We start from the raw sequence: 41047 nt of genomic DNA, 5'->3' as shown, positions 1-41047 counted from the left end.
CTGGGCAGAGTGAGTTCTTCCGCGGACGCCACAGCGCGACACAGCAGAACACCCGTATGTGTGCACCTATGTGTGCACCAAATTCGCTGCTGCGACGAGAGGTTTCAAGCCGTCCGTAGGGGCCGCGCCGGTGCCAGCCGACCGGCTCGAAGGTTGCCGCCCACTCTAGGCGTCGGCGACCGGAGCCGCTGGCCTCAACGGCGTTCGCGCAGATAGGCGTCCAGGCGGGCGATTCCGTCACGCGCCTCAGCTTCGAGCTGGTGCGTGTAGCGGCGGGAGATATCTTCGCTGGCATGCCCGGAGATCCGTGAGTAAACCACCCACGGGATGCCGGCGTGCTCGGACATCGTCGTATATGTGTGGCGCAGCCAGTGCACCGTCGCGGGGCGCTTGATACCCGCGCGACGAAGGGCCTGTCGGAGTGCGCTATTCATGTCGGCGTTGGTGAGCGGTGTCCCCTGCGGGCGGTGCCACACCAGACCATGCGGGTTCCAGCCGTCGTCCTCTTCGATGTGGGCGCGGAGCGCGCCGGCGAGCGGCTGCGTGAGGGGGACAAGGCGTGGCTTGTAGGACTTCGGGCGGACGAGCACCCACCGACCCTCGAGAGGGATCGATTCCAGGTTGGGCGCGACATCGAGGATGCGCTGGGGGCAGTTGCTGGCGCGCTTGTAGCCACACGTCCCGCCGCAGCCGTGTTGGGAGGTGGCTTCGGCGAGGTTCCAGGAGATGTGCGCGACGTTCGCATCGAAGTCGATGTCCTCGATGCGCAGCCCGCGCAACTCGCCGTCGCGTGCGCCGGAAAGAAGGCTGAGGGCCCACCTGGGGTCGCCGTCCTCCAGTAGCGACTGGGTCTCCGCCCGCGAAAGGGAGTCCCGGTTTGTCGGTGCCTGAGTCGGGATGTCGACGGACTCGGCGACGTTGCGCGCGATCATCCCTTCATCTACGGCGAAGCTGAGCATGGCCGACAGGGCGCGGTGGGCGCCGGCAACACTCGACGCGCCGACGCCGCGGGAGAACACCGCGGCGTGCAGCCGTCGCACGTCCGAGGGGCGAAGTTCGGAAACGACCCGCTTCCCGAGGATGGGAACGATGCTCGCTGCTACCGCAGACCGGTACCCCTGCATCGTCTTGGGCTTGAGTCGTCCGCCGGCGTCCTCCAGCCACGCCTTGGCGAGATCGCCGACGTGGGTGTGATGATCCAGTGGCTCACCGTATGTAGCAATCTCGTTCATCAGCTTGCGGAGCTTCCTGACACACTCCTCGCGAGTCTTGGCATGCACGTACCGCTGCCGGCGCCTGCCGTCCGAGTGAAACCCATTGTCGATGACCCCGCGCCACAGTCCGCGGCTTTCGAGGAAGAAGACCGATCCCTGTCCGTGATCGCGCCGCTTAGGCAACGCTCAGGTCGACGGGCGCACTCCACCGAACCATCCCACTCACGCCGTAAGCAGACGCTCGGGGTGGGTCGGAAGAGCTTCGATGAATCGCTGCAGCTCGGAGACTGCGTACAGCGGCTTCGAGCCGGAGAAGTGCGGCGTGATGTCCCCGAGCCTCACATGGTGACGCAAGCGTGACGGACTGATCCCGATCGCGGCGGCCGCCGTGACATGGTCCACCGCGATGACAAGGGACGCAGTGCTGATGTCATTCATCCGCCTGGCGGCCAGGCGTGTAGCTCATTCCTTTGAGGTATCCGGCGGCGCGGGCCTTGCCGATCCAGTCGCTGGCGGTGCGGTGCGGGACGCCGAGTTCGACTTGCACGGTGCGGACCGGGGGGAGCCCGGCGAGGGCGGAAGCGCCGTAGAGGATCTGGATGACCTCCATGCGCTCCGTCTTGGTGCCGCGTTTGACGACTTCGGAGGCGAGCCAGTCCGGGATGATGCGTCCCTCCGCCTGGGTGAGTTCGGAGATCGTGGTCCAGCCTTTGTCGAGCTTGACGGCTACGCACTGGGGGACCGCGACCTGCAGGATGGCCTGCGGCGCGGTGTGACGGAGTGCGATCTCGTCGAAACCGGGACGGATGGCCCGGTTCACGATCGTGGTGACGACGTACTTGCCGGCGTCGGCGTCGTAGATCGCGTCGAGCGTCGTTTCGATGCCGGTCTCATCGTCCACCGTGGTGGCGCTGAAACCGGGCGCGATCCGCAATGCGGAACCGATGGGCTCTGTCGCTGCACGATGCGACATCTTCTTGCCCTCGATTGTCTTCACGTCGACCTTCACCCCCTTAGTTTGCTTGACCGCAATCAGGAATCGCAGCCCGGCCTTGACTAAGTGTACGACTAAGCCGTCTACTAGTGTCAATAGTCATTCGGGACACGCAGGAGGTCGGGGATGTACACGATCGCGGTGACCAACCAGAAGGGCGGCGTCGGGAAGACGACGATCGCGATGCAGGTCGCCGCCGCCCTGTCCCGCCGGCACCGGGTGCTGCTGATCGACACCGACCCGCAAAGGTCCACGCAGTGGTGGGCCGGCAACGTGGCCCGGCCGCTGCCCTTCGACTACGCCGGCCCGCAGCAACCGAGCGTCCTCGCCCGGCTGCCCCTGCTGAAAGTGGAGTACGACTTCGTGTTCGTGGACACCCCGGGGAGTCTCGAGGAGACCCGGACCCTCGAGCTGGTGCTGGATGCCGCCGACTATGCACTGGTCCCGATGACCCCGGAGCCGCTCGCGGTCGAGCCGACCATGCGGACCATCCACCGCCTCATCGAACCCCGGCACCTCCGGTACGCGATCGTGCTGAACAAGGTCGACCCCCGCATCCCCGATCAGCGCGACACCTGGACCCATCGGCTGGACGCGGACTGGGGGTACCCGCGAACAGCCGAGACGCTGCGGCTGTACAAGGCGCACGCCGACGCCCCCATCCTCGGCGAGCTCGTGACAGCGATGCCGGACAACCGTCGCACCGCAGGGCTCATCGGGGAGGTCACCCGCCTCGCCCTGGAAGTCAGCACCCACGTCGCCGCAACCAGCGCTGGGGTGTGGTGACGATGAACGAGCCCGATCCCACCATCCGCACGCATGGCGGGCAGTCGTGATCGAACAGCCCACCGTCCCCCTACCGGGGGAGACGCTGGCAGAAGCTGGCGAACGGATCCGCGCCGCGATCCCGATCCGCGGACACACCGCGACCGATGACGAGTGCCTCGCCCGCCGGCTCGCGATCGACGCGACACTTGCCGCCTACGGGGTCTGGCATCGGGAACGGCAGTGGCACACCGCGCAACTGGTCGATGGGCGGATCGCCGGCGTGTGGGCGCGCTCGACCGAAGAAGCCGAACTCGACCTCACCGTGTGGCTCGGAGCGCGCTGCCACTGGGTCCTCGCCGACCCGGCGCACGCGATCCGCAACGAGTACCTCCCTTACGGGCGGCGGGCGGGGGACCGGAACCGCCGGTTTCCCCTCGGCCCACCCCGCAGACCGCGCGACCAGTTCGCACCGACCGACTCCCTCCTCGATCACCCCGAGCCGCCACCCACCGGGCCCGGCCCCTCCCGCTGACGAAAGGACCGCACCATGACCACCGACGACGCCGACGAGATCATCCGCAAGACCGCGATGCTCGCCCTGCTCTACTACCCCGAACTCCACGCCGACGACCCCGACTACTCCCTCGCCGGCGATGTCGCCTGGGTCCTCGACCACATCACCGCACCCGACCCGGACGCAACCATCCTGCGGGACGCGATCGGCCGGGCGATCATCGACCCCACCGCCCACCGGGCCGACCTCGCAGCGCTCGTCTACGCGGCCACCCCGAGCGCCAGCTGACGGCCCCGCTCGTGAGCACGTCCGATGAGCGGTCGGCTGCCCGCCGGCGCCTCATCCAGAACGACCCGGATGCCGCACCACGGGCACGCGCGCAGCGTGCCGCGTACCGGGAGCGCAACCGCGAGCGGCTCGCCAAGGCCGTCCGAGAGTGGAAGGACGCCAACCGGGACCGCGCCAGACTGCATAACCGGGAATCGATGCGCCGCGCCGCCGAGCGCAAAGCCGCCGCCGAGCAACGGAGGGCGCGCGGGCGCGCCTGGTACGCCCAACACCGCGCACAGGAACGCGCCCGCGCCCGCGCGTATCGGCGGGACCACCCGGAGCGGGTCCGCGAGTACCGGCGACGCTACATCGAACGCCACCCCGACCGGGCGGCCACGCAGGCCCGGCAGGCGAGCCAGGCCTGGCGGGACCGGAACCCCGACGCCACCCGGCGGCAGCAACGCGACGCCGCCCGAAAACGCCGGGACGATGACCCCGACGGGTATCGCCGCTGGTACCAGCAGAACCTTGAACAGCAACGCGCCCGCGGCCGACAAGCCAGCAGACTCCGCACCCGCCTCACGCAACTCGGTCTCCCACCCCGCCAGATGCACCGGGTCTACGCCAACGAGAAGCGCGCCAACGAGAAGGTCGCCGACGAGTTCTACACCAGGCGCCGCACCGCCGTGCAGAAGCAGGCGCTCCGGCGCGAACTGGACCCCGTCGCGCACACCCGAGTGGCGATCCTCGCTGCCCGCGACCGAATCACGGGAGCCGCCCCGTCGGCGCCGCCGGGTGACCTTCTCCGAGACGCCACGATTGAGAGGGAGCGCCAAGCGTGGCTGCACGCGCTCCCCACACTCGTCGGCGGTTACGAGGACCGGCACCGCGCACGTATCGCTGAAGAAGTCCGGATGGACTCGATTGCCCGCGTCACGTTCGGGCGCGACCCGTACGACATCCCGGCCGAAACCGCCCGGCGGCTGCGCGCCGAAGCATTCCGCCACGCCGCCGCGCACCTCGTCCCCACCGGCGACCGCGACAAACTCGCCCGACTCCACCGACTCATCTACCCGGCCAGAGAACCGACGCATCGGCAACAGTCCCCACGACCCGACACCGACAGCCCCGGCACCGGGTCTGCCAGCCGCACGCCGATGCCGTCGCGTGGATAGCGCCGCGCTCTTTGGCCGGTTCAGGTCCGCTAGAGGGAGCGACTCGGCGCCGTGGGCGCCGGCGTCGGGAGCGACAAAGGCACATCTTCACGAGCCTCGGTGCCGACGGAGGCGCGGAGCACCGATAAGGTCGCGGACAGACGCTCAGTCTGGATGCGGGTGAACTCCGAATCGTCCCGGATCGGCAACTCCGGGACGATCTCCGTCAACGCGATCTCGTGCAACTCGATCAGATCATCCACCGCCCACCGTGGCGCCGACCGCTGCGCGCCGAGGAACCGCGTCATATGGCGCAGCTGGCTCAACCAGAGTGTCGATCGCAGTGTCCCCAGTTGCGCCGCCGCCGCGGCCTCGAACGCAGACGGCGCCCCATCTCGGTCTGCCTTCTCCGAGTCGAAGACCACATCTCCTGTGCGTGACAGCACAACCACCTGCTGGACCGAAGAAGGATCCTCCGCCATCGCTCTCAACACCGGGAGTGAAGTCATCGGCTCCGTTCGGCGCGTGGCTACGTCGTCGGATCCGCGGCGCCACTGCAGGAGCCGCGACGATGCCTCCGACATCCGCACCTCCGCCTCCCGCTCCGCAATCGCGACGAACCGCGTCGAAAAGCCGGACGACGAGAACAGCCGGGACAGTCCCGCCGCCACAGCAGGGGTGCGGAAGTGTCCATCGAGAGCGACCGAGAACCGGTTGTGGCGGGCATGAGCGAGCGCCAGCTGCAGCAACGCTGCCGCAGCCTCTGCAGTATCGCTCTCGGGGGGAGCCATCAGGCGGATGTCTGCGGCGTTGAGGGAAACCGCCGCCGGGCTGAACCGCGGAAGCGCACGCGAACGCCCTGCGGCAAGCGGGGAAGCCAACAGAGTCAGCGACGGGTAAGCCGCGCTTCGGGCGTGAAAGAAGAGGAACGGCTCAACGGTCTGGTGGAAGTGCTCCTCCAGAGCGCTACCGGGCGCGGCCGGCTCAGCCATGGGAGGAGTCCAGCTGCCACACATCCAAGTTCTCAGCGAGCTCGTCGATAGCTGCACGGTCGAACCCGTCGACGGCCGCCACGGCCGCGAGGACGCGGTTTGCGGAGGCCACGTCGCCCTCGCGTGCGAAACGGACAGCGGCATCGACGGCCGCAGAGCGCACCGCGTCATATGCGGCCGCGTCATCGATGCGCCACTCCGACGTGCTGTCCACGGATCCTCCTGCTCCGATCGTATTGCTCCCCAGCTGAAGCCGCCGGTCCCAGTGCTAACGGCTCCATCGCGCTGTCGGGATCCCTCTGCGGGCATCGCCCGCACGAGGGACTTTTGCGTTCACGCAGCGGGTGCTCGCGGAGGGGCGAGGTGGCTGCCGCGCAGACAGGAGCGCGGTTCTGTGGACGCGTACCCGTCGTTGGCGTCAGCTGTCGCTCGCAGCGTTGACTGAGTGCTGGGGTCGCGAGTCGGGACTGATCCGCCTACCGAGCCTCATTCCTGCGGCGACGTGCCGCACCAGCGGTTCCGGGTCCGCGGAGAGCGCTGCCAGCACGTCGTCGGGCGCCGCTGGATTCAACGCGACTATGAGTGCGAGGTCGATGCTCCTTCCGGCGAGGTCAACGAGCACGTCGGGTTTGGTAGCGCCGTTGAACGCGACGGCCTGCCGGACCTGCTCGTCCTCGTCGGCGCTGAGCAAACGTAAGAGACGTGCGGGTGCGTTCGGGTTCGCGGCGACGGCTCGTCGAACGCGGCTGCTCCGGCGCTCTCCGCCCAGGAACTCCAGGATGTCGGGTGGCGTCCGGGGATCGTAGGCCGCTCTCATTCGCACCTCGGCGCGCTTGTCGCCCGCCATCGCCTCGAAGACCTGTCGATCAACTGGCTCAGGTTCGGTTGCGCGAGTGAGTTCATTCCCCGAATCTGACGGTTGCCCGTGGCATCGAGCGGCTTCTTCTGCCGATGGGTGGCGTTGCGCGGCGCGGCGCACGCCAGCATCCTCGTCTTCGAGTAGTCGAGCCAGGGCTCCGAGCTCGAGCTGACTGAGTCTGGTGAGGGCCGCGCGGACTTTGGGATCGCCGTCGTGGGAGAGGTCAGTCAAGACAGCTTTAGTAGTCGAAGCATTGTGGGCCACCGCCGCGCGGACGTCCGCAGCCTCATCCCGCGAGAGCTTTTCGAGCGCGGTTGGCGGAGTGTTGCTGTTGCCCGCAACGTCCTCACGGAGCTGAGCGTCCGTCGACCGGGCCAAGCGTTCGAGCGTTCGAGGACCGGTTCGTGCGTGACGCGCGGCTGTTCGGCGTAGGTCCGGGGCACGGACCCGGCTCTTGGACAGGCGTTCAAGCGCATCGACAATCGCGGTGTCGAACTCGTCGGCTTCGTGTAACTCCTCGATGATTTCCAGGACGTCGGGTACGGAGGCCTCGGGGGCGTTGCGCAACACCTCGACGATGAAGTTGGAAGGAGCACGTTCGGCTACGAAGGCGTTCTGTAGAAGAGCCAAGCGGACCGTCCACTCCCTGTCAACAGCGAGCGCGTTGATCGTCTCATCGGTCAGGTCCTCCCGACCCGCAACTGCTTCGCGCACGTAGCTGTCGCGGTCGGCTTCGAGCCGTTTGATGATTTCTGAGGAGAGCACACCGATACGCGCGAGCGCCACCCGTGCCTCGGAGCTCCGCGCGGTTAGGAGCGTTTCGACGATGGCCGCACGATCAGCGTTCGGGAGCGCAGGATTGTCAACCAGTCTTAGGCGGATGCTGGTGCTGGTCGCCGCCGAGAGTTCGGCCAGCAGTTGGGGTGGTGACGAGCGGTGTGCAGCGACAACTTCGAGGACCTCGGCGTCATACTCACGGGATGTCTTCGCCTCGTACCGGTGGTCGAGGCCTGCGCGGCGGAATGCCACGCGGGCTGGCTTCGAGGAAGCCAACTCCAGCAGCTTCTCGGACAGGTCCGGAGCATCGATCGACGTCGTCTGTTGCAGCGCCCACCACCGGATATCCGGGTTGGAGTCGGCGAGCAGGTCCGCCCGCACAACTGGGTCGTCAATCGGAAGCGCCCACGAGACTCGCCACCGAAGCCACTCTGGGCGGTCTGCGCGGCGGAGATCTTCAGCGACCTGGCGTGGTATTCCGGCTCGAAGCCAGTCAGGGGCGCGAACGTCCTGTCCTTCGCGAATTGCCGAGTTGAACGATTCATCGGGTATCGGGAGTCGCCAGCCGGGCCACGGCCCAGAGTCGAGCATCACATGGACAAGGCGCTCGACCACTCTTGAGTTCCACGCGGCGCTGTCGCGGTTGGTGGCGGCGACGATCCCTGACGTTGTTGCTGAGGATTCGGGGATCGCGAGTGCACCCGGCGCGTGCGTGACCTCGCCGTCGTTGGTGCGCGCACTCCAGCGAACGTTGGGGTCGATATCTGTCGTGAGTGCGCTCACTGCGGCACGGGGCGCCCCAGGGTTCGCAGCGACGGCGAGCCTGACAGCCTTGCTTCGATCCGTCGAGAGCGTTTGCAGGACGTCGTCTGGGGCCGCCTCGTTCATCGCGACGCCTTCGCGGACACTCCAGGAGCGGTCGTGGGCAAGCAGTCGAACAGCTGCCTCCGGGGCGACGGAGTTGCGACCGACCCTGCGTCGTATGTCGGCGTCGTTGCTGAGCGCGAGTTCCTCGAGGGTCACGTACGGCGTGTGTCGATTGTCAGCGAGCATTTGGTGTCTGCGCCGCTGAGGCACCGGCTCGTGGCGTGCAAGCTGACGCCGGCCCGTCGCCTTCACGAAGCCTTCGCGGAGCGTCGGGAGGAGCTCTTCCGGATCTCCTCCGAGCAGACGCGTCAGCGACCACGTCGCGAGAACTTGCTGGCGAGGTAACCAAACGGCGACGCGCCGGATGCCGAGGGCATCGTCGAGGTCGAGCATCACATAACCGAGCAGCTGAATGATGTGCGCACGGAGCGAGGAAACGTTGAGATGCGAGTAGACCTTCGAATCGATCAACGTCTCCCCGATCAGCCAGTCGCCGTCCGCGCCGCCAACGAGTGAGGCGCCTACGAAATGTGGGTTCGGCTCGTAGGGTTGGCCGTCGGTGATTTCCTCCTTCCAGCTCGCGAGCTGTGGACGGCTTGCGCCGAGGAGAGCGCCAACGTCGTCGAGAAGCGGGCGGTCGATGTTGTCAGCGAAGTCCCAACCGTCCGCCGCGGCGTCCAGCTCCGCGCCCGTCGAACCGGACAGTGCGCGTGAACCTACACGTACGACACGCTCACAGTGAGCAAGCAGCACTGACGCTCGGTCAAAGTCGAGTTGACTCTCGGATCGGAGCAACTCGACGGCGGCTTCAAACGTGCCCTGCAGCACCGCCAACCGGTGGTCTGCGTTGTCAACGAGTCCCCGGTACTCATCAGCCCGCGACACACCAGCCGCCGCAGTCGATGTGAGCGCATCGAAGCCACCCAACTCGATCCGCGCACGGTAGTCGAACGCCATCCCGACGAGACTCCCGTCGACGCCCTTCGGTCGGGGGACGAGCAACCGCGACTGCGCGAGGTCAGCGAACCCAAGAGGATCCGCCGCATCCTGCTTCTGTGCGGATGATGCGACTCGGGGCGAAATGCGCTCTAGATACTCCCGGATAGGCGAGCCCGGGTCGCGCAGCTGACCGGTGAGGCTCATCGCGCAACTCGACTGTTCACAAGTCCAACATATGAGCTACCACGGCCGGCCGCGCGCACCCCGTTTGCGGAACCTGCCCGGTCTCCAGTCATTCTCCCACTGCTCTCGCAAGCATCACGCGCAGCCGGGGCCATCGAGCGCCGACGGGATCCCTCAACGCGCAATTGGCGATAGAGGGACGCTGAGGGTGCAGACGTCGATTTGATGCGAGCCGTCGCGTGTGCGATGTCAGGAGCTTGCTGCGATGAGTTCGTCGAGCCCTGGCCAGTCGGCAGAGTCCGCCATCACTCGCTCAAAATCCTTGCGGGCCATCGCCCTCTTGTTCTCGCTCAGGTATGTCTTGCCGCGCTCAACCAGCGCGAGATTCCGCAGCTCCGTCGGCCGGCTCCGAATCCGGAGAGCTTCTTTCAAGGCCTCACGCGACGCCTCGGCATAGCCCTGCTCGCGCAAAGCTCCACCTCGCTGAATCAGCAAGTATGTTGACGGTTCATCTTCGTTCGTCAGCCCATTAGTGAGATCGATGATGTCGGACCACCTGCCCTCCTCTGCGTACAGTTCCGCCAGCGAGACGGCGGCGATAGTCGTGGGCTCAAGGCCTTCAACGACCTCGATAGCGCGGGCGCGATTACCATCGGCCTGCTCGATCTCAGCGAGTAGGAGCATGAACGCGTCACGGGTGGCGGGCATGGTCGCGGAGATGCCCTGTGCGACGGGCAGAGCAACGGTGCGCCGCGGGAGGTACTTCGTGACGAACGCATCGTCTTCCGGTCGGTATGCGACGTCGTGGAGCCAATTCAGGAGCGCTCGCACGCGAGCAGTGTCCCCGGCTGGGAGTGCCACCTCAACCATCTCGATGTACGAGATCGTCTGGTTATGGTCCGGATGCTGCTGGGCGAGGGCATGCAGCTTCGGCCCATCAACCTTCTTGAGCGTTTTGAACAGTGCCTTCTCCCACCCCGGGGCCATCAACCCCGGCTTGACAGTCGACGCTTGCACGGGCCGCGGAGCTGTCACGGGTTCTCTGGCGGGACTCTTCGCAGCGCCGCTGCTGCGGGTATTGATTGTCTTCGAGTGCGAAACGCCTGTTCCCGGGACGCCGACGGTGCGGGTGACACGCCCGCTGGAATTCGCACTAATACGCGCGCCCTTCACGCCGGCGCTGATTCCGACCGACTTAGCCGACACGTTCAGCCGGACACCCGGCACGATCTTGATCGACTTACGCACGCGAAATCCCACGTTGTTTCCTTCCTCGGATCCTCACGACCATAGTGGCGCATGCCGCGGTCCAGGTGGACACCTTCGATCCCTCACCGGGCACTAGTCGCAAGATCGGTGACAATCGTCCCGCTGAGGGACCGTCGTCTGACAATCGCTATCCGGGGCACTCGCCACTGCGTCGGCGACCAGCGACGCGAAGAGGGCATTTGAAACCGTGGTTCTCAGCCGGGAGGCGCGGCTATCGATTAGCCATCATTCGGTGCCATCGTGTGTGTCCTTTCTGAGGTCGATCTGCCGGTATCCGCTCCTTCGCCCAACCACCGGAACCTCGAAGTCACCGAATGATTGGCGGGTGTTGTGTCCGCGCGAGCTGGGAGCGGGCGGTGCCGAACATCCGATTCCCGTCGAACCAGGCGACGCCCTCGGCGCTGAATGTGCCTGATGGAGCCATGCCGCTCCATTCAAAGGCTCCGCCAGCGCCGACCGCCAACGTCATCCATTTTGCGGGCTTGCTCTCGAACTCCACTCGGATCTTGACCGAGCCGCCTCCTGGATCGGGGGACACTGTTCCCGAGAATCGGACTGTCTGGTCGTAGTCCCACGTTCCCCGGAGGTTGACCGCCGTGCGCTGCCGGGGACGGATCTCATATTCCACGCCGCCCCATCGGGCCGAACTTTCCGGGTCCTCACGCCATGCGTGGATCCGGAATCGTTGATCATTTTCGCAACCCGCCTCGATGATGGTGTCGTCAAGTTGAAGCCGGCACCGGAAGCGCACTGTGGACATCGCTGGAATCGTCGTGTCTGCGGGAGTGACAGTCAGTGTCATCCCATAGGGAAGTTGGTCGGGTTCGAGGTAGGCGAGTTCTGGTGTGACGCCTTCGTTTCGTACGCTGAACTCGAAGTCGATGGCTGCGAACGGGCTGCTCTTGAGCGCCTCGTATTTGTCGACGTTCTTTTGCGCGTGGTTGTTCAGCAGCCACACATCATCCGAGCCCAGCACGGCGCCGGTGGCATCCTCTGGAATCCTGTAGTCCTCGATCTGTACGAGCAGGCAGGTATGCCCGCTGAAGCCCGCAGGCACATCCCATTGCCGCAATGCGAGGTCGGGGGCGTTCATCCCCGCGATCTCGGGACGGGTGACCGATCCGATCAGGTGGTAGGCGGAGAGATTGTTGACGTCCATCGGTCGCTGCCCGTCGCCACCTCCAGGGGGCTCGAAGTAGTAGAAGTTGAGCTTGACGTCCAACGCTTTCACCCGTCCGCGGTTCCGCACCCGTGCGACGACCCAATGCGGTTCATACTCCTTCGCGGGGACTCGGATGGGCTCGCCTTGGTCGACAGGCTGACCGGGTTGGTGGAACGGGACCAGATCAGTCGCGGTCGGCGCGTTGTTGCCCTGCCAGTCCACCCAGAGATCGGGATTCTTGTAGTAGACGGGTGGGTTCTCGAAGTAGAGGTCGACGAATTCCGCGTTCTCGCGTGTCACGGACACGAGGTAGACCTGCGCGTCGCCTTCGACGAGCCTGCGATCCTTCACAGCGACCTTCACCCCCTTCACCGCGAGTTCTGGGGCCCGAGCCAAGTCGAAGGTGTCGCCGGCATTCTGGAGCACGTTCGCGGGATTCAGCCATTGGACCGGGCGCCGATACCACCCGTTCATCGCGAAGCGTTGGTCCAGGCTCCAGCTGATCCCGTTGGTGATCAGCACACCGCCCGTCGCGATGGGCAGACTCCGGCTGAACCTCGCGCCCGGTTGGTGCGCCTCGATGAGACCGAATGTGGCTCCGTCACCGCCGAGATCGATCCGTCCGAGTTGGACAACCGGGACGGTGTCGGGCACACCAAACGCGGTACGCGCGGAGGCAACGAGTGAATCGCGCCACAGTTCGACGGGCACAAGGAGGAAGTCCGTAGTCGTGGTGCGGTCGGCCTCTGGCAACGCGATCGGTAGTACCCGACCATAGTCGGCGGGTGTGCCTGCGCCGTCCGGAATCCACATCGCCTGCAACTTGTGGTACCCGCAGTGGTGGGGCATAAGCCCGTGGTCGTCCATCATCGCCCAGGACCCGAGGTACGCGAGTTCATCACGGTATCCGTTTTGGTGATACAGATCGTCGAACCCGAGCGCGTGACCGACCTCATGCACAATGAGCGCCGTGTCCGGCCGCCCGCTAGCCATGAACACCAATGCCCACGCGCTTTGCACCTGAATGGACTTGTCCACTCTGTCGATGACCGTCGTGATGTTCTCCGCTCCTCGGAATCCGAATGGGCGGTGCAGGTTCGTAACCGACCACAACTCTGTCGCCAACGGCGCCGCCGGATCACCCGGGGCGACCGCAGACGGCTCGACTGGCAACACCAGCACGCACGTGTACCCCGCGAAAAGGTTGGTGGCCCGTTTCGCGTCCCGCAGCCGTTGCACGGCCGCACTCAACGCATCCTCGTAGAGTTCGCTCCTGTCACGCAGCGCAGTAGCCGAGTTCGCTGTGGTCGCACTGTTCGGGACGGACAACGACGAGCTGAACAGGGTCGAGAGTTCGGAGCTCGAGGTCAGGGTGACCGACGCCCCTGGCCCTCCGTACCGCGTGGCGATGGAGATGGTCGACTTCAGAGTGCCGCCGCTAAACGTCGCGGTCGGGTTCTCAAGGTACCGATCGTTGTATCCGGCCCCCGCAGCGTCCTGTCCCAAGAGCGCGGCGAGCTCAAGGCTGCGTCCCAGGCGGCCTGTCGACGTGACGGGGATGACTCCGACGAGCGCGGTCGATAGACCGAGTGGATCACCACCAGGTGTACTCGCCACCGCACTCAGCACGCGTGTTCGAACACCGGTGGCCTTGGCCGCGGTCCAGGTCACCACTAGCGCACCGAACTGCATAGACACTGCGGGCACCCGTGCGACCTTCGGCGACGCAAAAATGCGCGCCGGGATGCCGGCTGCGGTCTCTGCCGCCGCCATCACGGCGTCGAGATAGGTCGCCAACTCACCCAGTCGCCCTGAGATCTGGTTCGTGTCTGCGATGTCGATCGTCTTTGCCGGGAAGCTCAGGGTCAGACTCTTCGCCGTCCCGTCGGGCAGCGTGACATTGATGGTGAGTCGTTCGCTGCCGAGGAACTTCACCTGTACTGGGAAGAGATCGTGGTCGACACGAAGCGCCAGCGCGAACATCGATAAGGTGATGGCCTTGCCAGCAGGACCGCCTTTCAGTGGGTTCGCTTGCACAGTCAGCCGTTCCCGGCCGTCGAACTCCACGGTCTCCGACCCCGTCAACCCGGTCAGAGTCATTTCGAGCCGACCTGGGTCATAGGCGGGGAAGTAGTAATCCGCGAGGTGCGGACGGGCGAGCACGAGCGGACGCCCGATCGGGCCCACATTTCCGGCGAACACGTCCACAGTCACATCGGTGAGCTTCCCAAAGGAGTTCTCGACGTAATAGTCGCGCACAGACGACTCCATTACCCGTCGAAGGTAGGCGGCGAACCCGGCCAGGTCAGGGGACGAGAAGCTCTGCTTCCCCTCCATGACGGGAAGCACAAGCGCTTTGATCTTCGTCGGAGTGGACGGCTGTCCCCACGACAGGGTCTGCATCTGCTGACCAATGAAGGTCTTGGACTTGTCCTCGTCAATGACGTATCGATTCAGATCTGGGCGGAGGCGGTCCGACACAACCTGGACATCTGACCAAGTCCAATTCCCGGTGGCACCACGGCGCAACAACATGGTCGTCGCGCTGGGGGAGGTCAACACCTGTGACCCGCGGGGAAGGGACCACTCGCTGACGAGATTCATGTCCGAAGAAAGGAGCGAGAGGGTTCGGCCGCTAGCGTCACGCGCGAGGATGAAGCCACCAATGCGGCGCAGCGTATCGACGGTATACAACATCGCGCGCCCACATGTTCTCCGGCCCGTCCCAGCGGGGGGATAGTGATCGACCCGCCCCCCGTCCCCGACGATTCGGCCACCGTCGGGCCCTGGTTCGGCAACATCTCCGTCGTTTCCGCGCGGGTGGCTATGGGTCGGGTCATTCCCTCGCGCATCGTCGAGGTCTACCGGGTCCGTATTGGCGTTTTCGCCACGGCACGAGCACCGGAGGTGTCGGTCGTGGCAACTCTTGCCGCTTGATTCCGAGGGCGCGTCAGGGCCCCCATTACAGTCGCACCCGCGACCTTCGCGGGCGGGCTGTGCGGGGGAATCCCACGCTCGCTCGGTCATCGTCCGATCCAGGGATCGAATCGTTCTGCTGCGTCGATCGGTTACGAGGAGGTGGCCCTGATCGTCAGCAGAGACCGTCACATCGCGATGATCGATTCGGAGTCGAGAAACGACCTCACGCTGTCGCAGACTCACCCGGACGAGATGCGCCGATTCTCCCGCCTCGACCACAACTACGTCAGCGCCGGACGCGACGAGTTGCGCTACTGCACCGTCGCAATCGTGAACGATGGTTGCTCGGCCCCCTTCGACGAGCGCCAGATGGTGGATGCCGTCGCTATGGAAGGCGGCCACGACCCCGAGAGGTCCATCGACGACGGCCGTCACGTCACCCGGGAGCTGGCAAACCTCGGGATCGCATGCGCGCAGGGTCGTACCTGACAGCACGAGCCTCGAGATTGTGAGTGTCGATCCATCCGCGACCACGATCCGATCGCCGCGATCCGTGAGCTCGATGAGCGCGCCAAGGCGCAGGTCCGTGGGGATGCCTTCGACCGCACCGCCCAGCGGCGGTTCCGCAAGATTCGGATCGTCCGGCGGGACATTCGCGTTCGATCGGAGTTCTTCTTCGATCACCATCGGACCTCAGTTCAGCGAAGTCTGTCGCGACAGAGAACATCCTCCGTTGCCTGTCGCGGCGAAGGTTTGAGTAATCAGACGCGATTGCGCCTCTTCAGCTCTGCACGTGTCCTGCTCGCTTGGTCGAGGCTGTCGCTGAAGTCGAAACAACCCCCCGATCAAACTCGAAGAGGCTCATGCACCGCGTTTGACGGTTCCGCTCGCGGCGTGGCCCTCTCGGGAGAGGACGACCGGCCGGGCCGTCACCCGCTGGCTGGTAATCAAAGGTGGCAAGATCCTTCCTGCAGGTTTAGCGTTCGTTTGCCGGCGAGTACGCGCCGTACCACTTCGCAGCCCACTCATGCGGTTTCCTTCCGCAACCTCACCCCGATGAGGAAGATACACCCACGGGATCCCGGTTGCATAGGAGCCCATTTGGCCGTTCGGCAGGAAGGGTCGCGTGGGCACGGAGAGTCCTTTGGTGCGCACTGCCTCTCCCGCCCGTGGTCCGCATGATCACCGGCAGCGACGCCACCGACGCCCGCTACCTCGCCGCTGTCATCGACTCCGCGCGACGCCTCGCCACACTTCTTGACACGAAGTGTGTTGACAGGGCCCCGAACGGGGTCCACGCTGACACACGGGGTGCCGGCTCGAATCTGATCGGATGCGGCGATGACCGAGATCGATTTCCAGATCGACGTGGGGCGATTCCTCGCGGCGCAGCGCAGCTATCTCCGGAGGCTCGCCCTCTGTCCCCCGGCGCTCCCCTCAGTCGGCGGCATCCAGATCGTGCTGGATCGAGTGGATGTCGGCAGCAGCCGCCTCCGTCACGATGAGCCGACAACGTTCGACGTGTCGTACGTCCAGCGGGGTGACGTGGTCGGCAAGCGGGATGCCTCGAAAGGCTTCCGGACGATGCTCGAGCAGGATCTCGTGCTTCAACTGACGACGGATGCCGACATCCGCGGCAATCCGAACGCCGATCCACCGCTCGTCGCCTGGCCCGTGACGCTGTTCTACGAGCTGACGGCGTTCTCGCTCGACGACGACTGCTGCCTCAAGGCCGAGCCCCTCAAGGTCGAGTTCGGGCCGCCGCCCCCGCTCCCCGTCCCGGTTCCGCCCGGGGTCACCGCGGCACTGGAATCGTACGTCTCGGGCCAGGTGCGCCTGTTCGCTCCCTCGGGCACAGTGAGGCTGGGGCTGGACTCGCTCAAGCTGCCGACCGGATTCCTCAACGCGGGCCTCAGCGTCGACGACACCGGGACGACGCTCGTCATCCGCGTCGAAATCCGTGCGTCGCAGGATCTGCGCTGGGCGGCGTGGGAGAACTTCCATAAGGGATTCATCGTCGATCGACGCCAGGGACGGGATTGGGCCCTATATGTCCCGGCCGCATACATCACGCACCGCGTCGTCAACGAGGTATGGCAAAACCTGCCGCGCAACGACGACCTCGAGACCTATCCGAGCGCGGCCTATGTGCCGCTCGGTGCCACAGCGCGGCTCGACGTCGACGTGCTGGCCATCTACCACCTCGTCGAGGTAGACGAGATCGACCTCGACATCACCGTGTCCGCGCAGCCGCGGGTCTCGCTCACCGTGTGGGTCGACCGGCCGAACCGGCTGAGCGCCGAGATCGACTTCGCCGGGATCGTAAACCCCGTCGGGGCGCTCAGCAACCTCGTGGTCACGCTGCTCGACGGCTTCGGTATCCCGTTCCGCGCCTTCCTATATCACCTGATCGGCGAGGCCATCGTCGACGCGGTCGGCGAGCAGCTCCAGACCGCGGTGTCGCAACCCGACCCCGCCAAGGTGCGCGTTGACCGCGACGTGCTCATCCCAGGGATCGCGGGCGTCGCGCGAGCGACCGCCACCGACCTCATCGCGCATCCGGACGGGATCGCCATCGCCGGCGCCTTCCAGATCAGCGAACCGACGAACGCCGTGTTGGAGCTGCTGGGGTTCAGACCATTCGCGAAGCACGTGCCGCGCGTCTCGTGCGGGGCAGCGTCGATGGCGCTCATCGCCCTGTTCGGGTCGGACCCCGAGCGGTTCGCGATCCTGCGCGCCGGCGTGTCGCTCGGCAATCGCGGAACCGCGCCCCTTCGGCTGTGCGCAGCGCCTGCCCTGCGAAGGCTCGACGGTCCCGTGCAGCCGGCTGACATCCGCGTCGACGACGTCAGCCTTCCGATCGAGGTGTCCATCGACATCGGGATGCCGCCGCCCGCGTACTACGCAGCAGCCTTCCCGATCGAGCTCATGGTGAGGTCGAACGGCGGCACGCGGTTCATCAGGTTCGACCCCCCGCCGGTCGTGACTCAGGACGACCTCGACCGGCTGCAGGCCGAGCTGCTGGTGAAGATCGGGAATTGCCAGCAGCTCGTCGACCCGTGGTTCAAGGGGCATCGCGGCTACAACGTGCACTGGTCTCCTCGTCCGCCGGAGGACGGGCACGAGGTGCTCCACCACTGGGAGGTGCTGGTCGACGGCCTTCCCGACGGAGAGCAATTGGAGTTGCGCGGACTCGACGGGGAGGTGCTCGCAAGCGCGATCGGCGTGGCCGGTTCGCCGACACGGGTGTCGGTGGTCGTCACGCCTTCGGGCCGAGACCGCGAGGTGAGCATCGTTCGCGTCGGCGATATTCATCTGGAGTTCGCCGAGGACGCGCCCGCCCGCGGGCTGGAGATCCGCCAGACCGACCTCGTCGTGGTGGGCGAGGTGCCGCTCGCACAGCCCGCCCGCGCCGTCGGGCTCGCGCAGCTGCCCGACGGCCCTGCCGTCGTCGCGATGCTGGGGGACCGGGTGCAGGCGTTCGACCTGCGCGAAGGCACCGCAACGGGGGAGGTCGCGGCATGGCCGGGGCGCTTCCACGGGATGCTGCGCATCGGCGAAGGAGCGCTGCTCTACGGAGATGACGGGATCTCGCGGCTGCGGCCCGACGGACGGCTCGTGCGCACCGGCATCCGCGAACCCGTCGTCGATGCCGAGCGTGCCCCCCATGGCGCGTACCTCGTGACATCGGAGCGAGTGCTCGAGGTCGGAGCGGATCTGTCGGTAGTGCGTGAGAGCGACCGACCAGACGTGACGAGCATCGGAGCGCTCGGGACGAACGTGCTGCTGGGCCACGCCGAGGGCATCGACACGGCCGACGCCGGCCTGCGGATGCGCGGCGACCACCGGGCGCTTCACGCCCTGCGGACGCTGTCGCGCGCCGGGCGGATGCGCCGCGGCGGCCTGCTGGCGCGATGGAACGACGGCAGCGCGGGCCTGCTCGAAGACCACGACGGTGAGCCGGTCGAGGTCGCGCACTTCGCCGAGCCGCCATTGCTCGCGAACGCCCTGCGGATCGGGGATCGCCTGATCGTCGGCGACGAGGGGGCGGCGCGTCTGCGGGTGCTGCGGGTGGGGCGGAGCGTCACGCTCTGACGGTTCGGCGGCTCGCCGGTGAACGCTCGCTGGTCGGGCGGGATCCGTCCGATCGGCTGGCTGTCTGGGACCGGCTACTCGCGACCGCTGCCCGGGGGGCGACTGACTCAGACTCAACCGCAGAAGACCGCACGGAGATCGCACGCACTCAGATGGGCGAAACGGTATCGCCTACGCGATCGCAGATTCGCCGGACATGCGCCGCCCGGCACGGATCCTCCGATGAGCGGCCAGTCAGCTTTCACGAAGCAGAGGGCGCCATGCACGTCGACGTTCCCGTCCGGCAACGCGGCGGTGACGCGCGTGATCTGTGAGTGAACGCCGTTGACGAGCTTGGTCTTGTCGCGTCCGGCAACGCGCAGTGTTTCGACACGTGGCCGGAAGATGCCGCCCTCTACGTGAAGGGAGGGACGCTGGCCCTTGTATCGTTTCGCATCGATCACCCACACCCCCGAGGGTGACACGACGATGTGGTCGATGTTTGCGCGGGTGCCGGGGATGCGGCGGTCATGGAGAACGCGGAGGGTTTCGGGCAGTTCATTGAGCCACTCAGCGAGGCGTTCTTCTCCGATCGCGCCGCGCTGCCAGGCTTCGGTGCTTTCCGGGTCTTCCGTCAGGGCGAGGATGAGCCCGCCGAGCTTCGGGTGGTTCGTGCGGATGCGATGCTCGCTTGCGTTCTTGCGGCGCTCGTGCTCTCGACGGGCCGACGCGCCGGCGACGCCGGTGTCGGATTCGACTGGTGTTGCCGAGCATTCGACGCAGCTCACCGTCTTGAACTCGCGCTCATAGATGGCGTCGGTGCCGGCAGGCAGGCTCGCACCGCAGAGTCGGCAGGCGCCGGCGTAACGCAATCGCATGCGCTTGTCGGCTGGCTGCGGTTCAACCGTCACGGCTCGAAGCTAGCAGGGGAGCGCTCACGAGAGTCGTCTCGCAAACTTGTACCGCTCGAGGCGCGCCAGCACCAGGGATCCATAAACGGGCATTGCCCGGTGGGGGTACATCGCGTCCGGCACCCAGAGCGGGCCGGGCTGACAAGCCAGGACCCGCGGGTTGACTGAGCGCCGGTGAACGGAAGCGGCGTCGTGCAAAGCAGCTCGGGCAGCGGCATGCCAATCTGATGTCGTGTCCGAACTCGATGACCTCGTACATGAGGCGAATCAGCAGCAACAAGACCGCCAGGCGCTCTATGAGTTGTGGAAGGAACATGGCGGCGGGCTCTGCGTCACTCGAGTCCACCCCAACCTGCAGGCTCTCGTGGACGACTTCATCCCGCGGATCCCGAGAGATGCGGGTGGGTCCGCCTACTGGATTCAGCGGTCAGCTCTCGCCACGGTGCACCGCACGCCCGAGAGGATTCGGCCGTGGCCCGGCGCCCCGCGTCGAGAACTCCGAAGGGCGTACAAGGCACGTGTGACCGCGATGGAAACGGAGCGGCGTGGAGAAGCTCGGATCCTGACACTCCGCAGGAATCAGCCGGACGACGCCGACAGGGAGTTCCCTTTTGTCTGGCTACAGGGGGAGTGGCGGCCAGCCCGAGACATTGTCCACGGCCCCGACTGGTGGGCCGCAGGCTATGACTTCACTAGAGAGGATGCCAAGACGGTGATGGTTAGATTCCTGCAGGACCTCGCCCGCTGAACCTCAGCTGGCATGCGTCCGGCGGCGCTGCTCCTGAAGCTCCTCACGGGAAAGTGTCCCGGTTATCGGCCGGCGCCGACCATTCGCGGAAGCATCAGGTCGCGGTGGCCTTCGTCGATACAGCGCTCGAGCAAGTACTCGCCCTCGCTGTCGTGCCGGATCCCTATTCGTGCTTTGCGCGTTGAGCGGGGGTTAGCGTGCGTCACGCGAGCTCGACGTACCGCGGGTTTCCGTACTCGTCGATGCCGGGGTCGGTTGTGAGCTCGTCAACAACCTGTTGCAGGGTACGTGTGGAGACGTCGCCGGCGCTGTAGGTGTCTGCTGCGCCTGCGTATCGGATTCGGACGGTGGCGCCCTCGATCCACGCTTCGACGGGACCGGTGATGGTGCCGACCTCTTTGGTCATCACACCCCCCGGTGGGGTGGTGAACGCCGCGATCGTCGGCTTCGTTGCAGACATTCGCAACCCTTCGATAGCTAGTTTGCGCAGGTGCCGAGCATCTGTGACAGCGCGGAGCTTTCGGCGCTGGTGATGCTGAGAGCGTACTTGGATTTGATCGCGATCCACCGCTTCGCGTAGAGGCAATGCGCAGCCTGGTTCTGCGGCTTCCAAACGTCCGGACTCTTGTCACCCTTGGACTGGTTGGCCGCATCATCCACAGCGACGACAACAAGGCGATCGTTCGCGAAAGTCGTCCGCTGCGCTGTCGTCCAGGCGGCGGCACCGGAACGCCACGAGTCGGCGAGGGGAACGACGTGGTCGATATCGACATCGGAGGCCGCGTAGAGCGTGACTCCGGTGTAGGCGTCGACCCAGGAACCGCTGAGAATGTCGCACGCTGAGGTGTAGTTGACGCCGGTGCCTTCTCGGTAGAGGGACGCTTGACGGACGTCGCAGGTGGAGTTGGGGATCGGGGGCCAGCCGTTGTTGGTCGCGTCGCGCCAGTGCGGGAACAGGTCTCGGCTGTAGCCGGCCATCGAACCCGCCGGCTTCACCGTCAGGGTGCCCAGCTTGGTAGAGGCCTCCCATGCGCTGATGGCGGGGAGGTCGTGTGTGAGCTGCAGGGCGGCGGCAGCGTAGTCCGGTTGTGCCGGTTCGCCCAGATAGTAGCCCGCAACGTCGGCGATCAGGTGGGCGTCGCCGGCGGAGTTGTTGGTGAGGGCGATCTTGCCGTCCGCGCCGACCTTCACCGTCGTGAGGTTAGGGATGGTTTGGCCGCTGGAGAAGTTCAAGTTCGACGCGGTGGGCATCGCCGAGCCCGACGGGTAGACCGTCATAAACCCGGGTGCGGAAGGTGCGGTGACGGTGACGTTTGCGACGACCGCGGCGACCCCCGTCGCGGGGACCCCGCCCCGGTTGGTGACCTGCAGTCCCGCAGAGGCGTACCGGGCGACGGGTGACGCCGGTGCACCGTTACCGACGCGCGTGTCGAGCAGACGTGCAGGATCGAGACTCACGAACGCGCCGGCCTGCGTAGGTGTGCCCGCGAGGTAGTACCCGGCGACGTCAACGATCAGGTCCGACCAGTAGGCGGAATTGTTCGTCAGGTTGATGCGCCCGTCCGGCCCGACCTTCACCGTCACGAGGTTGGGGATGATCTGCTGGGCGGAGAAGTTCAGGTTCGAGGCGGTGGGTTGCGCGCTTCCCGACGGGTACACCGTGATGAACCCCGCCGCGTAGGACGCTTTCACGGTCACGTTCACGACGACCGCGGACACACCCGTCGCGGGCACGCCCCCGCGTCCCGTCACCTGCAGAGAAGCCGTCTGATACTGGTAGACGGGGGATGCGCTGAAAGCTCCAAGACCTGTACGAGTGTCCAGTAGTCGGGCCGGGTCGAGGCTGACGAACGTGCCCGGCTCCGTCGGCACACCGGGAAGGTAGTACCCGGCGACGTCGGCGAGGAGGTGGACGGTGCCGGTCGAGTTGTTCGTGAGGTTCACGACACCGTCTCCGCCGACCTTCACGGTGACGAGGTTCGGGATCGTCTGCCCACCGTTGAAGTTCAGGTTCGAGGCGGTCGGCATCGCCGTCCCCGACGGATACACCGTCACGAACCCATCCCGCGACGGACCCGTCACCGTCACGTTCATAACGACAGCCGCGACGCCGGCAGGAACACCAGAGCGGCCAGCTACCTGGAGCGCGACCGTCGAGTTCGCCGCCACCGCACGCTGAGGTGCACCATTACCGACACGCGTATCCAACAGACGCGTGGGCGACATGCTCACGAATGCGCCCGGTACAGACGGCTCCGCGGCCGACGCCCGCTCCGGCGAGGCGACGATAGCCCCCGCAGCCAACACCATCGACAGAAGAACGAACAGACCACGGCGCGCGATCAGACGCGCTCCCTCAACAGATCCCAGCAACTTTGCGACTCCCCAGAGCTCAACGACCAATCTGGTTCGTCGCGGATCATCGTATTCGTTACACACACCGCAGTCGGCATCACAACGCCGTGCGAAAAGCGCATCAGACGTGCGCTCGCCAAAGACGCCGGTGTCGCCGGCCGCCGCGCTCGTCGCGGCGCGGTTAGCGCATCGGGTCGACGCGCTCGGCGCCAGCCACCGTATCGAAGAAAGAAAGACCGCAAGCGGCGCAGGTGTAACCGCGCCTAGCGGTTCGAAGTACGGTTCCGCATTCAGGGCAACGCGGTTGCTGCGCCTCGTCGAAAGGATCCATGCCGCGACGCTACGCCACAGGACCGCAGAGCACGAGCGCCATCCATAAACGGGCATTGCCCGGTGGAGGTTCGTCGCGTACGGCTCCCAGCACGCTCGTTTCATATCCCCATGTGGGCGCTAACGCCAGATTTCCAGCGCGCCAGGGTCGCTCATCTCCATCTGCGCGACGCCTCCGTCGTAGAGATAGATCTCGCCGCTTCCGCAGACTGTCACGCCGGGTTCGATCGGTTCGAGAGAAATGTCCCAGAAGATGAACGTGAATCGGTCGGCCGAGGGATAGTCCCTGCCTACATTGACGAAGGTGCCATCGTTCGTCTCGCGGGAACTCATCAGCGGGCCACACACGCGCTGCACGGTTCCTGCCTGGCCCCGGGCTTGGTCCCATCCGAGTCCTCCGTTCGGCCACTGCGGGCTCGCGGGAGCGGCTGCCGACTCGCCGTAACTGCACCGGCCGTCCTGTTCGAGCAGCGTGACAGCCTCGGGTCTCATGCCGTAGCCGAGCAGCTCGTCGCAGGAGTCGATGCTGAACTCGCTGTCCGTGGAGTTGGAAAGGTAGTCGGTCGCGATCTCGTACTCGTCCGAGCAGCTGTCGCTCAGCGCTTGCATGATGGAGTCGATCGCACCTGTGCCAGCACGCTCGTACTGGATGGCAGCCGTGAGCAACTGTGAGCAGCTTGGCGCTGTGCTCGCCGATCTGGAGTCCGATAAGCGCGCGCATGCGGTCGTTGACGTCGCTAGACCCAGGGCAAGAAGCGCTCCGAATGCAATCCTCGCGACAGCCTTCAGTCGGTCCTCAGCAGCCCAGTGAGGCTCACTACTCACAGCGAGATGCCGATTGACGAAAACGCGCGCCCTAGGACTCTCTTCGGCCCCGAGATGACGAAGAACTGGGGTTTCCCGTCGTCGTCGAGCACGCGACCATCATCCGCCCGGCCCTGGACTTCGACCGCGGCTGAAGCTTCGAAGGGCTTGGATTCCATGCGCACACCGGCTACACGGGCGGCGGTTATTTCGACAGCTGCGCTTCCGACCTGATCCTCAAGGAGTATTCTCGGCACACCCTCGAGCGTCATCGTGCACAAGATGAGCCGTTTGCCATTCATCTCCCCGCCGCGTGGCGGCAACGCTCCCTCAGCGAAGATCACGGGCGTGCGTTCAGCGGCGAGGTATGCCCGAACTTCGCGATCGGTCGGTTCACGGGTCATCTGTACTCCTGAGTATTCGGCAGTGTGCGGGACCGCTCTGTCCCTCGGATCCTGACCCGGTTTCCCGGACGGTTCTTGTGTGTTGATCATGCCGCGATTTCTGCGGCGGTGTGAAGGGCCTCGAACTCGACGGGGCTGAGGTCGCCGAGGGAGGTGTGCCGGCGGCGGGGGTTGCAGAAGCCCTCGATCCACTCGAACATGGCTGACGCGAGCTGCGCCCGACTGTCCCAGACGGCGCGGTCCAGGAGTTCGCGTTGCATGGTCGACCAGAAGCTCTCGATGAGCGCGTTGTCAACGCTGGACGCGACTCTGCCCATCGATCCGAGCAGGCCTGCCTGGCGGAGCCTGTGTCCGAAGAGCCAGCTGGTGTATTGCGCTCCTCTGTCGGCGTGGACCACGGTTCCGGGCTCGGGACGGCGCCGCCACCGGGCCATCTCAAGCGCGTCGACGACGATCTCCGCGGTGATGCGATCGCTGATCGACCAGCCGACGATACGGCGCGAGTAGGCGTCGATCACGGCGGCGCAGTAGACCCATCCGTCTCTCGCGCGGTGTTGCGTGATGTCACAGAACCAGAGCCGGTTCGGCGCGTCTGCGCGGAACTGCCGCTTCACGAGGTCCTCGTGGGTCGCGGTGTCGGGCTTCCAGCCGCGTCGCTTGCGACGATGCGATACTCCGACCAGCCCGTCCAACCGCATCAACCGTGCGACGCGTTTCCGGGCAACGTGGACGCCGAGTCCGAGCCGCAGGTCGGCGAGCACCCGCGGCGCCCCATACGTCTGCCGAGAGTCGGCATGAATGCGCCTGATCGTGGCCGTCAGCTCGCCGTCGGCGATGGCCCGCGCAGACGGTGGCCGGTCTCGCCAGTCGTAGTAGCCGGAGGTCGAGACGTTCAGGAACCGGCAGGCCACCGCGACGGGGACACCGTCAGCGGCGAGCTCGCGGACCAGCCGGAACCCTATTTTGGGAGGACGTTCTCCCGGGCGAAGTAAGCGCTGGCGCGCTTGAGGATTTCGATCTCCATCTCGAGCACGCGGTTGCGGCGGCGCAGCTCGACGAGTTCCTTGTGCTCATCGGTGGTGACCCCGGCCTTGCGGCCGGAGTCGACGGCGTCGCGGTTCATCCAGTTCCGCAGGCAGGATTCGCTGATCCCGAGATCACGCGCGGTCTGACTGACAGGGTTGCCCTGGGCGACCAGATCCAGGGCTCGACGCCGGAACTCCGGCGGGTGGGCAGCAGGCATCTCACGGACTCCTTCCAAGACGATCATCGCCTCAAAGTCGGTGTCCGGAAAAGCGGGTCAGGCTCCAAAGGATGAACCTGGCCGTGTTTCGGGGCGGTTTCAAGCGGTGACGGTCGCGTGAACAATCGCCGACATCGCCCATCGCCCATTGACCGGAAGCGACTTCGCCTGTCAGCGTGTGCCCTGCTTCCCGATGACGCGGGATCGCCACTCGAATGGCGATCACACGACATGGCCACCGTTGACCAGAGGAATGCGCAGACCGTGTCGCGGTCCGCGTCTGACGGTGGCGGATTGTTTCACCGCAAACGACTCGGGGGGGTCACATGCTTGGTATTTCGGCATCCGTTTTTTCTGGGGCTTCGACAGATCTGCCGTCACTTCCGTCGTTCTGGCAGACCGTCACCGACACGTGGGAGACGCTCGCACCGTACTTTCCGCTGGCCATCGCCGGCACGGTCGTGTGGGCACTCTGGCTCTACCGCGTCATCCTGTCGGCGCGCACGCCGGCCATCGTCAGCGACTTCCGCACGACGACCTCGGTGATCGTGCCGTCGTACCACGAAGACCCCGACATCCTGCTGCGGTGTCTGCAGACGTGGCGTGCGCAAGACCCGACCGAGATCATCATCGTGCTCGACGTCGCCGACCTCGAGGCATACGACCGCATCATGGCGCTGGGCGACCCGGTGATCACCCCGGTTCTCTTCGAGCACGCAGGCAAGCGCTCGGCGCTCGGCTGCGGCATCCGCCTCGCGACGAGCGAGATCCTCGTGCTCGTCGACTCCGACACCTCCTGGACCCGTGGTCTGCTCGAGAACGTGCAGATGCCCTTCGTCGACCCGATGGTCGGCGGCGTCTCGACCCAGCAGAACGTCTACCAGCGCGGCACGAGCGTGTGGCGCCGGGTCGCCGACTGGCTGGTCGACCTGCGGTACTACAACTACGTGCCCGCCATGGGGCGTGCCGGAGCGGTGGCCTGCATCTCGGGGCGCACCGCGGTCTACCGCCGCTCGGCGGTGATGCCGGTGCTCGAGCACCTCGAGAACGAATACTTCCTCGGTCGGCGCTGCATCGCCGGCGACGACGGCCGGCTGACCTGGCTCGTGCTCGCCTCGGGTTACAAGACGGTGCACCAGCGCTCGGCCCGGGCGCTGTCGATGTTCCCGTCGAGCTTCACGGCGTTCATCAAGCAGCGCGTGCGGTGGAGCCGCAACTCGTACCGCACCTACCTCACCGCCATCGCCAAGGGATGGCTCTGGCGCACGCCGTTCGTCACCAAGATCACCGTGCTGCAGATCCTGCTGACGCCGGTGACGATGGGGCTGACGATCTTCTACATCCTCTTCAGCCGCCTCGAGATCTCGTCGATCGGCGTCTGGGCGGTGATCGCCTGGGTGCTGGTGACCCGCGGCATCCGGGGCTTCTCGCACCTGCGTCGCCGGCCGCTCGACATCTTCCTGCTGCCGGTGGTCGCCCTCACGGTGATCTTCATCGCGCTTCCCATCAAGCTCTACGCGTTCGTCACGATGAACAAGCAGGGCTGGCTCACCCGGCACGCCGACCAGATCGGCGGCGACGGCCAGACCGCCAAGACCCTCATCGCCGAGATGCCCTCGTCGGCACCTCCGACCCGTTCGTCGTCGTTCGACGACCGCGACCAGCCCGAAGCAGTCGCCGCGTGAACGCCCGCACCACCGCCGCACGCGCTGCGGCAGGATTCGCGCTGGCCGTGGGCCTCATCGCCCTGTCCGCCGCACCGGCCACAGCGGCCGGCACCGCGACCGGCAGCGAAGCGCCGACCCCCGCACCCGTCACGCCCGCTGAGAGCGACAACGTCGTGCGCGGCGAGGCCTACCCCGGCGACCCCGAGCTCGAGGCGACCCTCGTCGCCAACGAAGAGCGCCGCCTCGTGGAGGTGCGGGCCATCGCCAACGCCGCCGGATGGACCGGCGCGAGCGCCAACCGTCCGTTCCGCCTCGTGACCGGCAACGCCTACACGCTCGTGCTCATCGAACGCGAGGCGCCCTACACGATCTCCGACCTGCTCGAGCTCGCCCCGTCGACCTTCGTGCAGCAGCCCGACGGCAGCTACCTGCTGAGTGAGAACATCATCGTCGACCAGGGCGCCACGCTCTCGCTCACCTCGCGCGACGCACTGCGCCTGCACCTGACGAGCACGCCCGACCTCTTCGTGTCGATCGCGAGTCTCGGCGGGGCGATCCAGATCTCGGGCACCCCCGAGAAGCGTGCCGAGGTGGTCGCATGGGACTCGCGCACCGACCAGGCCGACACCACCACCTCCGACGGTCGTGCGTACGTCCGCGTGAGCGGCGGCACCGCCCGCTTCGCGAACGTCGACTTCCACGACCTCGGCTTCTGGTCGGGTCGCACCGGCGGCGTCTCGCTCACCGGCACCTCCGACGGCGAGACCGTCGTCGGACAGACGGTGCGCGGCGACGCATCGACCGGCACCACCGTGTACGGCAACGAGATCTTCCCCACGGGGTCGGATGCCGCGGTGCCCCTCGACGCCACCCCCGACCTCGGCGCCTACAGCTTCGTCTCGGCCGACATCGACAGCGTCACAGCGCGCGACAACGCCTACGGCATGTTCATCACGTCGGCGCGGGGCGTCGACATCCGCGACTCGACCTTCGACAACAACCTCGTCGACGGCCTGGTGCTGCACCGAGAAGTGGAGGATGCCGTGATCCACAACAGCTCGGCCAGCAACAACGCCGTCGACGGCATCACGGTCGCCCGCGCAGCCACGGGCGTCGTGCTCTCGCGGGCGACCGTCGAGGCGAACGGCCGCAACGGCATCACGCTGGAGGGCGGCGCGCTCGCCGACGGCCCCAACCCGGTGGGCGCGAGCCTCGGATCGTTCGGAGGCAACGAAGTGAGCGACTCCAAGATCGCCGGCAACGGCCGCTACGGCATCGAGCTGCTCGGCGGCGCGAACCTCACCGTCGACGGCAACGCGGTCAGCGACCAAACCATGGGCATCGTCGTGGCCAGCGGCGTCTCGGACGTCTCGATCACCGGCAACATCGTCGAGCGGTCCACAGCCCAGGCCATCGCGCTCCGCGACGGTGTGACGGGGGCTCTCGTGCAGGCCAACGACATCTCCGGGGGCGAGGTGGGCATCTTCCTCCGCGACGCGGCCGGGCGCGTCGACCGCAACACGATCGTCGACACCACGAGCCACGCGATCACGGTCATCTCGGCCGCAGGCGACACCGACATCACCCGCAACTCGGTCGCGGGGCGCGGTGCCAGCGCCATCGACACCGCCCGCGCCGGCGACGGCGTGGCGATCACCATGACCGAGAACGACGTGGATGCCTGGGTCTCGACCAAGCCGCTCGACGTCGTGCTCCGCAGCATCTTCCAGCCCTTGACGGTGATGTGGCTGACGCTCGGACTGCTGGTCGTGATCACCGCCGTGACCGGTGTGCGCGCCCGCCGGCGGGACTCCGGCATCCGGAACCCGTACGCCTCGCACACCCCGCTCTCGGCCCTGACGGCCGGTGTCGTCGATCCGTCGACGCTCGGACGCACTCCCGCTCGGGGAGGCACCTCGTGAGCGGGCCGGACGAGTCGGGCGCGAACGGCGGCCGACCTGAGGGTGCCGAGGGGTCGCGGCTGTCGGGCGCGGGGCCGGAGGGTGCGGGAACGGCAGCGCCGGGGGGCCTGCCGTCGGAAGGCGCACGCGGAGCGCTTGCCGCGCTCACGGCGCGACCGTGGGTGCTCGCGGGCATCGCGTTCGTGCTCGGCGTCGCGCTCACCGCCGGGGCGTGGGGCATCGTCGCCCTCGCCGCGGGTCCCGCACCCACCGTCACCGCTCCCGCCACCGCCCCCGGCCGCACGCCCACGGCAGGGGGAGAAGCCTCGGCATCCCCCCGGCCCTCATCTACTCCGACGATCGCCGCCACCCCGGCGCCGTCGAGCCCGGCCGCGTCGGCCGAGTGTCCCTCCCCCACCCCTACTGTGACCTCGGCCGACGCGCTCCACTCCGCCCTCGAGATGGCTCAGCCGGGCGATGTCATCGTGCTCGCCCCGGGCACCTACGAAGGCAACTTCGTGGCGACGGCCTCGGGCACCGCCTCTTCGCCCATCACGCTCTGCGGGCCGAAAGACGCCGTGCTGCAGGGCGGAGGCGTCAAAGACGGCTACATCGTGCACCTCGACGGCGCTGAGTACTGGCACCTCATCGGCTTCACCGTCACCAACGGGCAGAAGGGGGTGATGGCCGACGGCACCACCGGCAGCGTCATCGAGAACCTCACCGTCAGCGACACCGGAGACGAAGCCATCCACCTGCGCCGCTTCTCGACCGGCAACATCGTGCGCGGCAACACCATCAGCAACACCGGTCAGCGTAAACCCAAGTTCGGCGAGGGCATCTACATCGGCACCGCCGAGTCGAACTGGTGCGACATCAGCGACTGCCAGCCCGACGCCTCCGACGACAACCTGATCGAGGGCAACCTCATCAGCGGCACCACCTCCGAGGCGGTCGACATCAAAGAGGGCACCCGCGGCGGCACCCTCCGTGCCAACTCGTTCGACGGTGCGACGATCTCCGCGGCCGACAGCTGGGTCGATGTCAAGGGAAACGACTGGCTCATCGAGGGCAACACCGGGGTCAACTCGCCGCTCGACGGCTTCCAGACCCACGAGATCGGCGACGGCGGCTACGGCAGCGGCAACGTGTTCCGCGGCAATACAGCCACCGTCAACGGGCCGGGATTCGGCTTCTCCCTCACACCTGTGCGCGACAACGTCGTCGAGTGCTCCAATACCGTCTCCGCGGCAGCAGAAGGGTTCGCCAATGTCGAATGCCGCTGAGATCACCCCTGTCTTTGCGCATCCCGGGGGACCGCGCAAAGACCGCCGCCCCGATCGGCGTCTCGCAACACCGACCATCTGGAGGAAGTCGTGACATTGCACCGCATGGAACCGGCACAGAATGTGCTCACCGGTCCACTCCCACGCCTGACCGTCATCGGAACGGGCTATCTCGGCGCCACACACGCCATCTGCATGGCCGTGCTCGGCTATGAGGTGCTGGGGGTGGACGTCGATCCCGACAAGATCGCGCGTCTCGCCGCCGGCGACGTGCCGTTCTTCGAACCCGGACTGCCCGAGAAGCTGCGGGAGGCGCTCGACTACGGTCGGCTGCGCTTCACGACCGACTTCGACGAGGCCGCCGCGTTCGGCGACGTGCACTTCATCTGCGTCGGCACGCCGCAGCTCGCCGGGTCGCACGCGGCCGACCTGCGCTACGTCGAGTCGGCGTTCACCGAGCTCGCCAAACGCATCGACCGCCGCGCGCTGCTCGTGGGCAAGTCGACCGTGCCGATCGGCACGGCCGCCCGTCTGACTACGATCGTGCAGGAGGTCTCGCCGGCGGGCACCGACCTCGAGCTCGCCTGGAATCCCGAGTTCCTGCGCGAGGGGTTCGCGGTGGAAGACACCCTGCGCCCTGACCGGCTGGTGTTCGGCGTCGCGTCGGACTACGCCGAGCGCGCCCTGCGCGACGCGTTCGCGCCGATCATCGCCGAGGGGACCCCGGTCGTCGTGGCCGACACGGCGACGGCCGAGCTCGTGAAGGTCGCCGCCAACTCGTTCCTCGCGACGAAGATCTCGTACATCAACGCGATGGCCGAAGTGTGCGAGGCCACCGGCGCCGACGTCAACCTGCTCGCCAAGGCGCTCTCGTTCGACGACCGCATCGGGGCGCGCTTCCTGAAGCCCGGGCTCGGTTTCGGAGGGGGGTGCCTGCCGAAGGACATCCGCGCGTTCCGGCACCGCGCCGAAGAGCTCGGGGTGGGCGCGGCCGTGCGCTTCCTCGACGAGGTCGACCAGATCAATCTGCGCCGGCGCGCGCGCACGGTCGACCTCGTGCGGGAGCTGGCCGGAGGGTCGCTGCTGGGTGTGCGTGTCGCGGCGCTGGGGGCGGCGTTCAAGCCGAACTCCGACGACGTGCGCGACGCGCCCGCGCTAGATGTCGCCCGCATGCTCTACCTCGAGGGCGCGCTCGTCTCGGTGTACGACCCGGAGGCGAACGACAACGCCCACCGCCTCTACCCCGACCTCGAGTACGCCGACACCCTCGGCAAATGCGTGCGCGGCGCGGAGGTCACGGTGCTCCTCACCGAATGGGAGCAGTTCCGCCGTGCCGACCCGACGCTCCTCGGTGAGATCGTGGCCGAGAAGAAGATCGTCGACGGGCGCCACGCTCTCGACGCGACGGCCTACCGGCGGGCCGGTTGGGAGTATCGCGCGCTCGGACGACCGGTGGTCGCCGAGACCTTCGACCTCGGCACCCACGAGAAAGACTCCGTCGCCGCCTGACCGGCTCGGAGGAGCCGACCGGCTCGGATGCGCCGACCGGGGAGAGGGAATCGGGCCCTCTCCCCGGTCGGCGTGCGCGCGCAGCGCGGCCGGTGTGCGCTCAGCGCGACGGCGGCGGAGGTGGTGTGCGCGCGTCGCGGAGGACCTCGATGGCGGCCGCTGCCAGCATCCCGAGGCACGCCCCGGCCGTGTTCGCGATGATGTCGAGCACGCTGGGCGTTCGCGCGCCCAGCGCAACGGCCTGCACGCACTCGATCGTCACCGTGGCGAGGAAGGCGATCGGCAGCACCAGCCAGCGGTTTCGCGTGATGATGAGCGCGAGCAGCAGCCCGAACGGCACGAACAGGGCGATGTTCGCCGCGAACTCGATGCGCGGATACGTCAGCACCGGGATCAGCCGGGTGACGACGCGGAGCAACGGCCCGGCGCCCTGATCGACCGGCGACGGCCAGAAGGCGACGGCGGCGAGCACCGCGAGGTAGAGCGCGAGATAGGCGCGGGGATCGCGCATCAGCCGACGGGGAGCTCGGGCCTGTGCGTCCGGTTCGCGCGTCGGCAGGGGCGGGCGCGGGGGGATGCGCAGCGGTGCATCGTCCATGGGCCTCCTCGAGAGCGGAGCGCCGCGACGGTGCGCGCTTGATCCGGCGAGTTTAGCCGAGCGGGTGGGTGGGATCAGCGAGCGGGGGTCTGACCGGCCATCAAGAGGTCGACGTCGCACGGGGTGGCGGCATCCGCCTCGTCGACGCAGGTGAGCGCCGAGCCGGCGCGCAGATGCACCTCGCCCAGGGCGACGAGCGCGGGGGAGGAGAGGCTGTCGACGCCGTCGACGGTGATCTCGATGTCGGACTTGGTGCCCTTGTCGACGACCCCGGCGACGAGGTTGCCGTCGTACGCGACCGACGACCCGATGCGCAGAATGATGAGACCCGTTTCACCGGGCGCGAGGTTCCATGTGACGGGAAGATCGGGCAGGCCCTCCTGCTGGATGCCGTACGCCTCGGCCGAGAAGACCGCCACCGAGGTCGCGCTCGACGCGTCGAGCATGGCCGCCTCGAGCGGCCGCGGCGGTGCGGCCGACGTGTCGCACACGACGAGCACGGCCGACGCACGGTTGGTGGCGCGCTCGCCCTCGATCCGGACGTCGGAGATCGACAGCATCGGGCCGCTGTCGGCGACATTGCGGAGGTCGAGCAGAAGCGTCCGATGGATCTGGACTGCGCTCTGCTGCAGCCAGGCGAGCTGGGCGGCAGAGCACTCCTCGGAGCTGCCCGCCGGATAGGTCGAGAGATCGCTGCCCACCGGTAGGGCCCACTCGGTGGCCGATTCGGGGTAGGGGCTCGCGGTGATGCGCAGGTCGTCGACCCCCGACGCATTGGCCGTGAGGATCGGCCAGATGCCGATGACACCGGTGACCGCCCCGACGATGCCGACGACGGCGCCGATGACCGCCCACACGCGGCCCACGATCCTGCGGGTCGCCGGCGGCTTCGTCCGGCGGTTCGCCGCGCGTGTCCGCGGTCGCGCTGCGGACGGGGTGGATGCCGGCTGCTCGGGCGCGTCAGTACTCAACCAGAAGCCCCGCGATCCAGGTGGCGAGATCGGCGGGAGCGCACGCCGGGCCGGAGGCAGCATCCGGATTCCGCATGGTGTTGCGCGTTCCCCACTGCGTCTGCTCGAACAGCGGCGCGGTGACCGGCATGGGTGCGCAGCGCATGACGCCGTCTTCCCACGCCACCACGATCACCCCGGACCGCACCGACGGTGCGGAGCGCCACAGAACGCCCTCGTCGATGGTGAATGTCGATTCGTCTTCGCCGGCGACGACATCGGCCACGATCCGTCCCTCGAAGTCTTTGGTCGGGTCGGCGGTGTCGACGCTGAGGAAGATCTGGCCGGCCTGGCCGGGTGCGAGGTCCTGTGTGAAGAGCGACCCCACCGGCAGCACCGAACTCGCGATCACCGTCGCGGGTGATTCGTCGCCGAGAACGACCTTCACGATCGTGTACTCGCCGCCGGCCCCGGTCCCCGCACCCTCGCACCACACCGTGATGCGAGCGGGGCTCTGCGCGACGAGGTCGCCTTCGGCGCGGATGGACCGCACCGAGAGAGCGCCGCCGTCGGTCGCGCTGTTCACGAAGTCGAGCAGACCACCGGGCTTCGGCTGAGACACCGAGTGGGCCATCAGCCAGTCGAACTGCGCCTGCGTGCATCCAGACCACGCGGGCTGCGCCTGCGCGTCGTCGGGGAAGGTGGCCCAGTCGCCAGATGCGCTGTCCGGATCGCACGGACGAAGTCCGCACCAGAGATACCCGGCAGCCGACGGTCAACCAACATCACATCAAAGCGTCTACTCAACGCCGCAGACAAGGCCGCCTCCCCATCGACGACATGATGGACGCGATAATGCTCGCCCAGCATTTCGACGACGATCACCGCGATCTCAGCGTCGTCCTCGACATACAGGAGAGCGGGGAGCGCAACACCGGAGCCCTCCGGATGAACGGACATCGCCCCAGTATCCCAGCGAAGCCTATGTCGCTCGTGAGAGCCGAGCCGCGCTCCAAACCTCGACGGCAGCACCTTTAATAACCAGTGCGCCAGTGGCGAGTCCGTTGAATCTCAGGAACGGGCCAGGTCGCGCTGGGATTCTTGGTGTCATCGCAAAGGCCAACGTACAAGGTGCTTGCTGGCACAAGCACCTTGTTCACTCGGGTCGTTACCCGCTGACAACTGGGTCCGCCGTCGGGTGCACCTGTGGTCGACGTCGAGGGATCCCTATCCGCACGCTGCTCGTTAAGGGGGCCAGTGGTCGCCAGGCGAGGGTTTCCGTGCTGGCGCTGGGGGCTAGTTCGTCGCGCCCGAACCCACAAACGCCACTACCGCATAGGGTCGACGCGCTTCGCGATCGCGATTGCGTCGACGAACGCTAGGTTGCATGCCCGGCAGACGTAGCCGCGTCGTGCAGTCTCGAGCACGGTGCCGCATTCCGGGCACCGAGGCTGCTGCGCGTCGTCGAACGGATCCACAACGCGACGCTACGCCGACCAAGCGCGCCGCGCGAGCGGCATCCCCATTCGTACGGTGTGCGCGGAGGGGAATCAGCGCGCGGTCGTATTCAATCCGTCCGAGCCCGCTAGCCTTACCGCGTGAGTGTCACGGACTGGGCATCGCGACGTTGGTCGGCGCGGCAAGGAGACAGCGGGGCGTTCGAACGCTTCCTCGCGGACTACACCCCGTTCCTCGAAGCTCTCGAGGCTAACCGGACCTGGTTGCAATCCCGCATTATGGACCTTGGGGGTAACCGCCAGGACTTGCGAGTCCTTCGTCAGTACGAACGCGGCCTTGAGACATGGGGCGCTCATCTAGCGGCTGCAATGCAGGACCCTGCGTTGAGGGCTGAGGTCGAGCGACGCATGAGTGAGTGTGCCGACGTCGAAGTCTGACGGCGGCTCATGTCGATCCCGTTACGGGCCATGCCCGGAGGGGGGAGGTCCCCGGGCAGCCGTGGGCGAGTTGAGTTACTACGGACGGCGCGGGCGACAAAGCCGCGCGGGGCACGAGGCTTTGTCACCGGTCCCATCCGCGTCTCGATCGCGTTCCTTCACCGCCGCGAGCCAAACAGTTGAGTGCCGCTGCCGCTCGGCATGATCCGCCGCAATGGTCCGCATCGACACGCAGCTCGCCTTCCCTTGACGCGTGGCGCGGCGCTGTCATAATCAGGGCTGCATGACTGCTGCGGTCGATCAGTTGGGGGAGAGTCTAAGTGCCTGACATGGGGCCGTTCTCAGTCGCCCCGAAGCAGGTCGAAGGGCTCGACGGGCCAGGTTTCGCGGATCTTGTTGGCAGGCTGCTCGCGGCGGAGATCGCTCGTGCGGGACTTGCGGGATGGACACTCACCCAGACGTACCGAACGAACGCTGCTGATGGAGGCGTCGATGCCGGGCTTAGCAACTCCACCTCGACAAGTTGGCTACCGGCGGGAGATTCTGCGTGGCAGTTCAAAGCGGGTGATCTTCCGCCAGCTGCTTGCGAAATGGAGCTGCGTGGCGCGACCGCAGCCGTCGCGACTCTGAAGTCCGGCGGTTCATACCGTCTGGTGCTTGGAAAGTCACTCGCCCCGAATCTCATCGCCACACGCAAAGCGCGTTTGGAGAAGGTTGCGCGGGCTCTCGGAGTGACGGTCGTGGCGGGCATGATCGAGGTGCTCGCAGGAGACTCGCTCGCACGGTGGGCTGAGGAGTTTCCTGCTGTGGCAAGTAGCCCGTCCATTAGAGGCATGGGGACGATCGGCCAGACCTTCGGCGAGTGGTCTGACTCCGTCTCGCACACGACGACATGGGTGCCGTCAGAAGCGCGCGACAAGCAGATCGAAGACCTGCGCGAGGCTATCCAGTCGGGGGACGAGTCCGGAGTCCACGTCGAGGGCGTGAGCGGCCTCGGCAAAACACGAATGGTGATGGAAGCACTTCGCGATCAGCCAAACGAGGCGCTGGTCGTCTACGTTCCGAGCGAAGACCAGTTTCCGCCTGCGGTACTGAATCATCTTCAAACTCAAGGTCGCTCAGCTGTCGTCGTGATCGACGAGTGCGATGCCAAACGGCACGATGTCTTCGCGGGCATGCTGCAGACCGGCACGAGGATCCGCCTGGTGACAATCAGCGAGCCCTCTCAACGTGCTCCCCGAGCGGCGACACTCCTTGTCAAGGCGTTCGATGACGAGCCGCTGTCGAAGCTTCTCCAAGAGAACATGCCCACGCTGTGGCCCGAAGCGACGCGCGTGATCGTCGAGGTATCGGCCGGCAACATCGACTACGCGTTGAAGTGCGCGAAGGCGCTGATCGCGCAGCGCCCGGGCTTTGCCGGTCAGCTCGTTGACCCCGCCGACATCCGGCAATTCATCGCAGATGAACTCCCCGGTGGTGCACTTTTTCTAGCATCCTCCGCCCTGGCCCTGTTTAGTCGGCTTGGCTTCGACGGCGATCTAGCGTCGGAGGTGCGCACGGTGAGCGCCGCCCTCGCCATCCCTGAAGGCGACCTAAGGGCCGCGGCCGCTGAACTCGCGGCGAAGGGTCTTCTCTCTTCGCAGGGGCGCTATCGCAGTGTCGGACCGAGCCCCGTTTCGATCTACCTGGCCTCAAATGGGTGGACTGAGTTCGGATCACGCATTGTGACGGACTTGATCCCTGAACTGACCGACGACCTGATCGAGCGACTGTTTGCGCGGGCCGCCGAGATTGGCGATGCTTCCCTGCCCCGCGCTGTGGTCGACAAGATGCTGGGGGAGAGCGGCCCGCTTAGTTCGCTTGAGGCGGTCGCCGCCGATCGCAGGGGCAGCCTCATCGAGCACCTGGCAGTGCTCTCCCCGGGGCGCGTGTCCAGGCGGATCTCCTACCTGCTCGGGAGCGTAACCAAGGCTGAGCTGCTGGCTGCAAGCGGAGCGAGGCGGCCCCTCATCTGGTCGCTCCAGAAACTGGTGTGGCACTCGGAGACCTTCTCAGAGGCGGCCGACTCGCTACTGCTGCTTGCCCTTGCCGAGAACGAAACCTTCTCCAACAACTCGACCGGTGTGTGGGTGGAGCTCTTCGGCACGATGCTTCCTGCGACGTCGGCGTCGCCAGAGGCTCGACTCGCCTACCTTCGCGGGAAGCTCGCGTCTGAGGACTCGCAAGTCCGTTCGCTCGTCGTAAGCGCGGCTGGTCGCGCGCTGGAGAGTCATGAGTCGACGGTGGTGTCCGGTGAACTCCAGGGCGGCGTCGTTGTCGAACCTCGGGGCGCGCCCAAGACATGGGGAGAGGTCTGGGCGTACAGAAGCGCGATGATCGACCTGCTGAGAACGCTGGCCGACGATCTGAATTCGGCCGTTGCCGAGGAGGCAGTCAAGTCCCTCACCGGCGCCATCCATGGCGCGCTCGGCATTCCTGCTGTGCAGGAACATCTCGCTGCGGCCCTTGCATCGCTGCCCGCCGCGCAGCTCCGGCTCGCGCGCGCCGAGCTCGCGGATCTCAGTTCGCTCTACGACCGCACGGAGGACGAACGCAAGCACGCGGAAGACATCGACGCGATGGTCGCGGCACTCCCCAATGAATCTGTCGCCGACCGACTCTGGGTGATCACTCACGCCTCCCCATGGGATCGTCGGAACACGGACATCGAAGCAGACCTGCTCGAGGCTCTGAGCGGCATGACGCCGGGGGAAGCTACGGCTTCCCTGATCGACGCCCTGTCGAAGGAGATTCCGACAGATTTCAACGTCGGTGCAGCGATCGGACGTCTCGGCGTAGCGAACGAGCGTGACGAGCAGTTCTTGATCGAGTCGTTTGGAGGTTCGAACTCGAGAGCCCTCACGGGATACTTGCTGGCAAAGGAAGAGCTCAGGCTAGGGGCCTACGACGATTTCGTCGACGGCATGGAAGTGGACCACGCAACCAAGCTCAGGCTCACCACCCAGGGGCCGCGCACGGCGCGAGCGGGAGAGCGGATTGCGGAGTATCTTCCGGATGTTTCCGTCGCTGACGGCGCACGCGCGGTGTTCTACTGGCTCCGCGAGGAGAGCGACGAGGCGCTCCTGCGACAGTACATCCAAGACTGGTTGAAGAGAGTCGAGACGCAAGCGGATTACAGTGCGCTCGTCGACTTCATTGCCTTCGCGATTCACGTCCGCTCCGACCTATCTGCCGATCTCGAAGATCTCATCGGTGATGTCGTAGCCATGCGAGTCGACTTCCCGGACGTAGGGCAGCAGCGGTATGACTGGAAGAAGCTCGCAGAGCGACAACTTGACCGCAGACCGCGGCAGCTCGTCGACACCATCGTCCAGCTCGTGGAGAGGGATGCGGTCAGGATCTACTCGCGATCCGAAGAGCGGAGTCTGTTTGCGCGCTCGATTCAAGCGGCCGGTCCCGAAGCGTGGGTTGACCTCATGGATCGCTTGGAGTCGCGCAGTTCGTTCAAGCTCTCGTTCGCTCTGCGGGGCTGGCTCGCGGACGTCGTCGATCTCAGTGTCCTCGAAGGGTGGGTCGGCGATTCCAAGGAGCGCGCTCGTGTGGTTGCTTCCGTCGCATCGGTGGGCGACGAGATGCTGAGCGCGCCAGCGGCATTTCTTCTCGCTCGGTTCGGGGACGATGACGCCATAACCTCACCACTCATCGGTGAGTTCATTTCGGGTGGCTGGACCGGCGACGAATCCATACGAATACGGGGCCAGGTCGCTCAGGTGAAGCGATGGCTTGCTCAACCCGGTCTGTCTGACGGTGCCAAGCGGTGGTGCGGCAAGGTGATCGACCTCCTCGAGTCCCGACTGGGCGACGTCGAGCAGCGGGAGCAGGAGGGCGACTGGTAGCGCTGCTCGTGGGCACGAACGGCGTGAGCTCACTGGAAGCGGAGCAGTCTCAAGGGCCGTCGCCTCGCTCGTGGTATCACCTGGAAACCGATGGTGCCACACGCGGACCTGCGCACACCGTCAGCCTGTCAAGTGTTCGATCAATGTGGAGTGCCTCCACGTGCCTGAGCCATGCGTTCCAGATCATCTCTATGATGAACGAGGCAGGGCGCGCCTGGTGTCGGCTTCGGTGAAAACCTCCCACGTAGGTGTACCGATACGCGACAACTGGCCCGACGGCCGACGCCTGTCCTCAATCAACTCCAACTCTCGACCCGCATCATTTGCCGGTCCTCCTACGCGCTGTCGGTTTGGCGCAGGAGACGTTCGAGGTCGTCCAACTCGTTTCGGATCTCTTCGAGAGCCGTAGGTGTGAATCTTCGTACTTGCAAATGGAGGATCGCGTCGGATGCTGTGTCACTGACCCCGAAAGCTTCGGCGATCGCTGACCCTGCTGCTGCAGCATCACTGTCGACGCTGGCGCAGACCTGTAGCAGCTCACCAGCACGCTCAAGGACAGTGACGTAACCGCGGAGAATCTCTCGGCGCATAAGCAGGTTGTTGCGCTCTTCGTTCATGCGCTCACGTTACCCAGCTCTTGGCGTCTCCAAGACGCATTGCCAGACCTGCGGCCGTGCGATGACCGGTCCGTATCCGGGCGAGCATGACGCTAGCGTGCGCTTCGCGACAGCCGACATAATGGTCGCGTGCAGGAGTGGGCTCCTCGTTTGATGGTGTACCCGATCCGGGTGAAGCGGCGGGGTGTGCAGGCAGTCACGAGTTGGAGCGACCACGCCGTCCGTTGGCTCTTTGATCCGCAGAATCCGTTCGGACTTCCTCGGTTCTTCTCCGACGTCTCAGCGGGGTTTGTCCGTCTTTATGTAGACGTCCACGACGTCGTGCGCGTCGAGGACACCCTCTTCGTGGATACGGTCACTCGGGCATCGCGTTCGGTCGCCATTGAGGCATGCCTCGTGCTTGCCCGAGAGCATCTCGGCCTGACGATTACAGATCATGACGGTGTGGCTTTCGTGGTGCTGGATGGAGCCGTTGATGCCGGGGCTCAAAGCTTGTTCGTAGGTTCCATCCGTAACGCGGCAATCCTCGACGAACAACGCACCTGGAGCTTTATAGCCCACGAAGTGGCGCATGCGATGGGCTATCAGCACTCCTTCCGCGCCTCCTCGGCAACCGCGACATACCCTGACGGCGAGTACGGAAGTGCGCACTGTCTAATGTCGGCCGAGAGCTGGGGTGGACATGCACCGGTCATTCCCTTGACACCCGATCCGCTGTCGGGAATCCCACCAACTTCGCCACTGTGGAGGTTCGGGGGTCCTGCACCGTCACCTGTGGCAACCTGGGCGACGGCGCCCGGCTTCATTAGACCAGACGAGCCCCGGTTCGTAGCGCCCGATCACCCGCACCCGTTCGTCAAGGTGTTGCCTGCTGACACCACGCTCGAGACAGTGACGCTCGTGCGGCCTTCATTGCCGGGGGTGTCGGTGCTAGCGATTCCGGATCACACCGGGACCGACTACCTCACCGTCGAGTAC

Annotated in this window: 33 protein-coding genes; 13 read left to right on the top strand and 20 right to left on the bottom strand. The window is 66.3% G+C overall.

Annotated elements, in window-relative coordinates; genetic code table 11:
* Window positions 1–194 precede the first annotated feature (194 nt).
* From MSA03_RS13580 to MSA03_RS13570, 3 genes are all read right to left on the bottom strand, one after another.
* Window positions 195–1232 carry a tyrosine-type recombinase/integrase gene (locus MSA03_RS13580; protein WP_147051418.1) on the bottom strand — a complete coding sequence of 346 codons (1038 nt, stop codon included), beginning with the start codon at window positions 1230–1232 and terminating at the stop codon, window positions 195–197.
* Window positions 1233–1436: 204 nt separating this feature from the next.
* On the bottom strand, window positions 1437–1652 hold the full coding sequence (locus MSA03_RS13575) for a helix-turn-helix domain-containing protein (RefSeq protein WP_147051417.1): 216 nt from the start codon (window positions 1650–1652) through the stop codon (window positions 1437–1439).
* Window positions 1645–2223, bottom strand: a complete 579-nt coding sequence (locus MSA03_RS13570; RefSeq protein ID WP_244946438.1) for a hypothetical protein — start codon at window positions 2221–2223, stop codon at window positions 1645–1647. Before MSA03_RS13570 ends, MSA03_RS13575 begins: the two co-directional genes overlap by 8 nt.
* 111 nt (window positions 2224–2334) lie before the next feature.
* On the opposite strand from MSA03_RS13570, the gene MSA03_RS14510 reads away from it, so the two are divergent.
* The 4 genes from MSA03_RS14510 to MSA03_RS13550 are packed head-to-tail and all read left to right on the top strand — an operon-like array spanning window position 2335 to window position 4935.
* Window positions 2335–2994: a ParA family protein gene (locus tag MSA03_RS14510; RefSeq protein ID WP_147051416.1), complete on the top strand. Its 660-nt coding sequence runs from the start codon at window positions 2335–2337 to the stop codon at window positions 2992–2994.
* A gap of 46 nt (window positions 2995–3040) precedes the next feature.
* Window positions 3041–3508, top strand: a complete 468-nt coding sequence (locus MSA03_RS13560; RefSeq protein ID WP_147051415.1) for a hypothetical protein — start codon at window positions 3041–3043, stop codon at window positions 3506–3508.
* 15 nt (window positions 3509–3523) lie between these two features.
* The gene (locus MSA03_RS13555) at window positions 3524–3778 is read left to right on the top strand and encodes a hypothetical protein (protein WP_147051414.1); all 255 of its coding nucleotides are present in this window, start codon (window positions 3524–3526) and stop codon (window positions 3776–3778) included.
* Window positions 3779–3789: 11 nt separating this feature from the next.
* Complete coding sequence (locus MSA03_RS13550) at window positions 3790–4935, top strand: hypothetical protein (RefSeq protein WP_147051413.1); 1146 nt, start codon at window positions 3790–3792, stop codon at window positions 4933–4935.
* Between the two features lie 29 nt (window positions 4936–4964).
* Here MSA03_RS13550 and MSA03_RS13545 read toward each other — a convergent pair whose 3' ends face one another.
* From MSA03_RS13545 to MSA03_RS13530, 5 genes are all read right to left on the bottom strand, one after another.
* Window positions 4965–5906: a zeta toxin family protein gene (locus tag MSA03_RS13545; RefSeq protein ID WP_170245519.1), complete on the bottom strand. Its 942-nt coding sequence runs from the start codon at window positions 5904–5906 to the stop codon at window positions 4965–4967.
* On the bottom strand, window positions 5899–6120 hold the full coding sequence (locus MSA03_RS14405) for a hypothetical protein (protein ID WP_170245517.1): 222 nt from the start codon (window positions 6118–6120) through the stop codon (window positions 5899–5901). The genes MSA03_RS13545 and MSA03_RS14405 overlap by 8 nt, the downstream gene beginning before the upstream one ends.
* A gap of 204 nt (window positions 6121–6324) precedes the next feature.
* A complete protein-coding gene (locus MSA03_RS13540; protein WP_147051411.1) occupies window positions 6325–9552 on the bottom strand; it encodes a variant leucine-rich repeat-containing protein in 3228 nt (1075 codons plus the stop codon).
* A gap of 228 nt (window positions 9553–9780) precedes the next feature.
* Window positions 9781–10779: a DUF4236 domain-containing protein gene (locus MSA03_RS13535; protein WP_218028829.1), complete on the bottom strand. Its 999-nt coding sequence runs from the start codon at window positions 10777–10779 to the stop codon at window positions 9781–9783.
* Window positions 10780–11107: 328 nt separating this feature from the next.
* Window positions 11108–14659 carry a hypothetical protein gene (locus MSA03_RS13530; RefSeq protein ID WP_147051409.1) on the bottom strand — a complete coding sequence of 1184 codons (3552 nt, stop codon included), beginning with the start codon at window positions 14657–14659 and terminating at the stop codon, window positions 11108–11110.
* Between the two features lie 381 nt (window positions 14660–15040).
* Here MSA03_RS13530 and MSA03_RS13525 point away from each other — a divergent pair, with 381 nt between their 5' ends.
* Together MSA03_RS13525 and MSA03_RS13520 are read left to right on the top strand one after the other, a co-directional pair.
* Window positions 15041–15370, top strand: coding sequence for a hypothetical protein (locus MSA03_RS13525; RefSeq protein ID WP_147051408.1), 330 nt, complete (start codon window positions 15041–15043; stop codon window positions 15368–15370).
* Window positions 15371–16222: 852 nt separating this feature from the next.
* Window positions 16223–18976 (top strand): hypothetical protein, encoded by a 2754-nt coding sequence (locus MSA03_RS13520; RefSeq protein ID WP_147051407.1) that lies wholly within the window; start codon window positions 16223–16225, stop codon window positions 18974–18976.
* 113 nt (window positions 18977–19089) lie between these two features.
* On the opposite strand, the gene MSA03_RS13515 is transcribed toward MSA03_RS13520, so the two are convergent.
* The gene (locus tag MSA03_RS13515; RefSeq protein WP_244946437.1) at window positions 19090–19866 is read right to left on the bottom strand and encodes a nuclease-related domain-containing protein; all 777 of its coding nucleotides are present in this window, start codon (window positions 19864–19866) and stop codon (window positions 19090–19092) included.
* A 232-nt stretch (window positions 19867–20098) separates the two neighbouring features.
* Between MSA03_RS13515 and MSA03_RS13510 the strand changes: the two genes are divergently transcribed.
* Window positions 20099–20614 carry a hypothetical protein gene (locus tag MSA03_RS13510; protein ID WP_147051406.1) on the top strand — a complete coding sequence of 172 codons (516 nt, stop codon included), beginning with the start codon at window positions 20099–20101 and terminating at the stop codon, window positions 20612–20614.
* 202 nt (window positions 20615–20816) lie between these two features.
* On the opposite strand, the gene MSA03_RS13505 is transcribed toward MSA03_RS13510, so the two are convergent.
* The 6 genes from MSA03_RS13505 to MSA03_RS13480 form a co-directional block, all read right to left on the bottom strand.
* Window positions 20817–21074, bottom strand: coding sequence for a hypothetical protein (locus tag MSA03_RS13505; protein ID WP_147051405.1), 258 nt, complete (start codon window positions 21072–21074; stop codon window positions 20817–20819).
* 17 nt (window positions 21075–21091) lie between these two features.
* Entirely contained in the window at window positions 21092–23356 is a 2265-nt protein-coding gene (locus tag MSA03_RS13500) for an HNH endonuclease family protein (protein ID WP_170245516.1), read from the bottom strand.
* Between the two features lie 63 nt (window positions 23357–23419).
* Complete coding sequence (locus MSA03_RS13495) at window positions 23420–23908, bottom strand: hypothetical protein (protein WP_147051403.1); 489 nt, start codon at window positions 23906–23908, stop codon at window positions 23420–23422.
* 212 nt (window positions 23909–24120) lie between these two features.
* Window positions 24121–24507 (bottom strand): hypothetical protein, encoded by a 387-nt coding sequence (locus MSA03_RS13490; RefSeq protein ID WP_147051402.1) that lies wholly within the window; start codon window positions 24505–24507, stop codon window positions 24121–24123.
* A gap of 86 nt (window positions 24508–24593) precedes the next feature.
* The gene (locus MSA03_RS13485) at window positions 24594–25457 is read right to left on the bottom strand and encodes an IS3 family transposase (RefSeq protein ID WP_244946439.1); all 864 of its coding nucleotides are present in this window, start codon (window positions 25455–25457) and stop codon (window positions 24594–24596) included.
* A gap of 8 nt (window positions 25458–25465) precedes the next feature.
* Complete coding sequence (locus MSA03_RS13480; protein WP_170245515.1) at window positions 25466–25750, bottom strand: transposase; 285 nt, start codon at window positions 25748–25750, stop codon at window positions 25466–25468.
* 326 nt (window positions 25751–26076) lie between these two features.
* On the opposite strand from MSA03_RS13480, the gene MSA03_RS13475 reads away from it, so the two are divergent.
* The 4 genes from MSA03_RS13475 (at window position 26077) to MSA03_RS13460 (ending at window position 32113) form a co-directional block, all read left to right on the top strand.
* Entirely contained in the window at window positions 26077–27435 is a 1359-nt protein-coding gene (locus tag MSA03_RS13475) for a glycosyltransferase (protein ID WP_147051399.1), read from the top strand.
* Window positions 27432–29339 carry a right-handed parallel beta-helix repeat-containing protein gene (locus tag MSA03_RS13470; protein WP_170245514.1) on the top strand — a complete coding sequence of 636 codons (1908 nt, stop codon included), beginning with the start codon at window positions 27432–27434 and terminating at the stop codon, window positions 29337–29339. Before MSA03_RS13475 ends, MSA03_RS13470 begins: the two co-directional genes overlap by 4 nt.
* Window positions 29336–30604 (top strand): right-handed parallel beta-helix repeat-containing protein, encoded by a 1269-nt coding sequence (locus MSA03_RS13465; RefSeq protein WP_244946436.1) that lies wholly within the window; start codon window positions 29336–29338, stop codon window positions 30602–30604. Before MSA03_RS13470 ends, MSA03_RS13465 begins: the two co-directional genes overlap by 4 nt.
* Window positions 30605–30709: 105 nt before the next feature.
* Entirely contained in the window at window positions 30710–32113 is a 1404-nt protein-coding gene (locus tag MSA03_RS13460; protein WP_147051397.1) for a UDP-glucose dehydrogenase family protein, read from the top strand.
* Window positions 32114–32213: 100 nt separating this feature from the next.
* Here the strand turns inward: MSA03_RS13460 and MSA03_RS13455 are convergent, their stop codons facing one another.
* The 4 genes from MSA03_RS13455 to MSA03_RS13440 form a co-directional block, all read right to left on the bottom strand.
* Complete coding sequence (locus MSA03_RS13455; protein ID WP_244946435.1) at window positions 32214–32624, bottom strand: VanZ family protein; 411 nt, start codon at window positions 32622–32624, stop codon at window positions 32214–32216.
* 161 nt (window positions 32625–32785) lie between these two features.
* Window positions 32786–33577: a hypothetical protein gene (locus MSA03_RS13450; protein WP_147051395.1), complete on the bottom strand. Its 792-nt coding sequence runs from the start codon at window positions 33575–33577 to the stop codon at window positions 32786–32788.
* Between the two features lie 94 nt (window positions 33578–33671).
* Window positions 33672–34295: a hypothetical protein gene (locus tag MSA03_RS13445; protein WP_147051394.1), complete on the bottom strand. Its 624-nt coding sequence runs from the start codon at window positions 34293–34295 to the stop codon at window positions 33672–33674.
* The gene (locus tag MSA03_RS13440) at window positions 34295–34621 is read right to left on the bottom strand and encodes a response regulator (RefSeq protein ID WP_147051393.1); all 327 of its coding nucleotides are present in this window, start codon (window positions 34619–34621) and stop codon (window positions 34295–34297) included. The genes MSA03_RS13445 and MSA03_RS13440 overlap by 1 nt, the downstream gene beginning before the upstream one ends.
* Before the next feature lie 1255 nt (window positions 34622–35876).
* On the opposite strand from MSA03_RS13440, the gene MSA03_RS13435 reads away from it, so the two are divergent.
* Window positions 35877–39452 (top strand): hypothetical protein, encoded by a 3576-nt coding sequence (locus MSA03_RS13435; RefSeq protein WP_147051392.1) that lies wholly within the window; start codon window positions 35877–35879, stop codon window positions 39450–39452.
* Window positions 39453–39787: 335 nt separating this feature from the next.
* Here the strand turns inward: MSA03_RS13435 and MSA03_RS13430 are convergent, their stop codons facing one another.
* Window positions 39788–40069 (bottom strand): hypothetical protein, encoded by a 282-nt coding sequence (locus MSA03_RS13430; RefSeq protein WP_147051391.1) that lies wholly within the window; start codon window positions 40067–40069, stop codon window positions 39788–39790.
* A gap of 129 nt (window positions 40070–40198) precedes the next feature.
* Here MSA03_RS13430 and MSA03_RS13425 point away from each other — a divergent pair.
* Window positions 40199–41047, top strand: an 849-nt coding sequence (locus MSA03_RS13425; protein WP_147051390.1) for a hypothetical protein, incomplete at its 3' end; no start/stop codon positions are given.

Source organism: Microbacterium saccharophilum (genome assembly GCF_007992455.1).
Taxonomy (GTDB): Bacteria; Actinomycetota; Actinomycetes; order Actinomycetales; family Microbacteriaceae; genus Microbacterium; species Microbacterium saccharophilum.
This window is presented reverse-complemented; position numbering and strand designations above follow the sequence as displayed.

What these genes read in the sequence shown, in the direction of transcription:
- MSA03_RS13580 (WP_147051418.1), bottom strand. Translation starts at nt 1,232, where the DNA reads ATGAACGAGATTGCTACATACGGTGAGCCACTGGATCATCACACCCAC.
- MSA03_RS13575 (WP_147051417.1), bottom strand. Translation starts at nt 1,652, where the DNA reads ATGAATGACATCAGCACTGCGTCCCTTGTCATCGCGGTGGACCATGTC.
- MSA03_RS14510 (WP_147051416.1), top strand. Translation starts at nt 2,335, where the DNA reads ATGTACACGATCGCGGTGACCAACCAGAAGGGCGGCGTCGGGAAGACG.
- MSA03_RS13555 (WP_147051414.1), top strand. Translation starts at nt 3,524, where the DNA reads ATGACCACCGACGACGCCGACGAGATCATCCGCAAGACCGCGATGCTC.
- MSA03_RS13545 (WP_170245519.1), bottom strand. Translation starts at nt 5,906, where the DNA reads ATGGCTGAGCCGGCCGCGCCCGGTAGCGCTCTGGAGGAGCACTTCCAC.
- MSA03_RS13540 (WP_147051411.1), bottom strand. Translation starts at nt 9,552, where the DNA reads ATGAGCCTCACCGGTCAGCTGCGCGACCCGGGCTCGCCTATCCGGGAG.
- MSA03_RS13530 (WP_147051409.1), bottom strand. Translation starts at nt 14,659, where the DNA reads ATGTTGTATACCGTCGATACGCTGCGCCGCATTGGTGGCTTCATCCTC.
- MSA03_RS13520 (WP_147051407.1), top strand. Translation starts at nt 16,223, where the DNA reads ATGACCGAGATCGATTTCCAGATCGACGTGGGGCGATTCCTCGCGGCG.
- MSA03_RS13505 (WP_147051405.1), bottom strand. Translation starts at nt 21,074, where the DNA reads ATGTCTGCAACGAAGCCGACGATCGCGGCGTTCACCACCCCACCGGGG.
- MSA03_RS13500 (WP_170245516.1), bottom strand. Translation starts at nt 23,356, where the DNA reads ATGCCCGTTTATGGATGGCGCTCGTGCTCTGCGGTCCTGTGGCGTAGC.
- MSA03_RS13495 (WP_147051403.1), bottom strand. Translation starts at nt 23,908, where the DNA reads ATGCAAGCGCTGAGCGACAGCTGCTCGGACGAGTACGAGATCGCGACC.
- MSA03_RS13490 (WP_147051402.1), bottom strand. Translation starts at nt 24,507, where the DNA reads ATGACCCGTGAACCGACCGATCGCGAAGTTCGGGCATACCTCGCCGCT.
- MSA03_RS13480 (WP_170245515.1), bottom strand. Translation starts at nt 25,750, where the DNA reads ATGCCTGCTGCCCACCCGCCGGAGTTCCGGCGTCGAGCCCTGGATCTG.
- MSA03_RS13475 (WP_147051399.1), top strand. Translation starts at nt 26,077, where the DNA reads ATGCTTGGTATTTCGGCATCCGTTTTTTCTGGGGCTTCGACAGATCTG.
- MSA03_RS13460 (WP_147051397.1), top strand. Translation starts at nt 30,710, where the DNA reads ATGGAACCGGCACAGAATGTGCTCACCGGTCCACTCCCACGCCTGACC.
- MSA03_RS13455 (WP_244946435.1), bottom strand. Translation starts at nt 32,624, where the DNA reads ATGCGCGATCCCCGCGCCTATCTCGCGCTCTACCTCGCGGTGCTCGCC.
- MSA03_RS13445 (WP_147051394.1), bottom strand. Translation starts at nt 34,295, where the DNA reads ATGGCCCACTCGGTGTCTCAGCCGAAGCCCGGTGGTCTGCTCGACTTC.
- MSA03_RS13440 (WP_147051393.1), bottom strand. Translation starts at nt 34,621, where the DNA reads ATGTCCGTTCATCCGGAGGGCTCCGGTGTTGCGCTCCCCGCTCTCCTG.
- MSA03_RS13430 (WP_147051391.1), bottom strand. Translation starts at nt 40,069, where the DNA reads ATGAACGAAGAGCGCAACAACCTGCTTATGCGCCGAGAGATTCTCCGC.